Source organism: Bacillus sp. Root131 (genome assembly GCF_001429475.1).
GTDB classification, from domain to species: domain Bacteria; phylum Bacillota; class Bacilli; order Bacillales; family Bacillaceae_G; genus Bacillus_A; species Bacillus_A thuringiensis_S.
On the sequence record NZ_LMJQ01000001.1, the window covers coordinates 1,188,796 to 1,244,656 of the forward strand.

The following is a 55,861-nucleotide window of genomic DNA, read 5'->3' on the forward strand; positions in this document are numbered from 1 at the left end:
GTAACAGATACCGTTTTTAGTATGGATGGTGATACTGCGTATTTGAGAGATTTAGTACAACTGAAAGAGAAATACGGAGCAATCATTATAGTCGATGAAGCACATGCGAGTGGAATATATGGAATCGGCGGAGCTGGATTATCTCACATAGAAAAAAATCTTTCTCAAAAAATTGATATACATATGGGGACGTTTAGCAAGGCTTTAGGGTGTTATGGTGCGTATTTGACAGGTGATGAAATTTATATAGAGTATTTACAAAATATGATGAGAAGCTTTATTTTTACTACAGCTTTACCACCAAGTACGTTAGGAGCGGTGCAAAAAGCAATTGAAATTGTAAAAGAAGATAACGAAAGAAGAGAGAACCTTATAGCAAATGGAGAATACTTCAGAACTAAATTAAGGGATGCTGGTTTTGATATTGGGAATAGTTCAACTCATATTGTACCGATTGTAGTCGGTTCAAATGAACATGCTTTACGGTTTAGTAAAAGGTTGCAAGAGGCAGGGATTGCGGCTATTGCAATTCGTCCGCCAACTGTGCCGGTTCATAGTTCTCGAATTCGCTTTGCAGTTACATCGCAACATACAATAGCTGATTTAAAATGGGCTATTGATCGAATTATTCACATTGCGAAAGAAGAGGAGATTTTCGTATGAACGAGCTAAAGATTATTTTTATTCCCGGATGGGGAATGGAAGAGAATATTTGGGATTTAGTAATTCCGTATTTTAAAGGATATCCTGTTCAATGCATAGATTGGCGTAATGTGAAAGAACGAAGTGAATTTGCGGAACGAATTATAGATGTAGCGCATAATGACAACGTAATTTTAGTTGGATGGTCACTAGGAGCGTTAGCAGCAGTTGAAGCTTATAAAAAGATTAAGGCAAAAGGCATCGTATTAATTGGTGGTACTGCTAAATTTACAAGTACGAGCGATTACAGTAACGGATGGAATGCTTTGCATGTAGAACGGCTGAAAAGAAATTTGGCGAGAAGGAAAGAAGATACGCTCAAGCGGTTTTATGAAAATATGTTTACGAAAGATGAGCTAAAAGAGAATAAAAACTTTGAAGACATTGTAGACCGTTTTAAAGGTGATTCTATTCAGTCTTTACAACTAGGTTTAGATTATTTAATAGAAACAGATATGAGAGAAGAACTAAAAGAAATTAAAGTACCTATACTACTTATTCACGGAGAACAGGATGTAATATGCCCATTGTCTGCGGCACGTAGTATGACGGAGAATAGCAGCAGCGAGCTGAAAGTAGTAAGTGAAGCAGGGCATGCATTATGTGTAACGAATTTTGAATATTGTGCAAATGAGATAATTCAATTTGTAGAGGGGATACGACATGATCAACAAAACGTTACTACAAAAACGGTTTAATGGGGCAGCCGTATCTTACGATCGATATGCAAATGTACAAAAAAAGATGGCACATTCATTACTTTCAATCTTAAAGGAACGATATAGTGAAACGGCATCAATACGTATTTTAGAACTGGGATGCGGGACGGGGTATGTAACAGAACAATTATCAAAGTTATTTCCGAAAGCACATATTACAGCAGTTGATTTTGCTGAAAGTATGATTGCGATTGCGCAAACTAGACAAAATGTAAAAAATGTAACGTTTCACTGTGAAGATATTGAGCGATTACGATTAGAAGAATCATATGATGTCATTATTTCAAATGCTACATTTCAATGGTTAAATAATTTACAACAAGTGTTAAGAAATTTATTTCAACATTTGTCTATAGATGGCATATTACTCTTTTCAACGTTTGGACATGAAACATTTCAAGAATTGCATGCTTCGTTCCAACGTGCGAAAGAAGAAAGAAATATAAAAAATGAAACATCGATTGGTCAACGTTTTTATTCAAAAGATCAGTTGCTTCATATATGTAAGATAGAAACAGGGGATGTGCATGTTTCTGAAACATGTTACATAGAGAGTTTTACAGAAGTTAAGGAGTTTCTGCATTCTATTCGAAAAGTAGGAGCAACTAATAGCAATGAAGGATCATATTGTCAAAGTCCCTCACTCTTTCGTGCGATGCTGCGCATATACGAAAGAGACTTCACGGGAAATGAAGGGATAATGGCAACGTATCATGCTTTATTTATGCATATAACAAAAGAGGGGAAGAGATGAAATGAAACAAGTACAAACAAAAAGGGATTGGAAAAAACTTGCATACGACGTAGTGGAAGAAAAGATGATTACGAAAGAAGATGCAATAGCGATATTAGAAGCTGATGATACAGAAGTTTTAGAAATTATGAATGCAGCTTACATTATTCGCCATCATCACTTTGGTAAGAAAGTAAAATTGAATATGATTATTAATACGAAATCTGGATTATGTCCTGAAGATTGTGGATATTGCTCACAGTCTATTATTTCAGAAGCACCAATTGATAAATATGCATGGTTAACGCAGGAGAAAATTGTAGAAGGGGCACATGAAGCAATACGCCGTAAAGCAGGTACATATTGTATTGTAGCGTCTGGTCGTCGTCCGACGGATAAAGAGGTAAATCACGTAATTGGAGCAGTTAAGGAAATTCGTGAAACGACAGACTTGAAGATTTGTTGTTGTTTAGGTTTCTTAAATGAAGATCAAGCAGGACGTTTAGCGGAAGCAGGCGTGCATCGTTATAACCACAACTTAAATACACATGCAAATAATTACGATAGTATTTGTTCAACGCATACGTATGATGATCGTGTTGATACAGTTCAAAAAGCGAAACAAGCTGGTATTTCACCATGCTCTGGAGCGATTTTTGGCATGGGAGAAACAATTGAAGAGCGTGCTGAAATTGCATTTGAATTACAACGTATAGATGCAGATTCTATCCCTTGTAATTTCCTTGTTGCTGTAAAGGGGACACCTCTTGAAGGGCAAAAAGAGTTAACGCCAGTAGAATGTTTAAAAGTACTGGCAATGATGCGTTTTGTAAACCCAACAAAAGAAATTCGTATTTCAGGAGGACGTGAAATCAATTTACGTTCTGTACAGCCAATCGGTTTATTTGCAGCAAATTCTATTTTTGTCGGGGACTACTTAACGACAGCTGGACAAGAGCCGACTGCGGACTGGGGTATGATTGCAGATTTAGGATTTGAGATTGAAGAATGTGCATTATAAGATAGATGAAAAAGCAAACTTGTAAAAGGGTTTGCTTTTTTTGTAAATAAAATGTAATAAATAGTTGTGAACGCTTGGTATTATTGGTTTTTGAGCGAAAAAAAGAATTTTTGTGGACGAATTTTCCAAGCCCTAGTTGTACATAGTAAATATGTAATTTATATTGGGTTGGAGGATTTTACATGTACAAATACATATTAGCGATTATGACTTGTTTAATTTTAATAAAAGCAATAAGTTCTGATCCAGTTAAGGCTGCTGAAAATCCTGAACAAAAAGAGATGCAACAAAGAATCGAACAACACTTTCGAACGAAAGCTGAACATTTTGGATTGAAAACGGAAGGAAAAGATTTAAAGGAAGTTAGAAAAGAAATTACTATTATAGAAGAAGCGAAAAAAAGAGAGAATGTATGGAGAACAGCACAAGCTCTTCATATAAAAACAGAAGGAAAAACGATGAATGAATTAATAAAAGATGTACAAAAAAAGGTGAAAAAATAAAAAGAGGCCGCAGCCTCTTTTTTTATGCCCATTGTTTTGATAAGTGAGCCATTTCAATTGCAGCAACAGCTGATTCATATCCTTTATTACCAGCTTTCGTACCTGCGCGTTCAATCGCTTGTTCAATTGTTTCTGTCGTTAATACGCCGAAAATAACTGGGATGTCCATTTGTAGTGATAAAGACGCAACACCTTTTGCTACTTCATTACAAACGTAATCGTAGTGAGTTGTAGCACCTCGGATTACAGTACCTAATGTAATAACAGCATCATACTTTCCGCTACTAGCCATCTTTTTAGCGATTAAAGGAATTTCAAATGCACCAGGAACCCAAGCAACATCAATATCATTTTCTTCTACACCGTGACGCTTTAATCCGTCTAAAGCGCCGCCAAGTAACTTACTTGTAATAAATTCATTAAAACGTCCAACAACAACTCCAACTTTTAATCCTGTACCAACCAAATGACCTTCGAATACCATAATAAATCTCTCCTTTAATTATAAGTTTAGTAAGTGTCCTAATTTGTTTACTTTCGTTTGTAAATACGATTTATTCTCTTCTTTTGCTGGCATTTGCAACGGTACACGCTCGACTACTTCTAAATCGTAACCTTGTAAGCCAGCAATTTTTCTTGGGTTATTCGTTAATAATCGTAAACTTTGTAAACCTAAATCTTTTAATATTTGTGCACCGATACCGTAATCACGAAGATCAGCAGGGAAGCCGAGTTTTTCATTTGCTTCTACAGTATCGAATCCTTCTTCTTGTAATTTATAAGCACGAAGCTTATTAAGAAGCCCAATGCCTCTTCCTTCTTGTCTCATATAAAGAAGAACACCTTTTCCTTCACGCTCAATTTGAGCAAGTGCTGCATGGAGTTGTGGTCCGCAATCGCAGCGATGTGAACCGAATACATCTCCTGTTAAGCATTCAGAATGAACACGCACAAGTACCGGTTCACCTATTGAAATATCACCTTTTACAAGTGCGATATGTTCTTTCGTATCTAATGAGTTAGAATAGCCAATTGCGTGGAAAGTACCGAAATCTGTAGGTAATGTAATTTCCACCTCTCTCGTCACAAGTGTTTCATGATGGCGGCGGTAAGCAATTAAATCTTCTATTGTAATCATTTTTATATCAAATTGTTTTGCGCATTCTATTAAATCAGGTACACGTGCCATCGTGCCGTCCTCATTTATAATCTCGCAAATAACTCCAGCTGGTTCGGCACCGCATAGCTTTGCTAAATCAACAGCAGCTTCTGTATGACCTGCACGACGCAGGACACCGCCTTCTTTCGCAATTAATGGAAAGATATGTCCAGGTCGATTGAAATCAGTGCCTTTTGATGCGGGATTTAACAATTCTTGTATCGTAGTTGCACGTTCGTGAGCGCTAATCCCTGTTGTTGTAGAAACATGGTCAATGCTCACTGTAAACGCAGTATGATGTGAATCTGTATTATGAGATACCATTGGTTCTAATTGTAGACGTTCTGCGTATCCTTCCGTAATCGGTACACAAACGAGACCACGACCATGTGTAATCATAAAATTAATTGTTTCCGGTGTAATGTACTCTGCTAAAGCAATAAAGTCGCCTTCATTTTCTCGGTTTTCATCATCACATACGATAACGACTTTACCTTGTTTTAAATCTTCTAGAGCTTCTTCAATACGATGAAACATTGTGCTTCCCCCTTATAGAAATCCGTTTTCTTGTAAAAAACTTTCGGTCATTGAACCTACTCGTTTTGCAGGTTTAGTAATAAAGCGTTCGATATATTTACCAATCATGTCACACTCAATATTTACGATATCTCCGGCATTTTTTTCTCCAATGACAGATTCGCTTACTGTGTGCGGGATGAGTGAAATCGTTATGGAAGCTTCGTCTATATCAAATATCGTTAAACTCGTTCCATCAACAGCAATGGACCCTTTATGCAAACAATAGTGTAGCAATTCATCAGAAATTGCTATTTTATAATAGACGGCATTGTAATGTTGTTTTTTAGTTAAAATCGTTCCGATGCCATCAATGTGTCCTGAAACGAAATGTCCACCGAATCTTCCATTTGCAGACATTGCCCGCTCTAAATTTACTTTAGAGTGGGGTTTAAGCATGCGAAGCGATGTCGACTGCATCGTTTCAGGCATTGCATCAACTGTAAATGAAGTAGTTGTAAAGTTTGTTACAGTTAAGCAAATACCGTTAACTGCGATACTATCACCTAAGTGAACATCTGATAAAATTTTCTTTGCATGAATCGTTAATTTCATCGCTTCTCCGCTTTGTTGCATGTTTGCTATCGTTCCTAATTCTTCTACAATTCCTGTAAACATTCCGTCACCTCGTTTCGGGCATTCGCAACGATTTTTATATCATCACCAATTTGTTTCATCTCTTGAATTTTCAAGGAAAGCGCATCTTGTAATTTTGAAAAACCATTTCCTCCAAATAAAGTAGGAGCATCTTTTCCACCAATTAATTTCGGGCTTATATAGGTTACAATTTCATTGAAATTGTTTGTTTTTAAGAAACTTGCATGAATTGATTGGCCACCTTCAACGAATAGAGAAAGAATTTGTTTCTCTCCAAGAAAGGAAAGAAGGTCCTCGATTTCTATATGCTTCGTTTCCATTTGGAATATAGCTATATTTTTAGAATTATAAGAAGATATCTTCTCTTTCTTTACATCCTTACCGACAATAATCCATGTCGGTGCTAAACCATCTGTTATAACATGAGAAGATGGTGGCGTTCGTAAATGGGTATCTAAAACAACGCGAATAGGATGTTTCCCACCATTTGGAATTCTTGTTGTTAAATGAGGATTATCAGCTATAACTGTATTCACTCCAACAAGAATTGCATCATGTGTATGGCGATATTGGTGAACATCAGCACGTGCTTCTTCACCTGTAATCCACTTACTTTCACCAGTTACAGTTGCTATTTTTCCATCTAAGCTCATCGCTGTTTTGATTGTTACAAAAGGGCGTTTCGTTTTCATGTAGTGAAAAAAGTAGCGATTTAATAAAACTGCTTCTGCTTCAAGAACACCGGTAGTTACTTCAATTCTAGCTTCCTCTAATCTTCTTTTTCCGTTACCAGAAACGAGCGGATTACAATCGAGAGTAGCAATTACCACACGCTTAACTCCTTTTTCGATGAGCAATTCACAACAAGGTGGTGTTTTTCCAAAGTGGCTACACGGTTCCAGTGTTACATAAACGGTAGCGTCTTTGGCGTTCTGACTAGCCATTTGAAGGGCATGAACTTCTGCGTGTTCTTCACCAGCTCGTAAATGAGCCCCCATACCAACGATGTTTCCATCTTTTACAACAACAGCACCAACCATAGGATTTGGACTTGTTTGTCCTGATGTTCCTTCTGCTAACTGCAGGGCAATCCTCATATATTCTTGATCTGTCATTTTCTTCACCTCTCCTAAAAAAATCAAAAAACCCCAAGGATTTAATATCCTTGGGGTTTGGGAGACGTGATTTCTAGAAATATAGTTTGAATACGAAAGCATAGGAAAGAAACCTAACGATAATTGATATCTCTGCATAAGGAAAAAACCTAGCAAAATATCGAATTTTTAAACGCTAGTTGTCTCTTTTTATTTCAGTATAAAAAATAAGTATAGAAAATTAAACATATATAAAGAATCAAAATGAATCTTTAAAAATATGCATACTGAAATAAAAGTGTATTCACTATATAAAAAACTAGAAACATATCCTTCTCCCATCCAGACTATACTGTCGGCCCTAGAGTTTCACTAGATCCACCGTTTTCGAGTTGAAAACGGGTCACGGACTTAGAAGTTTTCACTTCATCACCGCCGGTTGGGAATTTCACCCGACCCCGAAGGATGCTGTTTGCTCAAATTATAGCACAAAAAAAATAAAAGGCTAGTAAAAAATATTCGAATGTGAAGAATTGTGTGAAAATATATGTGGGCTGGAATGGAAATAAAAGTATTAGAAGTGTTGTAAGGAGAAGGGATATAACGGAGTTGCTAAAAAGAAAAAACATGCACAAAAAAATGTGCATGTCACATGTAAAATTATTCTGCCTCTGGTGCTCTAACAACAGACTCGAATTTACCTTTATGCGAAGCGTCGCAATAAGGCATATTTTTTGATAAACCACAACGGCATAAAGAAAATGCCGGTTTTGCTGGGAATACATTCCCTTGTGAGTCGACTAATTCCACGTCCCCTGTAACGCGAAAAGAGCCATTATCATTTACTTTAATTTGTACTTTTGCCAACGTTATCCCTCCTTCCCAAACGCTTAATTTCATCATATAATCAAGGGAAGTGCTTGACAATATAAAAAGAGCACTTTGTTTGAGAAAGAAGAGAGTGTTATAATAGTTTTCATAACTGACTAGAGTAAGGTGACGAGAGATGGATAAACAATTACATACATTACGAAACATTGCAAATGAGCGCACGTGGGCATCATTTTTGAATGATAATCATCCATATAGTTTGTTACATTGGTCCATTGCAGGTGTAGGGCAAGAGGCAAAGGATGTTTGGTTACTTCAAGATGAAGTAACATTTCAAACGACAGAATTCCCAACGTTAGATGATGCAATGCAATGGATTTCTGAAAATATGGAACAAGTTACAGACGTTTTAGCGCAATAAAAAAACAGGCTTATGCAAGCCTGTTTTTTGTTTCTTTCACATATGTGTTTAAAAATTGATCGATGGCTGCTTCGTACTCTTCTTTATTTTCGTTATAAGAGCAAGCGTGTGCACCACGTTCTGCAATATAAAGTTGTTTATTGTTTTCTTTTGCTTCATATAGTGATTTCGTCATATCAGCTAAAATATAATCATCATCTTTACTATGAATAAAGAGGACGGGATTGTTAATATTTTTTATACAATCAATTGGTGAAACTTCGCGAATCGTATAACCGTCACGCACTTTTAAAAAAGCATTTGCTAAAGGTAATAAAGGCCATTTTGGTAAATGGAATTCAACCTTTAAACGGTGCTGTAATTGTCCGTGAAAATCAGAGAAAGGACAATCTGCAATATAGAAATCAGCACCATCTTCTACAAGTCCTGCGTATTGAAGAAGTGTTGCAGCTCCCATAGATTCACCATGAATACCGAGTGTTATATTTGTTCCAAAGCGACTTTTTAGCCAGTCAACTACAGATTTTAAATCATGTTTTTCATAGTATCCATAGCTTGTTGTTTTTCCGCCAGTTTTACCATGACGACGATGATCATAAATAACGACATTATACCCTCTGTTTAAAAATAACCTTGCATATTTTACAGAGTTCATTTTATTTACAGTTACGCCGTGACAAAAAATCATAAACTTATTGGAATGACCAGCAGGAATGTAATAGCCGTGAAGATCATATCCGAATTGTGAAGGAATATGAATTTCTTCTTTATGAAGAGCATCAAAATCTTCTATACGAAAATGTTTTTTCGTTTCTCTTTCGAGTACTTCTTCCTCTGTTTTTTTCTTTAAATACATCACTTTATTTGTAAAGAAAATCCCAAGGGCTGTTATCGCACCTAGTACAGTAAACAATGCTGCAAAAAAACGTTTCATACTTTACCTCATCCTCCAAATACCGTTACATGTGATACACTTATATTGTATCACAATGATATAAAAGGGGAGAAATAGGAAATGGTGCATATACAAAAAATTACGCCAACGATGAAAGAAACAATTCGAATGTTTATGTGTGAGAACTGGGGAAGTTCATTGATGGTTTCACGTGGTAAGGGGCATCAATTAGAAGAGTTGCCAGGATTTGTTGCGTTTTCTAATGACAGAATAATCGGAATTATAACGTATGAAGTGACTGGAAATATGTGTGAAATTATATCGTTAGATAGTATTGAAGAAAGAAAAGGAATAGGGAAGAAGCTTGTGGATTGTGTATTGCAAGTTGCAGAAGAAGAACGGTGCAGGCAGGTTTGTCTTATTACAACAAATGATAATATGAATGCGTTACGATTTTACCAAAAACGTAATTTTGTAATGACTAATTTATATGTGAATGCGGTAGAGGAGGCACGAAAAATAAAGAAAGAAATTCCACGTATTGGATATGATAATATCCCAATTTTACATGAAATTCAGTTGGAGTATCGTTTAGTGAAATGATGTAACAATTTTCAGAAATATGAGTTATTAATCTTGACGGATAGTGTAATTTAGGTTACCGTAAAATTGTAATCTATTACCATATTAAGGGGTGACGATGTGGCAACTATACGTGATGTTGCAAAATTGGCAGGTGTTTCAGTCGCAACCGTTTCACGAGTTATTAATGAAAAAGGATATGTTCATGAGGACACAGTAAAACAAGTAAAGGAAGCAATTGAAGAATTACGTTATAGGCCAAACAGTGCAGCGAAGCCACTATTTAAAGAGAATTCAACGATAATTGCATTACTTGTAGATAATCTATATGACCCATCAAACATCACTTTGCTACATTGTATTGAGGAAATAGCATATAAAGAAGGATATCAAATCATTGTTTGTAATATAGAGAATAAAGATAGATACATATATATGTTGAAGGAGAATAACGTTGCAGGTGTTATTTTAACAAAATCCGTTTTTAAAAGTATAGGAGAAATTCCATTTCCGTTTGTTGTGATTGATGAGCAACAATCACATGGAAATTATTATGAAAGTGGACAGAGGGCTGTTTCTTTATTAAAAGAGAAAGGGTGTCACTTTCTTGCATATTTCGGTGAGGGAGAAGAAAGTGAAGAAATGGAAGATCATATAGCAGGTTTTTTAGATACTGTTTGGGATGAAGGAATCTCTTATCGAGAAGAATGTGTACAAGGGTATACAAATAAACAGTTTATTACATTATTGCGAAACAATCCGTATATAGATGGAATTGTAACCTCAAGTGATCAGATTGCTATTGAGTTAATTCGGTCAGCAAGATTTGTAAATATACATGTACCAGATAAATTAAAAATTGTTGGACCGAATGGGAGCATAGAGTGTGAATGGATAGGTTCATCACTACCGGCAATTGAAAGCTATGTCAAAGATAACGGAAAAGTAGCTTTTCAACAATTAAAAGGAAAAATAAAAAAGTAAAAGGTGCGTTTTATACGCACCTTTTTATAATGTAATTGCGGCAATAAAGCCAAATATAAGTAACGGTATATTGTAATGTAGAAAAGTGGGTACACATGTATCCCATATATGATGGTGCTGACCATCAGCATTTAAACCGGATGTTGGTCCGAGGGTACTATCTGATGCTGGAGATCCTGCGTCACCTAGCGCTCCGGCTGTACCAATAATTGCAATTGTAGCCATCGGACTAAATCCAAGCTGAATGCACAGAGGTACAAAAATTGTTGTTAAGATAGGGATGGTTGAAAAGGATGAACCAATTCCCATCGTAACGAGAAGTCCAATAACAAGCATAAGAAATGCAGCGAGTGGTTTGTTATTTCCGATTATATGTGCACTCGTTTGCACCAGAGATTCAACATGTCCTGTTTTTCGAAGAACAGCGCCGAATCCAGCGGCAGCAATCATAACAAAGCCAATAAAGGACATCATACGCATTCCGCTTGTTAATATCGCATCTGCTTCTTTAAGTGGTAGACTACCACTTACTGATAAGACGATAATACCTGCTAAAGCACCGAAAATCATTGATTCTGTTGTTAATTGAACAGTTAATGTAGCAATGATAGATAATAACCCGAAAGTAATGCTACGTTTTGTATAGGGAACGATCTCATTTTCGGTAGTATGAATTTGTTCTGTTTCATACGTACGAGGTTTTCGGTACGTAATGAATACCGCTACACATAATCCAATAATCATACCGAGTGCTGGAATAGTCATTGCTTTTGGAATAAGTGTGACATCAAATGTAAGACCGCTTTGCGCAGCGTTGGTTTGCAATACGTCATGATAAATTTTTCCGAACCCTGCAGGGATCCACATATAAGGAGTAATTAATCCAAATGTAATAATACACGTGACAAGTCTTCGATCCACTTTCAGCTCATTTAATACTTTTAAAAGTGCTGGAATTAAGATGGGGATGAAAGCAATGTGAACAGGAATCACATTTTGTGAGAAACAAGCCATCGTTAAAATAATGAATAAAATAAGTATTTTAGAATAAACTTGTTTTTTCGTGTCTTGTTCATTGCCAATCCATTTTAATGCAGTTTGAATCATAGCATCTGGAAGTCCTGTTTTGGAAAGGGAAATAGCGAAACCACCAAGCATTGCATAACTTAAAGCGATTGGAGCACTGTTTCCAAGACCAGTTGTAAAAGTGTTAATCGTTTCTGAAATACCGAGTCCGCCGATAATTCCGCCTGTTAAAGCTCCAACAATGATGGCGACAATGACCTGGACACGTAACAAACTAAGCAATAGCATAATTGCTACTGCGACGAGTACAGCGTTCATAATAAATGTAATCTCCCTAAATTTTTATTCTGTTAAGACAAGTAAATATGAAACATTTTGCTATGTTTATACATACTTGCGACATATTATTATAAAATGTTTTCTATGAAATGTAAAAGAGCCTTTTGTTACTAATGCTGAAAAGCTAGCTCTTGTTTAATTGATTGCAAAGAATTGGCGAATAATTCTGGTTCTTCTAGATCAGGAGAATGTGCTGAATTTGGGAACCAAATCATTTTTTTTATAGGCGCTTCAATAATATCGCAATATTCCTGAACGAGTGCATAAGGAGTTTGATAATCATAGCGACCAGAACAAAAATAAACTGGAATAGATAAACTTGAGATAGAAGAAAAGAAATCGATTGTCAGCATTTCTTCCCATAAAACGCCAGATTTTAAATTTCCTGCGAGAAACTTGAACCAATCTAATAGCGTATATTCAGGAGAAAAGAAACCTTTTCGTATGAAAGAAAAGGAAGATCCGTTTTGGATTGCTCCTCCGAATGTGCCAAGCCACTTTCTTTGAATAATAAGACGTCTCATATCTAAAAATGGTGGTTTTCCTAATTTTAAAAGGGAAGCTAATGCTTTTTTATGATCATGTTTTTTTGCAGAACTAATTAAATGTTGATATAGCAATTCTTCATTTTGTTTCATATGTACAATTTGCCCAATACCGATGTAAGCCTCGATATACTTTGGATATTGATGTGCTATGTTAAGCCCAATAATACTTCCCCAAGAATGACCAGCGAGAAATAGTTTTTGTTTGTTGAACCTTTTAAGTGCATATTGAATCACTTCTTTTGCATCGGAAACGAATTGTTCGATTGTAAAATTTGCTCCGAAATCTTTCATTGAAAAAGATTTACCCGCCCCGCGCTGATCCCAATTAATAACAATAAAGTGCTTCTCTAATTCTTTTTGAAAATGACGAATAAATCCGATTTGTGCCATGCCGGGTCCACCATGGCAGCATAATAAAATAGGCTGCTCTACGTTTTGCCCACGCATAAGGAGAGTTTGTTTTCGATTATTAATCATAACGCTTTCTATCGTAGCGATACTATTAGGAATGAGTTGTTTGTTTTCAGTATAGAACTGAGGGGTATAGCTACGCAAAAGCATATTGAAAACCTCCTTTTGTGAAATCGTATGAATCGCACAGGCTATTCATTTTGCATATACTGTTAGAAAATCATTGTAACATACCATACTAGTGTCATTTCAACACGGGAGGAGGGAAATTGTGACGATTGGAGAAATTATAGATGGTTTAAATAGGCGTGAATCCATCGCTATTATAGCAAAACGTCTTGAAATAAGCCCGTATACATTATCGAAGAAATTAAGATTGATTGGATACGAATATGATGGAGAGCAGAAGAAACGTATTTTTGTAGGAGATGGAGAAGAACCACGTCACTTACAACTCCAAGAAGCGACCGCCCTTCAATATGAGAAAACAGATTATCAATTATTAATTTATGAGCAATTACAAAGTATTTATGAATTATTAAGAAGAAGAGAAGAAGTAATTGCACCAATTATGAGTAAAAGTACAGAGAAAAAGAGACGCACCTTTTCTATTAATACAGAAATATTAGCAAGATTGGACCTTATATCAGAATCGAAAGGAATTCAAAAATCTAAAATTGTAGAAGAGGCGTTGCAACAATTTTTACAGCAATATGAATTTAACAAAACATCACATTTTGATAACTAAAGAAAAGGATACTATGTTCATTGGAAGAACGAGTATCCTTTTTATGATGCATATTACGTATAAATACAGGATTAGTGCAAATCTTTTATGGCGTGAAAAATGAAATTTCTTATTAGAGAAACACTTAATTTACTTTTTGGATTCTTCCATCAATAACTGGCTGAATTGGTTCTTTTAATTGTTTTACGTAATCGACTAACGCTTCAAAGTCGTTTGGACCAGTTTCTGCATTTTTACCATTTTTAAATGATATGAATCCGTCACCGCCAGAAGCTAAGAAAGCATTTGCAACTACGCTATACGTTTTAGATGGAGATAATTCTTCTCCGTTTGTTAAACGTATATTTGTAACTTTTTCACCGTTTGGTTTATTTGCATCCCACGCATATTGAATACCTGAAATTTGAAGCATTCTTGTTGTTCCTTTTTGCCATTGCTGATTTAAAATATCGCGAATGTCTTGACCTGTTAAATCTACTTTAATCAATTGATTTCCAAAAGGTTGAATACCGTATAACTCACCCCACGTAATATCACCAGCATCTAAGTCATTACGAATGCCACCAGGATTCATGAGGGCGATTTGAGTTTGCATCGTTTGACGCTGAGCATCGGCAACTAAATTTCCAAGAGTGGACTCACCAGCATCATTTTGTTTACGGTCGATAGATGCTGTAGATTTTCCGACCACTTCATTTACAAGTGGTGCGATTTTTTCTTTATATTGATCTAGTTTTTTCTTTACTTGTTTATCAGGTTCTACACCTTCATGATACGTTGTAACAACTTCAGCTTTTTTCTTTATAATATCCTTTGTTTTACGATCAATTGTTACATCCACGTCTGAGAAAGCCGTGCCGTAAGAATTTGCTTGGACAATTAGCTTATTATTTACTGTACCATTTACATACGTATGACTATGTCCACCGAAAATAACATCAACTTCTGGGTCTGTTTCATTTGCAATTCGAGTAAGGTCGCCATTTGTTACCCCAGACTCATCGGTTGTTCCACCGACATGAGCAAGAACGACGATAGATTTAACGCCGAGGCGTTTTAATTGTTGTGTTGATTTATTAATTGCTTCTACTTCATCAGTAATTTGTACATTTTTAAGCATCGTAGGCATAACGACATTTGGTGTATCAGTTGTAACAACACCAATGAATCCTACAGGAACACCATCTACCATTTTTACAGTAAATGGTGGTAAAAATAAGCGGCCAGTTGATTTGTTATAGAAGTTAGCAGCTACATAGGGGAAGTTAGCCCCTTTGAAATTCCCTGTTTTTTCATGATATCCACCGTAAATGAGGCGTTTCATTTCATCAATGCCTTCATCAAATTCATGGTTTCCGATTGTACCAACATCAAATTTTAAATCATTTAAAAATTCAATCGTCGGTTCATCCTGTAATAATGCTGAAACTGGTGGACTAGCTCCGACGATATCACCAGCATGTACGAGAAGTGTATTAGGGTTTTGTTTTTTACGTTCTTTTAAATAAGTAGCTAAGTAATCAGCGCCACCAGCTTCTTTATTATTAATTTTTTTAACAGTATCTAGTTGTCCATGGAAATCATTAATACCAAGCATTTGTACGTCTATGTAGCGGTTTTGTTCAGCTGGATTCTGAGATGGGGGAGCGGCAAATACGCTTGAAAAAGTAATAGTGCTTAAAACAGCAACGGCAGGAATAATTTTTTTCCACATAGTTCATTTCTCCTTTTTTATAATCTGACATCATACGACATAATTTTAATAGATTCATAGGATTATAGCTACATAAAAATTTAGTCTTTTCGAAAAATTAACATATTTACAAAAAGTGGATAATAGAGTAAAGACCCTTTTTTATTGTCGATTGCATCGTGTATCTACTATAATGGAGAAAAAAGTAAAAGGTGAGTAGCATGAAGAAAAAGAAACAAAGACAAATGCAAAGACAATCGCAAGTGAATCCACCAAAGAAAGAAACACTTACATTAGGCGATCAATTAAATGATTCACTCATGCAACAATTAAAGAGTAAGAAGAAAGAGTTGCAAGTGAGAGAAGAGGAAAAAGAGGCAGCTGAACTGGAAAGAAAGCGCAAAGAACAAAAAGAACGTGAAAAGAATAAATCATTTGAAGAACTGCTAAGTGAAAGTAACCTTACTTGGAAAGACTTTAAATAATAAAAAAATGATCAGTGAAATTCACTGATCATTTTTTGACGAGCTTGTAAGAAAAGGGGAGTTATTATGAGGAAAATTGTAGTTGTTCCGCATGAAAATCATTGGAGTGAAAAATTTCAAATGGAGGCTGAAAGATTAAAAACAGCGATGCCAGAAACGGTGAAAATTCATCATATTGGAAGTACGTCAGTGCCAGGACTGGCAGCTAAACCTATTATTGATATGATCATGGAAGTAGAAAGTATTGAAAGGGTAGATAGGTGGAATGAACGATTTATAGAGCTTGGTTACATCGTAAAAGGGGAAAATGGTATTTCAGGACGCCGATTTTTTATCCATGGAACGGAAGAAAAACGTTTGTATCATTTACACGTGTTTGAAAAAGGAAATCCAGAGATAGTAAGGCATTTAGCATTTCGTGATTATATGATGGCTCATTGTGAAGAAGCAGAGGCATATGCAACCTTAAAGAAAGAATTGGCCGAAAAGTATACATATGATGGCACGTTATATACGGAAGGGAAAAATGAGTTTGTGCGCAATGTGGATGAAAAAGCGAAAGAATGGAGAGAAAATAACGTGAATAAATGAGTTCACGTTATTTTTTAGCTATATAAAAGTGTTATGTAAACTGTACGTATGTTTTGACTTTTGGGATGAATCTTGTTGAAATAAAGTTGTGGCTTATAAAAAAATGTAACAATGAAAGGGAGACGACTGTGTATATTCCAACAACTACACTTCATAATGGCGTGAAAATGCCGATGATTGGTCTAGGCGTTTATAAAGCAAAAGAAGGCGACGAAGTAAAACAAGCAGTAAAAACAGCGTTAGAAGTTGGATACCGTTCGATTGATACAGCAACTGTGTATGAAAATGAAAGCGGTGTCGGAGAAGCGATTCGTGAATCAGGAATTCCAAGAGAAGACCTATTTATTACAACAAAAGTTTGGAATGACGATCAAGGATACGAGGAGACACTCGAGGCGTTTGAAAAAAGCTTAAAGAAATTACAAATGGACTATGTAGATTTATATTTAATACATTGGCCAGTAAGAGGGAAGTATGTGGATACGTACCGAGCGTTAGAAAAATTATATGAAGAAGGTAAAGTGCGTGCGATTGGTGTTTCTAATTTTCATAAACATCATTTAGAATTGTTATTACCAAATTGCAAAGTGAAGCCGATGGTGAACCAAGTAGAACTTCATCCGATGTTAACGCAATTTGAATTGCGTAATCATTGTCAAGGTGAGCAAATCCAAATGGAAGCGTGGAGTCCGTTAATGAGGGGCGGAGAAGTATTTCAGCATCCAATCATTCAGGCTATTGCTAACAAATATGAAAAAACACCTGCGCAAGTTATATTAAGATGGGATATTCAAAGCGGGATTGTTACAATTCCTAAATCTGTTACACCATCTCGTATTAAAGAAAACTTTACTATTTTTGATTTCTCACTAACTGAAGAAGAGATAAATCAAATTAACACGTTGAATCGCGATTTACATGTAGGCACAAATCCTGATAAATATGATACGTTATAAAAAAGACTGTCTCCTAATAAAGGAGACAGTCTTCTGTTTATCGGTAATTCGATATTTTTAACGATGCAAAGCATATGTGTCATATTTAATAATTTTTTGAAGTTGTACATATTCTTCTTTAGTTAAAGGTAACTGTTGGCTAGCTCGTATATTTTCCTGCAATTGTTGAAGAGAGCTTGCGCCAGGTATAACAGCTGCAACAGTCTTATTATGTAAGCAATATTGAATAGCTGTTCCTGTTAAAGAGCTTTCTCCAATCGTTTCTTTTACACTCGCTAGAGTTGTATGTAATTCATCGTAAGAATAAGAGAGGTAATCCTTTTCCTTTACTCTTTCTATTTTTCTTGCATTGTTATCAGTTAAAATTCCTTTTGCAAGTGGTCCGCGAGCAATGATGCTAATTTGGTATTCATTCAGAAGCGGGAACCATTCTTCTGGACGACGATTTAAAAGGCTATATTCCATTAGTACACTAACGATGTTTGAGCGTTTTGCATATTCACGGATTACATTTGGACGTATAGAAGAAATACCGTAATGGCGGATAATACCTTCTTTTTTCAATTCTTCAAAAGCTTCAATTGTTTCATCTATTGGATCTTCAATCGTTCCGCCATGAAGTTGGTAAAGGTCAATATAATCAGTTTGAAGTCTACGTAAACTTTCTTTTACTTCAGCCTTTATGTAAGCTTTAGAAGGGTCCCAAGACCAGCCGTTTTTTTCTTCTGTCCAACGATTTCCAACCTTCGTTGTAAGAACAATTTTGTCTCGTTTCCCCTTCAAGGCTTTTCCAACAAATTCTTCATTTAATCCGTAATCATATAAATCTGCTGTATCAAAAAAATTAATTCCTAAATCGATTGCTTCATCGACAATACGCATAGCCTCTGTTTCAGATGTACCGAGAGACATACAGCCAAGGCCCATTTCTGTAACAAATAAATCTGAGTTTCCTAATTGACGTTTTTTCATAGGTCAACCTCCTTACCTTTATTGTACGAGAGGGAAAAGAGGTTGACAAACGTTTCCTTTTCGCTTTGCATTAACTGCCCGTAAAAGCATAATTAATGTGAGCTTAATGGATTAATGTTTCATTTTATTTGCTGTAATCCACTCTTGTACAGTTGTATACTCTTTGCTATATTGTTTTAGCTTATGGCGAATTTGCCATGCTTTTCCGACTAACGTGATGCGATTTGGTAAAATATAAACTTTCATTTCTATCACGCTCCTTTCAATGTGGTAAAATGTATGAAGAAAGAATAGGAAATAGAACAGGGAGATGAAGTAGTATGAGTAATCTTACAGAGAGAACAGTAAAAACTGAGCCGATTTTTGATGGTAGAGTTATAAAAGTTCGTGTTGATGATGTAGTATTACCAAATGGAGAAATGAGTAAACGTGAAATTGTAAATCACCCTGGTGCAGTTGCGATTATTGCTATTACAGATGAGGGGAAAATTGTGCTTGTTGAGCAGTATCGTAAAGCGCTTGAAAAGGCGATTATAGAAATTCCAGCCGGCAAGTTAGAGCCTGGTGAAAAACCAGAGGTAACAGCAGTTCGTGAATTAGAAGAGGAAACAGGATATGTATGTGAAAATATGGAGCTTATTACTTCTTTCTATACATCTCCAGGATTCGCAGATGAAATTTTATATGTATATAAAGCGACAGGTTTGACAAAAAAAGAAAATAAAGCTGAGTTAGATGAAGATGAGTTTGTGGAATTAATGGAAGTATCGTTAGAAGAAGCGATTACTCTTATGAAAAATCTTCGTATTCATGATGCGAAGACGATGTTTGCAGTACAATATTTACAACTACAAAAATAAACACTCGCCAAAGGCGAGTGTTTTTAATTGATTTTTGCATATACACGTGCATCACGTAAGCTACCGTCTGGTGCTAGGAAATCATTTTCCATTGTACCTTCTAGAATGAATTCTAAACGTTCTGCTAAGCTACATGCATTTATATTTGTTGCATCAGTACGAATTTCAATTCTTCTAGCGCCTAGTTTATCAAAGGCGAATTGGATAGCGCCTTTAACAGCTTCAGTCATATAGCCTTGTTTTGTATAATCGCTATGCAACCAGAAGTGAAGTGAAAACTTTGGAATATCCCAGTTTTCAGGTTTTAGTGTAATTGCTCCGATGAATGTACCAGATACTTTATCGTATAAGTGAAAATCAAGTGTTTCACGAAGTAAAAACTGTCCGTGAGCTTCGCGAACAATTTCTTCAGCACTCTCTTCTGTTTCAGCGTTAATTGGTACCCACGGTACTAAGTCTTCTAGAGAAGCTTGGATTGCTTCATATACTTCTGCACCATCACCTGGAAATGGTTTACGAACTTGTAAGCGTTCAGTTTGAAATAATGTTGGAAAATCTAATAATAATGGTTTCAAGAGAAATCCCTCCTATTCTCTACTTTTTAGTTTAGCAAAGTAGAGCGGAATTTCAATGTTAATTCGTCATACTTTTTTCTTTTTTTCATACATTTTTAATAAGAGTGTGAACGGAGGGAAGAAAAATGTGGCGAAAAAATTGGCAAGACCTTGTAATGTCTCACATACAGGAAAACTCTTCATTATATATATTTAACGCTGTTTTATTATTGATGGGAGTAATATTTGGAGCCATTCTTGTGAATAGTTTACAAATCAATCAAAAACAAGATTTATCATTTTATTTACAACGTTTTTTTGGACAAGTCTCTAAAGGAGAATTTGCCATTGCGGGCGAAATGTTTCGAGAAAGTTACTTTTCGCAATTAAAATACATCGGATTTATTTGGATTTTAGGGATTTCAATTATTGGATTACCACTTATTTTTATTTTATTATTTGTAAAAGGAGTTGTTGTTGGATTTACAGTTGGTTTTTTAGTAAGTCAGCATGGATGGAATGGACTATTATTAGCATTTGTATCTGTTTTGCCACAAAATTTAATTATCATTCCAGTCTTTCTCATTATGACAACCATTGCTGCAAGTTTTTCTTTACGGATGATTAGGCATCAATTTATTAGAAAAATAACCGAGCCACTATTACCATTATTAATCCGGTATACATGTTTCTTTCTTGTAATTGGAGCGGTATTAGCAATGGCTTGTAGTGTGGAGGCTTACGCATCACCAGTTTTAATGAAAGAAGTTGTTGAGGCTATTAATAAAAAATAAATATTTTTTGAGAATAATTATCAATTTGTTTTTATTGTTTTTCTTTTGACAGAAGCCCTTCTTCTGATATAATGGTGTAAGAGTGGCGAGGAGGGAGTAGTACCGAATGGAAGAAAGAATTGAACGAATTAAGAAGCAATTACATGCAGCGAGCTATAAATTAACACCGCAACGTGAAGCAACAGTTCGTGTGCTGCTAGAAAATGAAGAAGATCATTTAAGCGCAGAAGATGTTTACCTCCTTGTAAAAGAAAAGTCGCCAGAGATCGGATTAGCAACCGTCTATCGAACTTTAGAACTATTATCTGAGTTAAAAGTTGTCGATAAGATTAACTTCGGAGACGGTGTTTCACGCTATGACTTACGCCAAGAAGGTGCGCAGCGTTTTCACCATCATTTGATTTGTACACAATGTGGTGCTGTACAAGAAATACAAGAAGATTTACTTGGTGAAGTGGAAAGGAAAGTAGAACGAGACTGGAGCTTTAAGGTGAAAGATCATCGTTTAACATTCCATGGGATTTGTAAAAATTGTCAAGAAAATGAAACGGATGAAAAATAACCTTTTCCTATTTATCTAGGAAGAGGTTTTTTATTTGAATAAGGTATAAATTGGTGAAAGCTTGGCATATGTTGTAATAACTTATATTTTGGAGGAATTTACAATGCGCCGAGCTTTAAAATTAACTTTTGATGGAATAAAAGTATTTTTATTATTTACAAGTTGTACGATTTTGTTTTATTTCGCTATACTATGGATAAATGAAGAATATGAAAGCTATCATCGTTATGAAAAACCTAAAGAAGAGACTGTAGAAAAAGTATCAGGGAATGAAGAACCGGCAAAGGATGCTTTCGTAAATAGAATGATGTTTTTCTATGAAAATGGGGAGTAGTGTAGAGTGGAAGATCAATTAAAAGATTTTATTCATTATATGGTTGTCGAAAAAGGATTAGCAAAGAATACAGTAGTATCTTATGAACGGGATTTAAAAAGCTACGTAAAGTATTTGCAAAATGTGGAACAGACGAAAACTTTTCATGAAGTGACCCGTTTACACATTGTTAACTTTTTGCAGTATTTAAAAGAAAACGGAAAATCTTCGAAAACATTGGCGCGTCATATTGCATCAATTCGTTCGTTCCACCAATTTTTACTTCGTGAACGAGCGGTAGAACACGATCCATCCGTACATATTGAAACGCCGCAAGGGGAACGGAAATTACCAAAAGTATTATCAGTTGATGAAGTAGAGGCGTTACTTCAAACACCAAAAATGACAAGTGCTTTTGGGATACGTGATAAGGCGATGCTAGAGTTACTGTATGCGACAGGACTTCGTGTTTCAGAATTGATTGCACTCAATTTAGAAGATGTACATTTAACGATGGGATTTGTTCGTTGCATAGGGAAAGGGAATAAAGAAAGAATTATTCCACTAGGAAGTTTAGCAACGGAAGCGATTCAAAAGTATATTGAAAAAGGAAGAAGAGAATTAATGGGGAAAAAAGTAGTAGATGCACTCTTTTTAAACCATCATGGTAATCGATTATCAAGACAAGGATTTTGGAAAATATTAAAACGATTAGCGAAAGAAGCAAATATTGAAAAAGAGCTTACACCTCATACGTTGCGTCACTCGTTTGCTACGCACTTATTAGAAAATGGAGCAGATTTACGTGCTGTACAAGAAATGCTTGGTCATGCAGATATTTCAACGACGCAAATCTATACGCACGTTTCAAAAACTAGATTAAAAGATGTATATAAACAGTTTCATCCAAGAGCATAGTTACTATGCTCTTTTTTCATAGATTCAGAAGGGAAGACCGTTTCACAGAAACTTCACAAACATTTCGTATATTGTTTTCAGCAGAAGACTGGAATATTACAATGTATTTCCTCTATACTAAATAAAGTATAAAGGAGGAAATGATGATGAAAAAACTGATTATAACTTTATTTATCGCGATGCTAGCGTTGGCTGGCTGTAATACAAACAAAGAAGAACCGAAAAAAGAACAGAAACTTGAAGCTGTAAAAGTAGCAGTCCAAACAAATCCGAAAGAAATTAAACCAGGTGAAAAAACAGAAGTACAAGCACTTGTTACACAAGGGAAAGAAAAAGTAACGGATGCCGATGATGTAAAGTTTGAAATTTGGAAAGATGGCGACGAAAAGCACGAGATGTTAGATGGTAAGCATAAAGGAAAAGGTGTTTATGCAGTAGAGAAAACATTCGAAACGGATGGAGTATACCATATTATCGCTCACACAAATGCACGTGAAATGCACGTTATGCCGGAAGTGAAAGTTGCTGTAGGAAATGCGAAAGTAGAAGATGCGAAAAAAGAAAATAGTGATCACAGTGCAGGACATGGAGATCATAAAAGTGACACAATGATCCATCTTATGGCTGGAGACATAAAGGCAAATGCTGAATCTACAATGAAAGTTCATTTAAAGCAAAAAGAAGAAGCATTAGCTGGTGCTGAAGTACAACTAGAGATTTGGAAAGATGGTGTTGAAAAACACGAATTTATTCCAGCGAAAGAAGGGAATAAAGGAGAGTATGAAACGAAACATACTTTCAAAGAGAACGGTGCTTACAAAGTGAAAGTGCATGTAAGAAAAGGCGAATTGCATGAACATAAAGAAGAAACAATAGAAGTAAAATAAAAAGTAGCTCTTTAGAGCTACTTTTTATTTTTAATATGAAGAAATAAATCATAAAAAAATTAGCACTTCGTTGCAGAATGAATTACAATAGAAGTGTGAAGAAAATGAGAAATTCTACGAAAATGTATTAAAAAGAAAGCGTAAACATGTTATGATATCAGTATCAGATGTCTGACATCTGACTTAGAAAAAACTAGAAATGTTTTTGAGTCGTTTCAAGTAAAACGAAATAGGTTAGAGAATGGTTTAAAGAAGTACTGTTTGACAATGAGAATTCTTATGGATAACAGTTTCACTTTATAGCGTTTTGAACATACTACAAGAAGTAGAACTGAACTTATAGGAGGTCGCAGTTATGAATAAATATAAACGTATATTCCTAGTCGTAATGGACTCTGTGGGAATCGGTGAAGCACCAGATGCTGAGCAATTTGGTGATTTGGGATCTGACACAATTGGTCACATTGCTGAACATATGAATGGTTTACAAATGCCTAACATGGTGAAATTGGGTCTTGGTAACATTCGTGAAATGAAAGGTATCTCTAAAGTAGAGAAACCACTTGGATATTACACAAAAATGCAAGAGAAATCTACTGGTAAAGATACAATGACAGGTCACTGGGAAATCATGGGCCTTTACATTGATACACCATTCCAAGTGTTCCCGGAAGGATTCCCGAAAGAATTACTTGATGAATTAGAAGAAAAAACAGGCCGTAAAATTATCGGTAATAAGCCAGCTTCTGGAACTGAAATTCTTGATGAACTTGGCCAAGAGCAAATGGAAACCGGCTCTTTAATCGTTTATACTTCTGCTGATAGCGTATTGCAAATTGCAGCACACGAAGAAGTAGTGCCACTTGATGAGTTATATAAAATCTGTAAAATTGCACGTGAATTAACATTAGATGAGAAATACATGGTAGGTCGTGTTATTGCTCGTCCATTCGTTGGTGAACCTGGAAACTTTACACGTACACCAAACCGTCATGATTATGCATTAAAACCATTCGGCCGTACAGTAATGAATGAATTAAAAGATAGTGACTACGATGTAATTGCTATCGGTAAAATCTCTGACATCTATGATGGTGAAGGGGTAACGGAATCACTTCGTACGAAGTCTAACATGGATGGAATGGATAAGCTTGTAGATACATTAAATATGGACTTTACAGGTCTTAGCTTCTTAAACTTAGTTGACTTTGATGCATTATTCGGCCACCGCCGTGATCCACAAGGATACGGAGAGGCTCTGCAAGAATATGATGCACGTCTTCCAGAAGTATTCGCAAAACTACAAGAAGATGATCTATTATTAATTACAGCAGACCACGGTAATGATCCAATTCACCCTGGTACTGACCATACACGTGAATATGTACCATTATTAGCATATAGCCCAAGTATGAAAGAAGGCGGACAAGAGTTACCACTTCGTCAAACATTTGCTGATATTGGTGCAACAGTAGCAGAAAACTTCGGTGTGAAAATGCCAGAATACGGAACAAGCTTCTTAAACGAGCTAAAGAAATAGGGGGATAAACAAATGAATCGTGAACTTATTACAAAATCAGCTTCATACTTAAAAGAGAAATTTCAAGAGACACCACAAGTAGGACTAATCCTTGGATCAGGACTTGGTGTATTAGCAGACGAAATTGAGAACGCAGTAACAGTACCTTACAGTGAAATCCCTGAGTTCCCAGTATCAACTGTAGAAGGCCATGCAGGTCAACTAGTATTTGGCACACTTCAAGGTGTAACAGTAGTAGCAATGCAAGGACGTTTCCACTTCTATGAAGGATACGACATGCAAAAAGTAACATTCCCAGTTCGTGTTATGAAAGAACTAGGTGTAGAAACGGTTGTTGTAACAAACGCAGCTGGTGGTGTAAATACATCATTCGAGCCAGGCGATCTTATGTTAATTTCAGACCACATTAACTTCATGGGTACGAATCCATTAATCGGACCAAATGATTCTGAAATGGGCGTACGTTTCCCTGATATGTCTACATCATATACAGTAGAACTTCGTGAAATGGCGAAACAAGTTGCAGCAGACTTAAATATTAAAGTACAAGAAGGTGTATACGTTGGAATGACAGGTCCTGTATATGAAACACCTGCTGAAATTCGTATGCTTCGTACACTTGGCGGAGATGCAGTTGGTATGTCAACAGTACCTGAAGTAATTGTAGCACGTCATGCTGGAATGAAAGTATTAGGTATTTCTTGTATTTCAAATATGGCAGCTGGTATTTTAGATCAGCCACTTCATCACGATGAAGTAATTGAAACGACAGAACGTGTTAAAGCTAACTTCTTAGCATTAGTAAAAGCAATCGTAAAACAAATGAAGGGGTGACTTCACAATGAGAATGGTGGACCTAATTGCAAAAAAACGTGACGGACATGCATTAACGACAGAAGAAATTAACTTTATTGTTGAAGGATATACAAATGGTGATATTCCTGATTATCAAGTAAGTTCACTTGCAATGGCAATTTTCTTCCAAGATATGAACGATCAAGAGCGTGCTGATTTAACGATGGCAATGGTAAATAGCGGCGATACAATTGACTTATCAGCTATTGAAGGTGTAAAAGTAGATAAGCATTCGACAGGTGGTGTTGGTGATACAACGACACTTGTATTAGGTCCATTAGTAGCTGCTTTAGACGTACCAGTAGCGAAAATGTCTGGACGCGGTTTAGGACATACTGGTGGTACAATTGATAAATTAGAAGCAGTTCCAGGATTCCATGTGGAAATTGAAAACGATGAATTCATGCGACTTGTAAATGAAAACAAAATCGCTGTTATCGGCCAAAGTGGTAACTTAACACCTGCTGATAAAAAGTTATATGCACTTCGTGACGTAACAGCAACAGTAAACTCAATTCCGCTTATTGCAAGTTCGATTATGAGTAAAAAAATTGCTGCTGGTGCAGATGCAATTGTTCTTGATGTAAAAACTGGAGCAGGTGCATTTATGAAAACGGATGAAGATGCAAAACGTTTAGCAGAAGCAATGGTACGCATCGGTAATAACGTTGGTCGTAATACGATGGCAGTTATTTCTGATATGAGTCAACCACTCGGTGAAGCTATCGGTAACGCACTAGAAGTACAAGAAGCAATTGATACATTACAAGGTAAAGGGCCAAAAGATTTAGAAGAGCTATGTTTAACACTTGGAAGCCAAATGGTGTACCTTGCTGGACAAGCTTCATCTTTAGAAGATGCACGTGAAAAGCTAATTGAAGTAATGAACAACGGAAAAGCGCTAGAATCATTTAAAACGTTCTTATCAGCGCAAGGCGGCGACGCATCTGTTGTTGATGACCCTTCTAAATTGCCACAAGCACAATTTAAAATTGAAGTGGAAGCGAAAGAAGACGGATATGTATCAGAAATCGTTGCAGACGAAATCGGAACAGCAGCAATGCTTTTAGGAGCAGGACGTGCAACGAAAGAGTCAGAAATTGATTTAGCAGTTGGTCTAATGCTGCGCAAAAAAGTAGGCGATAGCGTGAAGCAAGGTGAATCCCTTGTTACAATTTACGCGAACCGCGAAAATGTTGAAGATGTAAAAGCGAAAATTTATGAGAACATGAAGATCTCTAAAGAACACGTAGATGCACCAACTTTAGTACACGGTATCGTAACGAAGTAATAAAAAAAGCTGAGGAGATTTCTCCTTGGCTTTTTTTACTATTTTTTGTTTATAATAATAATGGGTGAAATTATGATTAGAATTTGTGCAGTAACAAAAACAGATGAAGTATTATATGATGTTTCTCTAGAAGAAACAAAGAAAGACCATATTGTATGGTATTGGCTAGATTTATATAAGCCAACGAAAGAAGAGTATACATATATTCTGCAAGACCATTTTAAGTTCCATCCCCTTGCAATTGAAGACTGTCTAGAATATGTACAGAGACCAAAAGTTGATTTTTATGATGGATATAACTTTTTAGTTCTTCACGCGTTTGGAGAAGATGGGCTAGAACCACATGAAATTGATTTGTTTGTTAGTGATCGCTATATTGTTTCTTTCCATTTTTCTCATAATAATGCAATTGAAAGAGTATGGAAAACACTTGGTGAGAAGAGGCGGATTAAGAAAGGACCTTTACATGTAGCACATACAATCACTGATCAAATTGTAGATGATTATTTCGCACCTGTATATTACATTGAAGATCATTTAAATGCGATTGATGATAATTTAACAGGTGAGACAGCAGGAGCCGTGCTAGAAGAAGTATTTGATATTAGGGCAGATTTATCTAAGTTAAGACGTACAATTATTCCAATGCGTGATTTATTGTATCGTATTTTGAATTCCACTCGTTTTTACGGTATAAGTGATCATGAGATTTATTTTAAAGATATACATGATCATTTACTTAAACTTACGGAAATGATTGAGGCAAGTCGAGAGTTAACGGCGGATATTCGGGATAGTTATTTTTCATTAAACTCACATCATATGAATAACATTATGAAAACATTAACTGTATTCTCGACTATTTTCATGCCATTAACATTTATTGCGGGAGTATATGGAATGAACTTTACGCATATGCCAGAGCTTGGTGGACAATATAGTTATTTTATTTGTCTTCTTCTAATGGCATTAATTGGCGGCGGAATGATGGCATGGTTTTATAAAAAAGGATGGTTTAAGTAAAAAACACCGAGGATTTCCTCGGTGTTTTTTCTTAACCAATAGCATGTAATACAAACATAGCTAAGAATAAGCATGTAATGATATACATAGATGGTGCGACTTCTTTACGCTTTCCAAGAGCAACTTTTAAGATAGGGTAAGCAATAAATCCGAACGCAATGCCATCAGCGATACTATATGTGAGCGGGATCATAACGATAATTAAGAATGCTGGAAATCCTTCTGAAAAGTCGTTCAGAGGAATTTGTTGAATGCTTGTAATCATCAGACCGCCAATAATAATTAAGATTGGTGCAATGGCACTATCAGGAATTAATTTGACAAATGGAAGAGCAAACAGTGATGCAAAGAATAGCAACCCAGTAACGATAGACGTCAGACCTGTCTTACCACCTGCAGTAATACCTGCGGCACTTTCTACTGTTGAAACGGTAGGGCTTGTGCCAAATAGACCACATGTCATTGCTGAAATTGCATTGGCTTGGTAAGCACGTGGGAATTTACGATCATCTTCTAATAAACCGTGCAGAAGTCCCATGTTCTCAAAAATAAGCACCATGCTTAAAGAGAATGTTGCAATCCAAAATGGTAAGGAAGAAAGTTTCCCAAATGACATAGCTCCAAACACATCACCGTAATTAGCGAATGAGAATGAACTATTTCCCATTTGACTCGTATCCACAAGACCAAATAACCATGAGATACCAGTTCCTATTGCAATCGTCCATAAAAAGTTTCCACGTACGTTACGAATAAATAATACAAGTGCAATGATAAGAGTAAGTAATGTCGCAAGAACGACAGGATTACTTAATTTCCCCATTGCCACAGCAGTATTTGGGTTCGAAACGACTAAACCACCTTTTTGCAATCCGATAAACGCTAAAAATAATCCAATGCCGACAGTAATCGCTTCCTTTAATGACTTTGGAATTGATACTGATAGCACGCGAGCGATTGGTGTAAAAGCGGCAATTGCAAAAATAATACCAGAGATAAAGACAGCAGCTAATGCTTCTTGCCAAGTTAGTCCAAGCGTATGCACAGCTGTGTACGTGAAGAATGCATTTACACCCATACCAGGGACAAGAATAGCAGGTGCATTTGCCCAAAATGCCATGAGTAGACATCCGACAAATGAACTAAAAACAGTTGCTAAAATTCCAGCTTCAAGAGGAATGCCAGCATCTGATAAGATGGACGCATTTACAATCATAATATATACGATTGTGAAAAATGACGTAACTCCAGCTAAAACTTCTTGTTTTGGTGATGTTTCGTGTAAACCTAATTTAAATGTTCTTTCAAGTATTCCTTTCATGTTAAACCTTCTTTTTCATATCCCTCTCCCACCCGTGATATCTCTTTTGTAAGAGCTCACCGTCCTTTATTATATCAGAACATCATGTTTTTACAACAAGTAAAATGATAACGTTTACTTGTAAAGAGAATTCGTTATAAATACGTAAAAATAGCCCGTATGGATGAAATGATTTCTAATTCACCAGATTGAATGGGCGGGGCTGCTTGTGCATGTAAAGTAGCATAAGACGTAACCTCCCGTGGTAATTGGGCAGATTCTTCAACGAATGAGAGGGGAACAGGATTAATATTTAGATTATATGTACTCGCAATAGCACGAGCTTTTTCTACTGCCTGGTGAAGAGCTTGAATGAGAGCCTTCTCATAATATTTATTTGGATGAGATACTCGGAAACGTAAACCTTTTGCTACATTTGCGCCATTTGATACGGCTATATCATATACTTCCCCAGCTTTTTGTACATTTAAAACGGTAATTTCATACAAATGCTCCACACGGTATCCTTGGAGCAATGCTTTATCATTTACATATTCGTATTGAGGAGTGATCGTATAAGAAATCGTTTCTATATCTTTATCGGCAATACCAAGCTGTTTAAGTGCATCCAGTAATTGTTTTGATTGTACTGCATTTTCTTCCTGCGCTTGTTTTACATTTTTACTATCAGTTCGAATGCCAAGCGTTAATATAACAACGTTTGGTTTTGCTTTGACAACGCCTTCGCCTTGTACAGTAATAGTAGCTTCTTTACCAGTATTAGCTGTGCGTACGTTGTGTAAATAAGGATTTATTCCACCCTGCATTTTCCATCACCATCCTTTTTATATGTATATGTGTGAACAAAAAAGAAATTTATATGAAAAAAGTTACATAAATGAGAATGTTGAGGAAAGAAATCATATACAATATAGGTATTTATAGATTATAATATGTGTAAATATGATAAAAAAGGGACGAGGCTATTGAACGAAAAAAGAGAAACGCTGATTTTAGATTTATCTGCATCATTTCGAAAAATGATACGTTTATTACAAAATGATATTAATACACGTTTTGCAGAACATATGCCATATAATGAATTTTCTGTATTACGTGCGTTATTTTTAAACAGTCCACAGATGGCTTCGCAAATTGCGAGTGAAGTAAACGTAACCTCCAGTCATATTACAGCTGTTACAGATCGACTTGTACGAAAAGGATTAGTAGAAAGAAAACGTTCTAATTCAGATCGTCGTATCGTGTACTTAGAAATTACAGAGCACGGAAGAGAAGTAACTGAAAAACTTGAAGCTGTGCGTAAAGAATATTATAAAGAGAGATTTAAAGGTTGGAGCGACCAAGAAATAGAAATGGTCTTAGAACTATTTGGCCGCGTATTATAATAAATGAGGATAGGAAGCGAAAGCATTCCTATCCTTTTTCTTTTGAATAAAAATATTTTGAAACTCCGATACTTTAATTAAAAGATCGGAGGAAAGATTATGAAATATATTGCTGCACTTACCATTTTATTTGGTAGTTTTTTCTATTTTAAAACATTCACGTACGCAGATACGCCTATCCAAGTGGTGCGAAAAGAAGTGAAGTACATTGAAACTGATAATACAGTTTTATATTCGAAATTATGGGTTCGTTCTATGCAAAACGCAGTATTATTTCACCATAGCGATAATATTCGTAATCGGGACACATTACGTAATGTAACAAGTTCATCGTTTGTTAAAGCGAAGCAACTATCTTTTCAGAAAGCAGCACTTTATATACCGAGACTATCGCAATACGTATCAAAAATAGGGAAAGAAAACATTCAAGTGTACTACATTGCGATTCACTATAATGTGAAAAAAGAAAATGCATATCAATTAGATGGTATGAACTATTTTCTACAAGTATTTGTAAAAGAGCGTGGGGAATGGAAAATTGCCGAAAGTGTAGTTGCACCGACAGAGCAAATTGTGCAAAATGGTGATGGATTTGGGATGAAAGAAGAGATGGTGTATGGGGATAGGAGAGAGAATGTGAAATAACCTCCTCTTTAAGAGGAGGTTATTTCACACGCCAAGAAAATTTAAATTTTAATAAGCGAGATAATAGTAGGTAGACTATCGTACTGGTTCCTATAAAACCAATATAATAATTTAAGATAGAATGACTTCCTCCCGTTGCCATTCCTCCAAACATTCCAATAAAGATTACACAACATATCATACATAGTGTTTTGAGTTTCGGATATAATAGAAAATTCCCATTTTGTTCATTAGGTGATCTTGTATATAAGTACATTCCTAAAGGTAATAGAATAAGTACATTTGCGATTGGGCCGATAAGTTTTGTTGCTGAGGGAATATACGTAAAATTAGGTTCATCATGACGTACGCCTTGTTCATCAGTATAAGCACGTTGAGGATCGTAATTAAAATTAATATTGAATCCGCGAACTGGCGCTAAAATACTCACTTTTTCTATTACTGAACCATAACGATCTACATTCTCCTCCGTATAGACGGGATGATTAGAAATAAGTCCAACCGTATGAATAGAAATAGCTCCGGCAATTAGAGTCGGCAAAATAAAAGGGAATCCAAGTATAGCAACACTGAAGAATCCTTGTGAAATCATATTACCAGCAATTGTTCCTATGCATAATGCAAGTGTATATATAGCAATTAAGATGATAACCATGTATAAGAAATAGGTATGAAATGGTGAAAATATTTGATACTTATTATGAAAAGTTGCCTTTTTCATAATAGCAAAAAGTCCCCAATTCAATATAACGATAGCTAAAATATTACACACACCAAAAAGCCATTTCGTCATGAAGAGATGTTTCCGTTTAAATGGCATAGACCATAGAATGTCACTTGATTGATTTTGACGCTCCCATCCAATAAGGATGCAGGCTAATGCAATAAGGAGTCCTCCTTGAACCATGATAGCATCGGGAAGTGAAAGTTGATAATAGTATCGGTATATATATTTCCATTCATTATGTTCATGAAAATATTTTAATTGCTCGGCAGATGCTAAGTAGTATTTATAGGATAGTACATAAAAACTTACTAACCAAAATAGCCAAACAATATATTTACTTTGCTTGTAGGTATGCATCCATAATACTTTTTGAAACATAGGATCTCTCCTTTAAAAAACTTTATAGTTTGTAAGACGTGATAATATAAAATAAGTGACGATTCCAAATAAAAAGAACCCAACATAGTAACTAAATAATAAATCAAAACGCTTCAACATTTGCCCACCTATTAATGCAAAATAAAAGGTAGTACACGACATCCAGAGTGAGTTGTATTTTGGAAAAAGGAAAATTTTCTTATTATGTTCATTAGGTGACCTTGCATAGAGAAACATCCCAATAAGCAAACTGAAAATTGTATAGAAGATAGGAACAAGTATTATTTTTGCAGAGTAATAACTATGAAAAGTAGGTCCCCTTTGTATTACTTTTCCATGATCTTCATCTGATTGGGCAGTAGGGTGGTAATTATAACTAATTGAAAAGTCTAATATAGCGCTTGAAATGTTGGTCTTTTTATTGAATTCATAAATGTTTTCGAAATTCGTATAACTTTTATTCCCCTGTATTGCCTCAGCATGAGCTGTAAAGAATAGGAGTAAGAGTGAAAAGATTCCCATTCCCATGATGCAAAAAGTAATGCTAAAGATGCTTTGTGAAATAATACTGCCAGTAAATGTACCAATACATAAAGAGACAGTATAGATCGCTATATATGTGAAAATTGCATACAGGAAATATCGATGAAACGGTTCGAAAGATTGATATTCAAAGTGAATCGTAGATTTATAAATAAAATACATAAGACCCCAATTGATTAGAAGTGATAGTACAATGAAAAATCCACCGAAAACCCACTTCGATAAGAACATATCACGTCTTTTAAATGGAAATGTCATAAGTGAATCTCCACTTTGATTACTTCGCTCCCAACCAATCAATATACAGGATAGGATAATTGTAATAATACCTAACCAAAAGCTATTAGAAGAATAAAAAGAATAATGATAGTAGAACTTTTCTTCACCTATTTTTTCTGGATGGAGAAAGAGAGACTGTTGAGTTTCTGCTGCTTGATAGTATTCGAAAGATAAAAAATAAAGCGAACTAAAGAAAAACAGTAACGCAGCATATTTCCCGCGCTTCCAATTCCACATCCACAACGCTTTATGAAACATACCCATCCTCCTCCAGTGTCGTAACGAAGACATCTTCAAGTGACATTGTTAGTTCTTCAATGAGTATAGGTTGCTCTTTATAAAACTTCTCCAGTGTTGTAGCTACATTTCCCTCAATTAAGATTGTATATACTTTTCCCGTTTGGTTTAATATTTTAATATTGCTTAAGTTTTCTAGTTTTTGAGGTAATGAGCGTTCATAGGCTACTTGGATTTTAGCAAATTGTGATTTTGCATCGTCTAGTGATGTAATAGAAGATACAGTATGTCCTTTTAAAATAATGATTGTATCTGCAATTTGTTCAACTTCATCTAAATGATGGGTAGATATGAAAATGGTAATCTCTTTTTCTGCAACTTCTCCAACGAGAAACTGTAAAATCTGTCTTTTAACGATAGGATCAAGTCCGTTTGTTGGTTCATCTAAAATAATATATTCTGCCTGTGCAGCAACAGCTAAAATGATGGCAAGCAGTGCTTTCATTCCTTTTGAATAACTACGAATTCGTTTGTTTGGTAAATTGAAACGTTCTAGTAGTTCGTAGAAATATGGTTCATCAAATGCTGTATAAACTGCTTTATAAAACTTCACGATTTCTTTTACTGTATAACCGTTCAGTATGTTAGTAGAATCCGGAACATATACGATTTTTTGTTTCGTTTCAGGATTTTTATGAATGTCGATATCCTCATATGTAACAGTTCCCTCATCTGGGTCTAAAATACCGACTATCGTTCGTAATAAAGTTGTTTTCCCCGCACCATTTCTTCCAAGTAATCCGACGATACTACCTTTTTGTAATGTGAAAGAAACATCGTCTAAAATTGTTTGATTATCAATTGTTTTCTTCAAGCTTGTCACTTTCAACATCCGTATTTCCTCCAATCTCTTTATAGTATGAATCTATCCAATCATGAATTTTATCTTTCGTAATACCAAGATAAGAGGCTTCTAATAGTAATTGATGAAATTGCTTTTCAACCATAGCGATTTTCCTTTCGTCTAATGTTGGGGTAATCGATTGGGATACAAATGTTCCTTTTCCTCGTAACGTTTCAATAATTCCTTGTCGCTCTAACTCTTGATACGCTTTACTCACTGTATTTGGATTTATAACGAGTAAAGAAGCGAGCTCGCGTACAGAAGGAAGTTTATCACTTGGAGCCAACATGTTTTTCAATACGAGTTCTTTTATATTTTGAACAATTTGTTCCCATATCGGAGTGTTGCTTCTTGGGTCAAGTTGAATATGCAAGAGCAATGTCTCCTTCCTCATATGTATTAAGTGTACTACTGTGTGTAATACACTTAATACAATATAGGGGACGAATGTATTTGTCAAATGAAAATAATAGAAAAAATTGGTATTAAAAAAAGAGAAATTGGAAAAAATAGGTCTGATATAGAATGGAGGGTTAGTCATGAAGCGAGTTTTTGGAATACTTGTTTGTTTCATGTTATTGCTTTCTGGAACTTCAGTGAGTTTTGCGCAATCTGAGAAAACGAAGCAGGAGAAAACAGAAGAAACAACGCCGAAGTTAGCGGAACAAGCGTCGTCAGCAATCGTAATTGAGCAAGATACAGGTAAAGTTTTATTTGATAAAAACCCAAATGAAAAATTACCACCTGCTAGTATGACAAAGATTATGACAATGCTTTTAATTATGGAACAAGTTGAAAAAGGAAAACTAAAACTGACCGATAAAGTTAGAGCGAGCGAACATGCAGCTTCAATGGGTGGATCGCAAATCTTTTTAGAACCTGGGGAAGAGATGACTGTAAATGAGATGTTAAAGGGTATTGCAATTGCATCTGGAAATGACGCATCTGTTGCAGTAGCTGAGCATATCGCAGGTTCAGAAGAAGGATTTGTAAATATGATGAACAAAAAGGCGAAAGATCTAGGGTTGAAAAATACACATTTTCAAAACCCAACAGGTCTTCCGGCCAAAGACCATTATTCGACAGCAAATGATATGGCTATAATGGCGAGAGAATTGATGAAGTATCCACTTATTCGTAAATACACAGGTAAGTACGAAGATTATTTACGTGAAGATACGGATAAAAAGTTTTGGCTCGTTAATACGAATAAGCTAGTACGTTTTTATCCTGGCGTAGATGGAGTAAAAACAGGTTTTACGACAGAAGCGAAATATTGTTTAACAGCATCGGCTCAAAAAAATGGCATGCGTGTCATTTCAGTTGTCATGGGAGCACCAACATCAAAAGAACGGAACAACGAAGTGACGAAGCTTCTTGACTATGCATTTGGACAATATATGACAAAGAAATTGTATACGCGCGGCGAAAAAATTAAGACAGTTCAAGTAGGAAAAGGGAAAAAAGAAAAAATAGATTTAGTTGCGTCAGATAATGTTTCTCTTCTTATGAAGAAGGGGGAGAGTATGGACAAGGTAAAACAAGAAGTAATTGCTGAAAAGAAAGTAAAAGCACCGATTAAAAAAGGTGACGCGCTTGGCACACTTGTTATTAAAAAAGATAAAGATGTTTTATTAAAACAAACAATTGTAGCAAAAGAAGATGTTGCTGCAGCGAGCTGGTGGGAGTTATTTAAAAGAAGTTTTGGGATGTTTTCAACATCAAAATAGCGGCAAATAGTTTGCCGCTTTTCTATTCGTATGCCAGTGAATAATGCTGAAAGGTTTCACTTTATGACGAAATAGTTCTTCTTTTGTCAGCAGGAAGGATTCTTATTTTATATCACGAAAATCTTTATGTATGTGAATAAGTAAAGTTTGAGCATAAGGAGGAAATCGTGTGAGTCTTTCCATGCAATTAGAAGTAAAACGTGACGTCCTATGTGTGAGACTAGAGGGTGAATTAGATCATCATACGGCTGAAGAGTTGCGAACGAAAGTAACAGATATGATTGAGACACATGGTGTTCATCATATTGTTTTGAGCCTAGAGAACTTATCGTTTATGGATAGTTCTGGTCTAGGTGTTATATTAGGCCGATATAAACACGTAAAGGGATTAGGTGGAGAAATGGTTGTTTGTGCAATTTCACCGCCTGTTAAGCGTTTATTTGAAATGTCGGGCTTATTCAAAATCGTTCGCTTAGAAGAAAGTGAAGCGCACGCGCTCGCGACGTTGGGGGTGGCATAGATGAGAAATGAAATGAACCTTCAATTTTCAGCATTAAGTCAAAATGAATCATTCGCTCGCGTTACAGTGGCGGCTTTCATTGCACAACTAGATCCAACGATGGAAGAATTAACGGAGATCAAAACAGTTGTGTCAGAAGCGGTTACAAATGCAATTATTCATGGATACGAAGGAAATGCAGAAGGTATTGTTTATATTTCTGTAATTTTGGAAGAAGCAATGGTGAAACTCACGATTCGAGATGAAGGGATTGGAATCTTTAACTTAGATGAAGCGAGACAACCCCTTTTTACAACTAAACCTGAATTAGAGCGTTCCGGAATGGGATTTACTATCATGGAAAATTTTATGGATGAAGTAGAAGTTATTTCAAACGAATCTTTCGGGACAACAATCCATTTGACAAAATACTTATCAAATAGTAACGCTCTATGCAATTAAGGAGAATAGCCTATGGACATAGAGGTCAAAAATGAGAAGAAGAAACCTCAGTTAAAGGACCACGAGCTAAAAGCGTTAATTCAAAAAAGTCAAGATGGAGATCAACAGGCGAGAGATACAATCGTTCAAAGTAATATGCGTCTCGTTTGGTCGGTTGTACAGCGGTTTCTTAATCGAGGATACGAACCAGACGATCTATTTCAAATTGGATGTATTGGGCTCTTGAAATCGGTAGATAAATTTGATTTATCTTTCGACGTGAAATTTTCAACATATGCAGTTCCAATGATTATTGGAGAAATACAACGTTTTTTACGTGATGATGGATCAGTGAAAGTTAGTAGGTCTTTAAAAGAAACAGGGAACAAAATTCGAAAGATGAGAGATGAGCTTTCGAAAGAGTTCGGAAGGGCTCCAACGATTAATGAGGTGGCAGAGGCGCTAGAACTAACGCCAGAGGAAGTTGTTCTAGCACAAGAAGCGAGCCGGGCGCCTTCATCTATACATGAAACTGTATATGAAAACGACGGTGATCCAATCACTATTTTAGATCAAATTGCAGATCAATCTGAAACGAAATGGTTCGATAAAATTGCTTTAAAAGAAGCGATTAGAGAACTAGATGAACGAGAGCGCTTAATTGTATACTTGCGTTACTATAAAGATCAAACACAGTCAGAAGTAGCAGAGCGCATAGGTATTTCGCAAGTACAAGTTTCAAGACTTGAAAAGAAAATATTAAAACAGATGAAAGATCGAATAGACGAATAATTGTCTATTCGATTTTTTTATGAAGTTAATAGGAGAGAGATGTTAATTTTCGAAAAAATTAACAGAATTTATTGATAATTTAGTTAATTTAAAATATAATCCAAGTATGAACTTGTCATAAAGGGGGGAAGGAAACATGGAAACGAGGCAACAATGGGGAACGAGAGCTGGATTTATTTTCGCAGCGGTCGGATCTGCCGTTGGATTAGGAAACATATGGCGTTTTCCTTATACAGCGTATGAAAATGGCGGCGGGGCATTCTTTTTACCGTACTTATTTGCATTATTAACGACGGGTATTTCATTGTTAGCATTTGAGTTTGCTCTTGGTCATCGTCATCGTGGCTCAGCACCACTTACATTTTTCCGTATTAGCCCGCGTGCCGAATTTATTGGATGGTGGCAAATGTGCGTAACATTTATCGTTTCAACATATTATGCAGTGATTATTGCTTGGTCTATATCGTATACATACTTTGCAATTACTGGAGCATGGGGAAAAGACACGCAATCATTTTTATTTAAAGAGTACTTACATGTTGCAGATAAGCCAGGACAATTTGGAGGACTTGTACCGGAAGTATTAATTCCGTTAGCTCTCGTTTGGATTATTGTGCTTGGCGTTGCATTTAAAGGAGTTAAAAAAGGAATCGAAGTTGTTAACCGTATATTTATTCCTTTATTAGTTGTTATGTTCCTTATTATCGTCGTTCGTGCAGTGACGATGGAAGGTGCTATGCAAGGACTAGATGCATTCTTTAAACCAGATTGGAGTCGTATTTTTGATGGGAAAGTATGGCTTGCTGCTTATGGTCAAATATTCTTTAGTTTATCTTTAGCATTTGGAATTATGATTACGTATTCTAGTTATTTACCGAAAAACTCTGATACAACAAATAATGCCTTTATTACTGGATTCGCAAACTCAGGATTTGAATTATTAGCAGGTATTGGAGTCTTTGCAGCTCTTGGATTTATGGCAAATAATATGGGAGTACCGGTTGATAAAGTAGCAAGTGCTGGCGTTGGACTTGCGTTCGTAGTATTTCCGCAAATTATTAATGAGTTGCCGATGTCACCGTTGTTTGGTGTATTATTTTTCTTATCGTTAACGGTTGCTGGAATCACATCACTTATTTCACTTGCGGAAGTATGCTTTGCCGCTGTATCTGAAAAATTCAGTTTAAGTCGTGAAAAAACCATTGGAATTATGGGAACCCTTCTCGTGTTAGTTTCTCTTGTTTTTGCAACACGTGGTGGACTTATGTTCTTAGATGTTGTCGACTATTTCGCTAATAATTTCGGATTAATTACAATTGCACTTGCGGAAGTAGTTACGATAGGGCTCATTTTACGTCGTTTACCAGTTTATCAAAATCATGCAAACTTTGTATCTGATATTAAATTAGGAACGTTTTGGAGAGTGAGTTTACTCGTTATTACTCCGCTTATGTTAGGGTATATGCTAATTGATGGTACAATCCAAAATATTAAAAAGAACTATGGAGATTATCCGACTGAGTTTGTTGTAACGTATGGTTGGTCGATAGCAGCAGCATTCCTCATAGTTGCAATAATCATTGGTCTGAAAAAATGGGATGCACAAATTCATTCGGACTCTGCCAAACTTGAAAAAGAATGGAAAGATCGAGGTGTTTCATAATGAGTGGATCAGCGATTATGATGATGGTTATTGGAATCGTAGTCATTTGGGGAGGGCTTGCATTAAGTATTGCAAACTTATTTAAGAAAAAGGCATAAGTAAAAAACATCTGCACCAAAATGGTGCAGATGTTTTTTTATGAAAAAATTGTATTAGAAAAAAATTCAATAACCATACTACAACTACGAGGAAGAGTGAAGGGGTGAATGAAAGTTGGAACAAACGATTTATATTAAAATGCGCAATCGTTTAAAAGTTTCTCCTACTTATGAAGTAAAGCTGGGCGATGTTGCTCAACTTGCCGGAGATTCTTCTGTAGTTGAGTTGTTACAAAATGAGATAGTTTACAAAATAACAGCGCATGATAAGACGCATGTTGTAATTGATGTTATGAAAGTAATTGAGATTATTCAACAGAAAGCATCTCATGTACAAATTAATTTACTCGGTTCTGGACAAACTCTTGTTGAAATTATATACGAAAAAAAGAAGGCGCATCCAGTTTTTTTCGGGCTTGTATGGCTGTTACTTTTCATTGGAGCGGCCCTTGCGATCATTTATTTCCATGAAGATGTAAGTATGCAACAAGTACATCAACGGTTATATTACATGATTACTGGAGAATTTAATGCGCAACCACTTTTATTTCAAATTCCTTATTCTTTAGGTCTTGGCTTAGGGATGGTTTTATTCTTTAATCATGTATTTCAAAAGCGAATTAATGAAGAGCCAAGTCCGCTAGAAGTTGAGATGTTTCAATACCAACAGTCGCTTGATCAATATGTAATCGTTAATGAAAACAAGGATAATATGAAACAACTTGCCGATGATTGAGTCTGGATTTGTTATTTTAATTGGTTTAGCTGGAGGGATTGCGGTAGGTAGCGGGTATGTCGCATTTTTAGCTGTACTTGGTATAATCCCCCGTTTAGCTCAATTAACGAGAAGTGGAAAGCATATTCAATATTTTGAGTGGGCAGTCATTGCAGGTACTTTAACAGGGGCTTGGTGTAGTTTGAAAAACATTACATTTCAAACATCGCAATATTGGCTCGTTATATTAGGGATATTTTGTGGCACGTTCATTGGAATGCTTGCTGCGGCATTAACAGAGGTGTTAAATGTTCTACCTATTTTAGCGAAACGAGTAGGGGTAGAGGGGAAGATTGTTGTTTTACTCATTGCTATTGTACTTGGGAAAGTAATAGGATCGTTGTTTCACTGGATTTATTTCGTAAAGTAGGAGGCAGTATATAAATGACAAGTCAGAAATTGAAGGATGATTACATAAATAAAGTGAAGGAGTATCATCCAAAGCCAAACTATTTACTAAATTGTATCAAAGCATTTCTTGTAGGTGGACTCATTTGTACAGTTGGAGAAGTATTGATGAAATTTTATATACATTATTTTCACTTCAGTGAACAAGAGGCAGGAAACCCAACTGTTGCAACGCTTGTTTTATTATCCGCGATTTTAACAGGATGTGGTGTATATGATAAAATCGGTCAATTTGCTGGAGCAGGATCAGCGGTGCCGGTGACAGGATTTGCAAATTCTATGGCGAGCGCTGCCTTAGAGCATAAGAGTGAAGGGATTGTTCTAGGGATTGCTACAAATATGTTTAAACTGGCAGGAAGTGTAATTGTATTTGGGGTTGTTGGTGCATATATCATTGGGTTAATAAGGTATACCTTTAAAGTTTTTATGTCTTAAAGGAGGGGCTAGTATGAGGTTGACCGGAAAACAAACGTGGGTATTTCAAAATGATATATATGTGAATGCAACGGGTACTGCTGTCGGTCCGAAAGAAGCTGAGGGCCCTCTTGGAAAAGATTTTGATATTTCATACGATGACTTGCATTGTGGAGAGGAAAATTGGGAGCTCGCCGAACGAAGATTAATGTCAGACTCAATTCAACAAGCAGTGCAAAAAGGGAATATAAAAACATCGCAAATTGATTTCTTTTTAGCGGGAGATTTATTAAATCAAACAGTGACAGCAAATTATGTTGCGCGTAAGTGGGGCATTCCTTTTTTAGGAATGTTTAGCGCTTGTGCGACGTCTATGGAGACTTTAGCAGTTGGCTCAGCTTTTATAGACGGTGGATTTGCAAATCGTGTCTTAGCTACAGTAAGTAGTCATAATGCAACGGCTGAAAGACAATTTCGCTATCCAACAGAGTATGGTGGGCAAAAGCCAGGGACAGCAAATTCAACTGTGACTGGTGCAGGATCTATATTAATTAGCAATGAAAAAAGTGCGATTAAAATTACGGCGGCTACAATCGGAAAAGTGCAAGATTTAGGAATCACAAATCCTTTGGATATGGGGGCAGCGATGGCTCCAGCAGCAGCTCATACAATTCAACAGCATTTTGAAGATTTAAGAAGAAGTGCCGATGATTATGATTTAATTGTTACGGGTGATTTATCAGCTGTTGGGACGCCGATTGCAAAACAACTTTTACTTGAGGAAGGTTACGATCTTGGGCATATATACAATGATTGCGGATTGATGATTTATGAATCAAGTCAAGAAGAAGTGTTTGCAGGTGGTAGTGGTTGCGCTTGTTCAGCAGTTGTCACATATGGCCATTTATTACACGAGATGCAAAAAGGGAATTTACAACGAATTTTTGTCGTTGCCACTGGCGCATTATTAAGCCCGATGATGATGCAACAGAAAGAAACGATTCCAACAATTGCACATGGTGTCGTATTTGAAAGAGTTAAAGGAGAGTGAATTGTGGATTTTATATATGCATTTCTTGTAGGTGGAGCTATTTGTGTAATTGGGCAACTATTGTTAGATTTCGCAAAGTTAACACCAGCTCATTTAATGGCAACTTTTGTAGTCATCGGAGCAATTTTAGATGGATTTGGATTGTACGATAAACTAATAAAGTTTGCAGGTGCTGGAGCAACAGTCCCTATTACAAGTTTTGGACATTCACTATTGCACGGAGCAATGCATGCAGCAGAAAAACATGGATATTTAGGAATTGGTATTGGCATGTTTAGTTTAACGTCTGCGGGCATTTCCGCAGCGATATTGTTTTCGTTTTTTATAGCACTTATATGTAAACCGAAAGGATAAATCAAATGAGACGAAGGGTTGTTTTGGTCACAGATGGAGATGAATATGCAAAGCGGACAATTGAGCTTTTAACAAAGGAATTTGGGGGAAGGTGTATTTCAGCATCACAAAGTAATCCAACCAAATTGACAGGGAAAAAAGTTGTTGAGCTTATTATGCAAACGCCATATGACCCTGTATTTGTCATGTTTGATGACAGTGGATTTATTGGAGAAGGATCTGGTGAGAAGGCTTTAAAATATGTGGCTACCCATAAACAAATTGATGTGCTCGGAATTTTAGCAGTAGCGTCTAATACGCATCATTGGGAATGGGCACGTGTAGATGTAAGTGTAGATCGGAATGGGAATTTAACCGAATACGGTGTTGATAAATTTGGACTTCCAGATGGTGAAATTGGCAGGATTAGTGGAGATACAATATATTGCTTAGACGATTTAAATGTTCCTGTCATTGTTGGAGTTGGTGATATTGGTAAAATGTGCGGGAATGATGAATGGGAGAGAGGGTCACCTATTACTAGAAAAGCGATTCAATTAATTTTGGAAAGGAGTGGTTTTTATGACGAAGCCTAAAAAGGTGGATATCCCTATATCAACTTTCATAAGTGACAATGAAAATTATTTAAAGCAGACAGTTGGACTAGGCGTTACATACGATGTTGGCATTCGTAAATTTCAAATTTTGAATAAAGAAATTGGTGTGTTATTTGTAAACGGACTTTGTGATACAAATTATATTATCCCTATTTTAGAAGAAGCGGTGGATACAAATGAGATAAGGGATGTAGAAGAAGATACAGTGAAGCTTTTAGAGAATCGCTTAATCCATCAACAAGTAAGCAAAGTGAAAACGATGGATGAGGTAATGCTCCAAGTATTATCAGGACTCATTGTGATATTTGTGGAAGGTGAAACGGAAGCGTTCGCGATCGATGTTCGTAGTTATCCAGGGCGAACACCGACAGAACCAGATACCGAAAAGGTAGTACGCGGTGCGAGGGATGGGTTTGTTGAAAATATCGTTGTAAATACAGCATTAATTCGTAGAAGAATTCGAGATCCACGTCTTCGAAATGAAATTATTCGAGTAGGAGATAGATCACAAACGGATATTTGTATTACATACGTTCAAGATGTTGCAAATCCAGACTTAGTAAAGATTATAAAACAAGAATTAAATAACATCGATGTAGATGGAATTACGATGGCGGATAAAACAGTAGAAGAATTTGTTGTAAAGCAAAGCTATAACCCATTCCCACTTATTCGATATACAGAAAGGCCAGATGTAGCAGCAAATCATCTACTAGAAGGGCATGTGTTAGTGCTCGTTGACACATCACCAAGTGCTATGATTACACCGACAACATATTTTCATCATTTACAGCATGCGGAAGAATTTAGACAAAATCCAGCTGTCGGTACATTTTTACGCTGGGTGCGCTTTTTAGGTGTTATATTCTCGTTATTTTTATTACCATTTTGGCTAGTGTTTGTATTTGATCCAACTCTTTTGCCAGCAAATCTTGCTTTTATTGGACCGACTAAGATGACGCATTTACCAATTTTATTACAGGTGTTAATGGCAGAGGTCGGACTTGAGTTTTTAAGGATGGCAGCCATTCATACTCCAACGCCGTTATCGTCTGCAGCAGGGTTGATTTCCGCTATATTAATTGGTCAAATTGCAATTGATGTAGGTTTGTTTGTGCCAGAAGTAATTTTGTATGTAGCGGTTTCGATGATTGGTGCATATGCAACACCGAGTTATGAATTAGGATTAGGGAATAAGGTTGGGAAATTGTTTGTTATTATTTTAACAGGTCTCTTCCATGAGATGGGATTTGTAATTGGTATGACGATATTAATTTTATTTTTAACGTCTATAAAAAGTTTACAAACACCTTATTTATGGCCGTTTTTACCATTTGATTGGGGCGCGTTAACAAAAATTTTACTCCGTCCAACAATGTCTAGTTTAAAAGTACGACCAAGTATTGTAAGACCTCAAAATGTAAAAAGACAAAAATAAACGGGATTATACACCCGTTTATTTTTTTTAGCAAAAATTTATTGTTTTTTAACAAAAATCACACATTTTTTGTGTACACTTAGAGTAGATATTGTGTATGGAAGGGGAAGAGGACATGATTAAATTATTTGTAAGTGATTTAGATGACACGCTCGTTTACGATGTGAATCATATGCAAAAAGAAGATGAACGTGCGCTGTGTTGGTTAGCTGAGAAAGGGACAAATATTTGTTTTGCCTCTGGCCGCTTTACACATAGAATTGATGAAGTTGTAAAAAGGTTTTCATTCCCATATTACACAACAGGCTTAAATGGAGCGACAATGTTACTTCCGGATGGGGATTTATTCCATGAATCGAGTTTTGAAAATACGGTTGCCCAGGAAATATATCGATATATACATAAAAAAGGACTAGCGGATATTGTTTGTGCAAATGAGCAGCGATATACAAAAAGGAAAAATGAACAACACCATAATTTTGAAGCGTATATGGGTGTGCATATCGCTGAAATTGAAGCGTTAGAAGAAAAGTTTGGTAAGACTGTGCACCCTGCAAAATTGTTTGTTTTTGGAGAAGAAGAGAAAATTGTGACGTTAGATCAAGAGCTACGAGATACGTTTCAAGGCGAAGCGGAAGTTTTTATATCAGGTAAACGCTATGTTGATATTATGCCAAGAGGCGTGAGTAAGGGTAGTGCTCTAAAGCGACTAATGGACCATTTGCAAATTGAAGCAAATGAAGTTGCTTGTATTGGAGATTCTTTCAATGATATTTCTATGTTTGAAGTAACCCCGCATTCATTTACTCTTCATCATGCCCATCCATATGTAAAGGAGAAAGCAAATCATATAGTGCGTTCGGTTGAAGAGGCTGTTATGAAATTACCGTTACTTGTATAAAAAAGAAGCCCGTCACTGGCGGGCTTCTTTTTTACTTGAATAAAGATTTAACAAAATCAATGATACTTGAGAAGAAATCTTTCACTTTATCTAGAAAACTTTGTCCTTCTTCAGATCCTAAAAAGGCAGAAACGTGTTCTTTTGCTTTGTTTAATTGACTACCAACTTGATTCCAATCGATATTAAGATTTTTCATTTTATCAAATAACGATACTAAGTTATCTAACTGTTCATCTGTTAATGTAATGCCTAATTGATCAGCAATTTTTTTAATTAATGAACGTAAATCTTCTGTTGTTTTTGGCTGTTCTTTTGCAATTTCTTCTTTAATTTTTGCAACAAGTTGAACTGCTTTTTCTTCACCAATTTTATCACCAAGCTGGGCTGTTTGTACCATTTCTTCATTCGCTACTTTTTTAACTTCTTCAGGAATTTGTTTATTGGACGCAGTTTCATATGCTTTCATTAATCCAGTTAAAGCTGCAGTTCCTGAAACTTTAAAAGGTGCGTTAATTTGAATTTCTGCATCTTTTACACCTGCTGTAATCAAAGCGTTAGTGTACATTGCATCTGTTACCCAGTTAATGTTCTTTGATCGTACAATAAGACCAGATCCTGGTTTAGTGTATGTAATCATAGAAGAAGAAATTGCTCTCGTACCAATTTGTGCTTTTGGAACAATGCCTTCTAGAAATTTATGTTCTTCCGCATTAGATACAGTAATAATTGTAGCATCTTTCGGTGCTTTCATTTCTTTTAACAGATCTTGTTTTTGTTGTTCGGATAAGTTCTCTCCTAGTGTAACAATTGATTCTCCCTCGATGATGTCTGCAAATGAAGCTGTTGGCATCATAAATACCGTTACAGCTAATAGCAGAGCTAATAATTTCGTTCTCACGAAAAATCGCTCCCTTTCTCTTTCTAAAATTTTCGGGCAACAAAGTTATTATAGTATATATTTCTTATTTGTCACCTAGCTTTTTCCACATTTCAAAAAAGAAGTATCTAGATTGTCGGATTCTTTTTGTTTCTAGTCATGAATGTGGTAATATAGTGCTGAGATAGTTGAAAGGAGACATATACATATGAAAACTTTAGGATACATATTAATGGAAAACGGTGAAAAAATCGACTTGGAATTTTTCCCAGAAGAAGCACCGAAAACAGTAGAAAACTTTAAAAAATTAGCAGAGCAAGGATTTTATGATGGTGTTACATTCCACCGTGTTATTCCTGGCTTCGTAAGCCAAGGTGGAGACCCAACAGGTACAGGTGCAGGTGGCCCAGGTTACTCTATTCCATGTGAAACTGATGGAAACCCTCATAGACACCTTGTCGGATCACTTTCTATGGCTCATGCTGGCCGTAACACAGGCGGTAGCCAATTCTTTGTTGTTCATGAGCCACAGCCACATTTAGATGGCGTTCATACTGTATTTGGTAAAGCAACAAGCGGTATTGAAACAGTATTAAAAATGCGTCAAGGCGATGTAATGAAAGAAGTTAAAGTTTGGGAAGAATAAGGTAAGGGAAAAGAGAGCTTTTGCTCTCTTTTTTTACTTTTAAATGGGACGGGGTACTTCTTCTGCAGCTCATCATACAAGTAGTATTGTTGCTAAAATATATTGCTTGTGAGAACAAACCTTTAACAAATTACATAGAATACATTACATTATATGTTTCAATAAATATTTTTTGTTATATTAATTTTGCTAGAAGTGTGCTGCTTTAGGGTAACTATTAATGAAGTGATATTGAATGATATGTTTCTTTCCATTCCATATAAAATTTTCTTTTTTTAACTCTATTTATTAAAGGAATAGTGCTGAAACATAGATTTGACTTTCTTCTTTTCGCTTTGTATGATTATCAAGTTGTTTTAGGCTCTTCTCACTCTGTTGAAAATATTGTAAAATGAATATGATATGAAAAGAGTGATTGAGGGGATTACTAGTTTGTAACTTTTGTAAGAAGGGATAAGGGTTATGTTAATTCGTTTTAAAAAAAGTTATGAAAAAATTGCAATGGGGCTTCTTTCGTTTATGCCAACTGAAAAAGATGTGAAAACATTACAATTGACAATGAAAGAATATGAAGCAAAAGATGATTGGCAATTGTATTTGTGGAAAGAGAATGAAGATTTTGTTGGAATAATGGGGATTGTAAAAAAAGAGAATCAAGTATTAGAAATTCAGCATTTGAGTGTCAACCCATCTCACCGTCATGTAGGGATTGGGACAAAGATGGTTCAAGAGTTAAAGAGTAAATTTCTTGAGTTTACAATTTGCGGAAATGAGCAAACAGCAAGTTTTTGCGAAAAATGTAAAGGGCTAGAACAAAATATACATTCGTGAAAGCAGGGATAAGTAGTTTATTATCTCTGCTTTCTTTTTTGTAATTGTTCATTTCGTTCAGTAATGACTTCTGTGCGATCACGCATAGTATGCTTGTTTATAATATATTCACTTGGGATAGCATTCAAATCTTTCCAAGGGAGGTTTTGTTTTTGACATAACTCTGTGCACTGCTTCTCTAACGATGGATCTGATAAGGGTAAAAATAAAGGTACAAAACGTTCTTTTTTATGGATAGATTGCAATCTTTCATTGAGCAAGGAAAGAAGTTGTACTTGATTAATTCCTAAACGTTGTAAAGACACACCGCTTTTTTCTAAAATTGTGATTGCGCTTTTCATCATTTTTGTAGAACCATTCCAGTTATCACGTCTTTGGTGGTATAAAGAAACTGCAATTTGAATGAGACCAACTAAGTAATGATCACGATTTCCTCGTGGTTTTGTCTTCCAGTACTCTTCTAGTATTTCGTGGCATTCAAAATAGTCGTAATCTCCTTGGAAATGAATTAAAAATTGTATGTATTCGGTAGGATACATGTTTTCTCGCCCCTATCTAACGGTTATACATATAAGTGTATCATAGAAATATGAACAATAAACGACTAGGAGATTTCCCCCTAGCCGTTATTGTTCATATTAGCAGAAGCAAGCTGCTCCTACAATAATTAGTAAAATAAACAGTACAACAAGTAATGCGAACCCACCGCTAAAACCACAATCAACGTGACCCATAGTTTTTTGACCTCCTACATTGTTCTTACTACACTGTTATCATATGAAGTGGTGGGCATGATGACATAGGCATCGGTCTATTTTTAATTAAATTTCTTAAAAAGGTTGGATAGAACATGAGTATGCTCTATACTTATGTTGTTATAGAAAAAATGTGGTGGGATGCTTTGTGCAATATAATTTTAAAGTAGAGGCTTTTGAAGGGCCTTTAGATCTATTGTTACATTTAATACATCGTTATGAAATTGATATATATAATATTCCTGTAGCAGATATTACAGAGCAATATTTATCTTATGTGCATACGATGAAAGAACTTCAATTAGATGTTGCAAGTGAGTATTTAGTAATGGCCGCAACGTTATTACAAATTAAAAGTAAAATGTTGTTGCCGAAACATGAAGAAGATGTACTTGATAACGGTGATGATTTTATAGATGATCCTCGTCAAGAATTGATGGAGAGGTTAATTGAATATAAGAAATATAAGCAAGTTGCTACTGAGTTAAAAGAAAGAGAACAAGAAAGAGCACAGCTATATACACGTCCACCAATTGACTTTACATCGTTGCAACAAGAAGAGGAGACAAGCTTGCCTCTTGATGTTACGTTATATGATATGCTAGCGGCATTTCAAAAATTAATGCGCCGTAAAAAGGCAAAAAAACCTGTAACAACACGTATTACTCGTCAAGAAATACCAATTGAACAGCGAATGACTGATATTTTAAAGCAGTTAAAAATAAAGGGTGGTCGCCAAAGTTTTTATGATTTATTTGTTGATGATGAACGTGAAATAATGGTCGTAACATTTTTAGCAGTTCTGGAACTTATGAAAAATCAACAAATCATAATTGAGCAAGAACATAATTTTGATGAAATTTTCGTATCAAGCTCTAATAAATCTGCATAGGGCAAGTATGTGAAATTGGGATAAAAACACTTTATCTCATGCTATGTTTTAATGTATCGTTTGGAACAAGAGAAAAAATATTGAACCGAACGCATTGATTGTGATTCGGTTTTTTGATGTGTATTTTTATGGGAAAATAGAAGGAAGGAGCTCGTGAAATGGATAGGAAAGAACAAAAGTCAATTATTGAAGGCCTTTTATTTGTTTCTGGTGATGAAGGGATTTATCCAGAACAAATAGCGAAAGTTCTTGAAATTGAAATGAATGAAGTAATGAATATTTTAGAAGAAATGCAACAAGAATGTGAAGGTGCAAACCGTGGTTTGCAAATTGTACAGTATGCAAAAGTATATCGTTTTGCTACAAAGAAAGAACATGCTTCATATTATCAAAAACTAATAGATACACCAACAGCTGCTTCGCTCTCACAAGCTGCCCTTGAAACGTTAGCGATTGTTGCATATCGTCAACCAATCACAAGGACTGAAATGGAAGAGATTAGAGGAGTTAAAACCGATAAGGCGTTACAAACGTTGGTTTCCCATTTACTTATAAAAGAAATGGGAAGGGCGGAAGGACCAGGGCGTCCTATTTTATACGGAACAACAAAAGAATTTTTGGACACATTTGGATTGAAAACATTAGATGATTTACCCCCGCTTTCTGAAGAGAATGAACAAATGAATGAAGCAGATTTATTCTTCGGTTCCTTACAAGAGATATCGAAATAAAAGCTTAGCATTTTGCTAAGCTTTTTTTGTATATCAATTATTTACAGTGCCATACTAAATGAAAAAAGGAGACGAGTTATGAGAGGTATGCGGATTATTCTATTATTAGTTTCTGTTTTATTATGTTTTTCTTTAAATAGCGCATCAGCTAAAAGGTATATGATGTCCATTCATACTACGTCTCCTTTACATATGCATCGGCAACATCTTAGTAAAATGAAAGTGAGCTTTTTAAAAGTGGGGCAAGGTGATGCAACACTTATCATAATGCCAAACGGACAAACAATGTTAATTGATGGAGGACCTTATGAAGCAGGAGAGGTTATTATTCAGAAATTAATTGAGAAAGGGATTAATCATTTAGATGTAATTGTCAGTACGCATCCCGATATGGATCATATAGGGGGGCTAATTCCAATTGTAGAGCAAATGCCGGTATCGCTTATATTAGATAGCGGAAAAACATATAGTTCTCTTACTTATCATACATATCGGAATAATATTAAAAAAAGAGGGATACCTTTCGTTTCAGTAAAGGAAGGGCAATATATACCGCTGGATCCACATGTTTCTATACAAGTATTAAACAATGGGAAATCAAAAGATGAAAATAATGAATCCTCAATTGTTTTGAAGGTACGATATGGAAAAGCGGATTTTTTATTAATGGGTGACGCGGATGTACGGACAGAACATGAAATATTAAAACAATTTGATGTACATGCAGATGTTTTAAAAGTGGGGCATCACGGCTCGTATACTTCAACAAGTGAAACGTTTATAAAAAAAGTGGAACCGCAGTTTGCTATTCTGTCTTATGGGAGTAGTAATCCGTATGGACATCCTCACCAAAGTGTAGTAAAACGCTTAAAAAGGCACGGTATAATGGTATATAGAACGAATAAACGTACAGTAGAAATAGAAACAGATGGTGAACATGTTATGTTAGAGTCTAGTGGGTTAATGCCATTGTTGAAGTGACTTCTATATTAGGGGTGGATACTGTCCCTTTTTGGAAAAATGAATACTATATATTATAATTATAATGGACGTAAGAAATTTCCTTTTTTGTTGAATAAAAAGGAAATTTCATTAGAATGTATAGACAACTACTCGTGCATATATTAAGATGGAACTAGGCGAATAAGGTAATAATAACAAGTAGGTATTTCATGGGAAAGGATCGATGAAAATGAAAACGCAAATTGTCATCAATGCCAAAATTTACACAGGTCAAGAAATAGTGGAAAACGGATTTATTCGTTACGCAGAAACCATTAAAGAAATTGGTTTGATGGCTCAATATGTACCACAAGAAAATGAAACTGTTTTTGATGCTACAGGGAAGATTGTAATTCCAGGTATGATCGATGTTCATATTCATGGTGGATACGATATTGATGCGATGGATGCAAATAGCGATGGGTTAGTAACTCTAGGTAAAGAAATGTTAAAAGAAGGGGTTACAACTTACTTCCCAACAACAATGACACAAGCTCCAGAGGCAATTGAAGCAGCGCTAACTGCTGCGAAAGAAGCAAAAGAAAAAGGAGCACATTTCGAATATATTCACTTAGAAGGACCTTATGTTTCAAAGAAACGTGCAGGTGCACAACCACTTGAACATATCGTTCCTGCAAATATTGAGCAATTTAAACAATGGCAAGAAGCAAGTGGGAATTTAATTAAATTAGTAACATATGCACCAGAAGAAGAGGGAGCATTAGAGTTTGAACAATATCTTACTGAAACTGGTGTAGTTGGCACAATGGGGCATACAGATGCAATTGATGCGCAACTAAAAAATAGAAAGATTACACATGCGACACATTTATACAATCAAATGCGTGGATTACATCACCGTGAGCCAGGAGTTGTTGGTCATGTGTTATTAAATCCAGATGTAATGGTTGAAGTAATTACAGATGGTATTCATATTCACCCTGATATGGTGAAATTAGCATATAAGTTAAAAGGACCGAAAAAAGTAAGTGTTATTACTGACGCAATGCGCGCAAAAGGTCTTGAAGATGGATTATATGAGCTTGGCGGACAGCCGGTACATGTAAAAGATGGTAGTGCTCGATTAGAAGATGGAACGTTAGCTGGTAGTATTCTAAAAATGGATCAAGCTTTCCGAAATGTAATTGAATTTACAGGTTGTTCAATCGAAGATGCAGTACTGATGACATCAGTTAACCAAGCAGAAGAGTTTGGATTAAATAATAAAGGTGCATTAGCGGTAGGAAAAGATGCAGACTTTGTTGTGATGAATGAAGATTTACATGTATATGATACGGTTCGTTTAGGAATTCATATGAAGGAAGGGAAGTAATTAAATGAATATTCTTGTTGTAAAAACTCCAGAAGAACTAGCAGAAGTAGGTTATAAATTAATTGAAGAAGTTGTAAAAACAAAAGAAAATCCAACATTAGGAATGGCTACAGGAAGCTCTCCATTAGGTATTTATGCAGAAATGCGAAAAAATAAACTTGATACAAGCCGTGTAACCACTGTAAACTTAGATGAGTACGTAAATTTACCACATGAAGATAAAAACAGCTATCACTATTTCATGCAAGAACAGTTGTTTGATCATCTTCCATTTAAACAAACTTATGTACCAAACGGGATGGCAAGTGATTTAGAGGAAGAATGCAAACGTTACGAGGGCATTCTAGCTGCTAACCCAGTTGACCTACAGATTCTTGGAATCGGTGAAAACGGTCACATCGGATTTAACGAGCCAGGAACACCGTTTAATTCTCCAACGAACATTGTTGAATTAACAGAATCTACACGCCAAGCAAACCTTCGCTTCTTCGAAAAAGAAGAAGATGTGCCAACTCATGCGATTACAATGGGAATTGGAAGCATTATGAAAGCGAAACAAGTTCTACTTGTAGCTATGGGTGCTAAAAAGGCAGAAGCTGTTAAAGAATTATTGCAAGGTGAATATAGTGAAGAGTGTCCGGCTACAGTTTTACAACGTCATCCGAATGTAACCGTAATCGCAGATCAAGAAGCTCTATCTTTATGCAGTGAGGCGATTGCTGATGAACATCGACAAGTATTCACCATTTCCGATCTATTATCAGATTCAAGAGTGGGTGAAACAGCTAATTGAGGACGGCGAATGGAAGCCGGGAGATAAAATCCCATCTGAGAATGAACTTTGTGATAAGTTCGAAGTGAGTCGTATGACAATCAGACAGGCGATTAATAATTTAGTGGAACAAGGCTATTTATATCGGAAGCGTGGAATTGGAACATTTGTCCAACTTCCGAAAGTGGAACAAAAATTGCAAGGAATGACGGGATTCACAGAAGACATGATTTCTCGTGGGATGAACCCAAGTAGTCAATTACTTAGTTTCCGCCTAGTTCCAGCTACTGCTAAAATAGCAGACCGGTTGAGAATACAGGAGGGGGAATCGGTTTATGAAGTGAGGCGTATTCGCTTAGCTGATGATGAACCGATTGCTTTTGAGACGACATATTTGTCGCCAGCTCTTGTAAAAGATATTAACGAAGAGATATTGCAACAATCTTTATATGAACATTTAGAGAAAAAACTGGGCTTTAAACTTGTTAGCGCTACTCAGTCAATTGAAGCTTCTGTTGCAACGGAAAATGAAGCTGAACATCTGCATATTCCTAAAAAGGCGCCTGTACTTGTAATGCGTCAATGGTCATATTCAGAAGGTGAGATACCGCTAGAGTACGTGAAATGTATTTATCGTGGAGATCGTTATAAATTTATTACGAATATTGCACGTAACAAATAGTATATTTCAGTTTGTGAAGTACAGTGGAAATGAAAATGGATAACATGTAAAGAAATAAAAATACGACTCATCCTTATAAGGAATGAGTCGTATTTTTATTATGAGCAATTACGTGGTTAACAGCATCTTTGACGTGATTTACTACATAGTGAGCGTGTTTTTTCACTGCATCATCGGCTTGCGACATAGCAAAACTGTGAGGAGTTAAAGAAAACATAGGAATATCATTGTAAGAATCCCCTATACAAGCAATTTCCTCAGGTTTTATTTGAAACTCATTTAATAAAACAGAAATGGCAGAGCCTTTACTAACATTCGGTGGCATTACATCTAAACATTGTTCTGCTGAGATGAAAGTACTAACTTTCCCGTGGAATTTTTCATCAATTTTTTTCTGAAGGAGTTGTAAGCTCTCCTTTGTTCCACCGACAGAAATTTTATTTGGGAAAATTGTATCATCAATCTTCTGTAGTAAGTTTGGTTCTTCAACAGAAGTCATTGTTACTTGTTGTTCAAGTTCTTGAATAAAAGGTGTTTTCTCTTCAATGTAATAATTATGCTCATCACTTACATAACGGAAATAAGGATTTTCATTCGTCATAGCTAACAAATCGGGAAGTATGCTGGAATCAAAAGTTGCAGATAATAGTTGTTTATTTTCATGTGTATATACAAAAACACCATTTACACTAATACGATGAAAATTTGTATTTACAGCTTTCATTAAGTCTGCAATTTCATTATCAAGTCTTCCGGAAGCGAAGCAAAGAATAACATTTTGCTCGGCGAGGCTGCGTAGTGCCGCAACATCTTGCTCATCAATAAGACCTCCGTGTTGCATCATTGTACCATCGATATCACTTACAAACATTTTAATCATGTTGTTATCTCCTTTCTATGTACAGTTGCTCTTACATTATACGCATCATATATAAACATGTCTAAAAAATGAATTTTTATTAAATGGCAGATGTTTTACATTGACGACAAAGAAGAATATTCTGTAACATAAAAGTAGGCTATTTAAGTACGAGGGTGGTGTTATATGAATAATTATCTAGAAATTAAAAAAGTTTTAAATAATAATGTCATCATTGCTAGCCATCCTGAACACGAGGAAGTAGTAGTGATTGGTAAAGGAATTGGATTTGGGAAAAAAGCGAAAGATGTATTGGAGCAAGAACAAATCGAAAAAATGTTTGTCTTAAAAAATGAACGTGATCGTGAACAATATAAATTATTAGTGCCGCATGTTAGTGAAAAATTAATTGAATTGATGAACGATATTATGCTGTACATTCAAGAAAAAGCAAAATCTCCACTAAATGAACATATTCATATTGCGTTAACAGATCATATTTCATTTGCAATTAAAAGGTTAAAACAAGGACTTACAATTGATAATCCTTTTTTAGTTGAAACAAAAATGCTCTATCCAGAGGAATATGAAATTGCTGAAGGTGTTGTAGAACTTTTAAATTCTCGTTTGCAAATTACATTGCCAGAAGGAGAAATTGGTTTTATTGCACTTCACATTTACAGTTCGCTTACAAATTCTGATTTATCTTCAGTTAATCA

Annotated in this window: 69 protein-coding genes and 1 riboswitch (2 of these 70 running past the window's edge); of the genes, 47 read left to right on the top strand and 22 right to left on the bottom strand. The window is 35.7% G+C overall.

Annotated features, from left to right (window positions below; all coding sequences use genetic code 11):
* From bioF to ASE54_RS05900, 5 genes are all read left to right on the top strand, one after another.
* Positions 1-663: the 3' portion of an 8-amino-7-oxononanoate synthase gene (gene bioF, locus ASE54_RS05880; protein ID WP_001077300.1), read on the top strand. It extends 525 nt beyond the left edge of the window; only the last 663 of its 1,188 coding nucleotides appear in the window; the start codon falls outside the window, past its left edge; the stop codon is at positions 661-663.
* Complete coding sequence (locus ASE54_RS05885) at positions 660-1,400, top strand: alpha/beta hydrolase (protein WP_001004158.1); 741 nt, start codon at positions 660-662, stop codon at positions 1,398-1,400. Before bioF ends, ASE54_RS05885 begins: the two co-directional genes overlap by 4 nt.
* Positions 1,366-2,175 carry a malonyl-ACP O-methyltransferase BioC gene (gene bioC, locus ASE54_RS05890; RefSeq protein ID WP_000608912.1) on the top strand — a complete coding sequence of 270 codons (810 nt, stop codon included), beginning with the start codon at positions 1,366-1,368 and terminating at the stop codon, positions 2,173-2,175. The genes ASE54_RS05885 and bioC overlap by 35 nt, the downstream gene beginning before the upstream one ends.
* Position 2,176: 1 nt before the next feature.
* Positions 2,177-3,175: a biotin synthase gene (bioB, locus tag ASE54_RS05895; protein ID WP_000815856.1), complete on the top strand. Its 999-nt coding sequence runs from the start codon at positions 2,177-2,179 to the stop codon at positions 3,173-3,175.
* Between the two features lie 182 nt (positions 3,176-3,357).
* Complete coding sequence (locus ASE54_RS05900; RefSeq protein WP_000280032.1) at positions 3,358-3,678, top strand: hypothetical protein; 321 nt, start codon at positions 3,358-3,360, stop codon at positions 3,676-3,678.
* Between the two features lie 22 nt (positions 3,679-3,700).
* On the opposite strand, the gene ribH is transcribed toward ASE54_RS05900, so the two are convergent.
* The 5 genes from ribH to ASE54_RS35635 all read right to left on the bottom strand — a co-directional run bounded on the left by ribH (position 3,701) and on the right by ASE54_RS35635 (position 7,971).
* Entirely contained in the window at positions 3,701-4,162 is a 462-nt protein-coding gene (ribH, locus tag ASE54_RS05905) for a 6,7-dimethyl-8-ribityllumazine synthase (protein ID WP_000230895.1), read from the bottom strand.
* Positions 4,163-4,180: 18 nt separating this feature from the next.
* The gene (gene ribBA, locus ASE54_RS05910; RefSeq protein ID WP_000469006.1) at positions 4,181-5,374 is read right to left on the bottom strand and encodes a bifunctional 3,4-dihydroxy-2-butanone 4-phosphate synthase/GTP cyclohydrolase II; all 1,194 of its coding nucleotides are present in this window, start codon (positions 5,372-5,374) and stop codon (positions 4,181-4,183) included.
* 12 nt (positions 5,375-5,386) lie between these two features.
* On the bottom strand, positions 5,387-6,031 hold the full coding sequence (ribE, locus tag ASE54_RS05915) for a riboflavin synthase (protein WP_000493902.1): 645 nt from the start codon (positions 6,029-6,031) through the stop codon (positions 5,387-5,389).
* Positions 6,013-7,125 carry a bifunctional diaminohydroxyphosphoribosylaminopyrimidine deaminase/5-amino-6-(5-phosphoribosylamino)uracil reductase RibD gene (ribD, locus tag ASE54_RS05920; protein ID WP_000131995.1) on the bottom strand — a complete coding sequence of 371 codons (1,113 nt, stop codon included), beginning with the start codon at positions 7,123-7,125 and terminating at the stop codon, positions 6,013-6,015. Before ribD ends, ribE begins: the two co-directional genes overlap by 19 nt.
* A gap of 305 nt (positions 7,126-7,430) precedes the next feature.
* A riboswitch (FMN riboswitch) is annotated at positions 7,431-7,574 on the bottom strand.
* A 190-nt stretch (positions 7,575-7,764) separates the two neighbouring features.
* Positions 7,765-7,971: a CDGSH iron-sulfur domain-containing protein gene (locus ASE54_RS35635; RefSeq protein ID WP_001151582.1), complete on the bottom strand. Its 207-nt coding sequence runs from the start codon at positions 7,969-7,971 to the stop codon at positions 7,765-7,767.
* A gap of 139 nt (positions 7,972-8,110) precedes the next feature.
* Between ASE54_RS35635 and ASE54_RS05930 the strand changes: the two genes are divergently transcribed.
* A complete protein-coding gene (locus ASE54_RS05930) occupies positions 8,111-8,356 on the top strand; it encodes a DUF2552 family protein (protein WP_000360793.1) in 246 nt (81 codons plus the stop codon).
* A 10-nt stretch (positions 8,357-8,366) separates the two neighbouring features.
* On the opposite strand, the gene ASE54_RS05935 is transcribed toward ASE54_RS05930, so the two are convergent.
* Positions 8,367-9,290 (bottom strand): alpha/beta hydrolase, encoded by a 924-nt coding sequence (locus tag ASE54_RS05935; protein WP_000819241.1) that lies wholly within the window; start codon positions 9,288-9,290, stop codon positions 8,367-8,369.
* Between the two features lie 81 nt (positions 9,291-9,371).
* Between ASE54_RS05935 and ASE54_RS05940 the strand changes: the two genes are divergently transcribed.
* Both ASE54_RS05940 and ASE54_RS05945 read left to right on the top strand, forming a co-directional pair.
* Positions 9,372-9,854, top strand: a complete 483-nt coding sequence (locus tag ASE54_RS05940; protein ID WP_000233419.1) for a GNAT family N-acetyltransferase — start codon at positions 9,372-9,374, stop codon at positions 9,852-9,854.
* A gap of 99 nt (positions 9,855-9,953) precedes the next feature.
* A complete protein-coding gene (locus ASE54_RS05945; protein WP_000201358.1) occupies positions 9,954-10,817 on the top strand; it encodes a LacI family DNA-binding transcriptional regulator in 864 nt (287 codons plus the stop codon).
* A 24-nt stretch (positions 10,818-10,841) separates the two neighbouring features.
* On the opposite strand, the gene ASE54_RS05950 is transcribed toward ASE54_RS05945, so the two are convergent.
* Both ASE54_RS05950 and ASE54_RS05955 read right to left on the bottom strand, forming a co-directional pair.
* Positions 10,842-12,161 (bottom strand): Na+/H+ antiporter family protein, encoded by a 1,320-nt coding sequence (locus ASE54_RS05950; RefSeq protein ID WP_000994811.1) that lies wholly within the window; start codon positions 12,159-12,161, stop codon positions 10,842-10,844.
* 131 nt (positions 12,162-12,292) lie between these two features.
* Positions 12,293-13,291 (bottom strand): alpha/beta hydrolase, encoded by a 999-nt coding sequence (locus ASE54_RS05955; RefSeq protein WP_000926820.1) that lies wholly within the window; start codon positions 13,289-13,291, stop codon positions 12,293-12,295.
* 121 nt (positions 13,292-13,412) lie between these two features.
* Between ASE54_RS05955 and ASE54_RS05960 the strand changes: the two genes are divergently transcribed.
* Entirely contained in the window at positions 13,413-13,889 is a 477-nt protein-coding gene (locus ASE54_RS05960; protein WP_000151934.1) for a ribbon-helix-helix domain-containing protein, read from the top strand.
* Positions 13,890-14,013: 124 nt separating this feature from the next.
* On the opposite strand, the gene ASE54_RS05965 is transcribed toward ASE54_RS05960, so the two are convergent.
* A complete protein-coding gene (locus tag ASE54_RS05965) occupies positions 14,014-15,603 on the bottom strand; it encodes a 5'-nucleotidase C-terminal domain-containing protein (RefSeq protein ID WP_000265545.1) in 1,590 nt (529 codons plus the stop codon).
* A gap of 200 nt (positions 15,604-15,803) precedes the next feature.
* Between ASE54_RS05965 and ASE54_RS05970 the strand changes: the two genes are divergently transcribed.
* The 3 genes from ASE54_RS05970 (at position 15,804) to ASE54_RS05980 (ending at position 17,614) form a co-directional block, all read left to right on the top strand.
* Entirely contained in the window at positions 15,804-16,067 is a 264-nt protein-coding gene (locus tag ASE54_RS05970; RefSeq protein WP_000727553.1) for a YqkE family protein, read from the top strand.
* 66 nt (positions 16,068-16,133) lie between these two features.
* Positions 16,134-16,658 carry a GrpB family protein gene (locus ASE54_RS05975; RefSeq protein WP_001227184.1) on the top strand — a complete coding sequence of 175 codons (525 nt, stop codon included), beginning with the start codon at positions 16,134-16,136 and terminating at the stop codon, positions 16,656-16,658.
* A gap of 128 nt (positions 16,659-16,786) precedes the next feature.
* A complete protein-coding gene (locus ASE54_RS05980; RefSeq protein WP_000275862.1) occupies positions 16,787-17,614 on the top strand; it encodes an aldo/keto reductase in 828 nt (275 codons plus the stop codon).
* A gap of 57 nt (positions 17,615-17,671) precedes the next feature.
* Here the strand turns inward: ASE54_RS05980 and ASE54_RS05985 are convergent, their stop codons facing one another.
* A complete protein-coding gene (locus ASE54_RS05985; RefSeq protein WP_000747232.1) occupies positions 17,672-18,586 on the bottom strand; it encodes an aldo/keto reductase in 915 nt (304 codons plus the stop codon).
* 111 nt (positions 18,587-18,697) lie between these two features.
* Complete coding sequence (mciZ, locus tag ASE54_RS05990; protein WP_000870291.1) at positions 18,698-18,832, bottom strand: Z-ring formation inhibitor MciZ; 135 nt, start codon at positions 18,830-18,832, stop codon at positions 18,698-18,700.
* Between the two features lie 74 nt (positions 18,833-18,906).
* Here mciZ and ASE54_RS05995 point away from each other — a divergent pair, with 74 nt between their 5' ends.
* Entirely contained in the window at positions 18,907-19,446 is a 540-nt protein-coding gene (locus ASE54_RS05995; protein ID WP_000067931.1) for an NUDIX hydrolase, read from the top strand.
* A 23-nt stretch (positions 19,447-19,469) separates the two neighbouring features.
* Here the strand turns inward: ASE54_RS05995 and ASE54_RS06000 are convergent, their stop codons facing one another.
* Entirely contained in the window at positions 19,470-20,021 is a 552-nt protein-coding gene (locus ASE54_RS06000) for a GNAT family N-acetyltransferase (protein ID WP_000803497.1), read from the bottom strand.
* Positions 20,022-20,176: 155 nt separating this feature from the next.
* On the opposite strand from ASE54_RS06000, the gene spoIIM reads away from it, so the two are divergent.
* The 9 genes from spoIIM to corA all read left to right on the top strand — a co-directional run bounded on the left by spoIIM (position 20,177) and on the right by corA (position 28,183).
* Positions 20,177-20,794: a stage II sporulation protein M gene (gene spoIIM / locus ASE54_RS06005; RefSeq protein WP_223308695.1), complete on the top strand. Its 618-nt coding sequence runs from the start codon at positions 20,177-20,179 to the stop codon at positions 20,792-20,794.
* Between the two features lie 106 nt (positions 20,795-20,900).
* A complete protein-coding gene (locus ASE54_RS06010; protein ID WP_000392657.1) occupies positions 20,901-21,356 on the top strand; it encodes a Fur family transcriptional regulator in 456 nt (151 codons plus the stop codon).
* 103 nt (positions 21,357-21,459) lie between these two features.
* Entirely contained in the window at positions 21,460-21,690 is a 231-nt protein-coding gene (locus tag ASE54_RS06015; protein ID WP_001250432.1) for a YqzK family protein, read from the top strand.
* 6 nt (positions 21,691-21,696) lie between these two features.
* Complete coding sequence (xerD, locus tag ASE54_RS06020) at positions 21,697-22,587, top strand: site-specific tyrosine recombinase XerD (RefSeq protein ID WP_000390088.1); 891 nt, start codon at positions 21,697-21,699, stop codon at positions 22,585-22,587.
* 146 nt (positions 22,588-22,733) lie between these two features.
* A complete protein-coding gene (locus ASE54_RS06025) occupies positions 22,734-23,474 on the top strand; it encodes a FixH family protein (protein WP_000733454.1) in 741 nt (246 codons plus the stop codon).
* Between the two features lie 355 nt (positions 23,475-23,829).
* Complete coding sequence (gene deoB, locus ASE54_RS06030; protein WP_001046081.1) at positions 23,830-25,014, top strand: phosphopentomutase; 1,185 nt, start codon at positions 23,830-23,832, stop codon at positions 25,012-25,014.
* A gap of 12 nt (positions 25,015-25,026) precedes the next feature.
* Positions 25,027-25,848, top strand: a complete 822-nt coding sequence (locus tag ASE54_RS06035; RefSeq protein WP_001078446.1) for a purine-nucleoside phosphorylase — start codon at positions 25,027-25,029, stop codon at positions 25,846-25,848.
* A 7-nt stretch (positions 25,849-25,855) separates the two neighbouring features.
* The gene (locus tag ASE54_RS06040) at positions 25,856-27,160 is read left to right on the top strand and encodes a pyrimidine-nucleoside phosphorylase (protein WP_001243069.1); all 1,305 of its coding nucleotides are present in this window, start codon (positions 25,856-25,858) and stop codon (positions 27,158-27,160) included.
* Positions 27,161-27,220: 60 nt separating this feature from the next.
* Positions 27,221-28,183 carry a magnesium/cobalt transporter CorA gene (gene corA / locus ASE54_RS06045; protein WP_002026281.1) on the top strand — a complete coding sequence of 321 codons (963 nt, stop codon included), beginning with the start codon at positions 27,221-27,223 and terminating at the stop codon, positions 28,181-28,183.
* Between the two features lie 31 nt (positions 28,184-28,214).
* On the opposite strand, the gene ASE54_RS06050 is transcribed toward corA, so the two are convergent.
* Together ASE54_RS06050 and ASE54_RS06055 are read right to left on the bottom strand one after the other, a co-directional pair.
* Positions 28,215-29,504, bottom strand: coding sequence for an NCS2 family permease (locus ASE54_RS06050; protein ID WP_000676243.1), 1,290 nt, complete (start codon positions 29,502-29,504; stop codon positions 28,215-28,217).
* Between the two features lie 134 nt (positions 29,505-29,638).
* Positions 29,639-30,310, bottom strand: coding sequence for an SIMPL domain-containing protein (locus tag ASE54_RS06055; RefSeq protein ID WP_001161431.1), 672 nt, complete (start codon positions 30,308-30,310; stop codon positions 29,639-29,641).
* A 159-nt stretch (positions 30,311-30,469) separates the two neighbouring features.
* On the opposite strand from ASE54_RS06055, the gene ASE54_RS06060 reads away from it, so the two are divergent.
* Both ASE54_RS06060 and ASE54_RS06065 read left to right on the top strand, forming a co-directional pair.
* The gene (locus ASE54_RS06060; protein ID WP_001003307.1) at positions 30,470-30,889 is read left to right on the top strand and encodes a MarR family transcriptional regulator; all 420 of its coding nucleotides are present in this window, start codon (positions 30,470-30,472) and stop codon (positions 30,887-30,889) included.
* A 99-nt stretch (positions 30,890-30,988) separates the two neighbouring features.
* Positions 30,989-31,534 (top strand): hypothetical protein, encoded by a 546-nt coding sequence (locus ASE54_RS06065; RefSeq protein WP_000873788.1) that lies wholly within the window; start codon positions 30,989-30,991, stop codon positions 31,532-31,534.
* Positions 31,535-31,553: 19 nt separating this feature from the next.
* Here ASE54_RS06065 and ASE54_RS06070 read toward each other — a convergent pair whose 3' ends face one another.
* The 4 genes from ASE54_RS06070 to ASE54_RS06085 are packed head-to-tail and all read right to left on the bottom strand — an operon-like array spanning position 31,554 to position 34,975.
* Positions 31,554-32,639: a hypothetical protein gene (locus tag ASE54_RS06070; protein WP_000487025.1), complete on the bottom strand. Its 1,086-nt coding sequence runs from the start codon at positions 32,637-32,639 to the stop codon at positions 31,554-31,556.
* 12 nt (positions 32,640-32,651) lie between these two features.
* Positions 32,652-33,719: an ABC transporter permease gene (locus tag ASE54_RS06075; RefSeq protein ID WP_000468517.1), complete on the bottom strand. Its 1,068-nt coding sequence runs from the start codon at positions 33,717-33,719 to the stop codon at positions 32,652-32,654.
* Positions 33,709-34,590: an ABC transporter ATP-binding protein gene (locus ASE54_RS06080; RefSeq protein ID WP_000922124.1), complete on the bottom strand. Its 882-nt coding sequence runs from the start codon at positions 34,588-34,590 to the stop codon at positions 33,709-33,711. The genes ASE54_RS06075 and ASE54_RS06080 overlap by 11 nt, the downstream gene beginning before the upstream one ends.
* Positions 34,556-34,975, bottom strand: a complete 420-nt coding sequence (locus tag ASE54_RS06085) for a GntR family transcriptional regulator (RefSeq protein WP_000548027.1) — start codon at positions 34,973-34,975, stop codon at positions 34,556-34,558. Before ASE54_RS06085 ends, ASE54_RS06080 begins: the two co-directional genes overlap by 35 nt.
* Positions 34,976-35,141: 166 nt before the next feature.
* On the opposite strand from ASE54_RS06085, the gene dacF reads away from it, so the two are divergent.
* The 14 genes from dacF to ASE54_RS06155 all read left to right on the top strand — a co-directional run bounded on the left by dacF (position 35,142) and on the right by ASE54_RS06155 (position 45,762).
* A complete protein-coding gene (gene dacF / locus ASE54_RS06090) occupies positions 35,142-36,332 on the top strand; it encodes a serine-type D-Ala-D-Ala carboxypeptidase DacF (RefSeq protein WP_000832002.1) in 1,191 nt (396 codons plus the stop codon).
* A gap of 169 nt (positions 36,333-36,501) precedes the next feature.
* A complete protein-coding gene (gene spoIIAA / locus ASE54_RS06095) occupies positions 36,502-36,852 on the top strand; it encodes an anti-sigma F factor antagonist (protein ID WP_000059135.1) in 351 nt (116 codons plus the stop codon).
* Positions 36,853-37,293, top strand: coding sequence for an anti-sigma F factor (gene spoIIAB / locus ASE54_RS06100; RefSeq protein WP_001243398.1), 441 nt, complete (start codon positions 36,853-36,855; stop codon positions 37,291-37,293).
* A gap of 12 nt (positions 37,294-37,305) precedes the next feature.
* Positions 37,306-38,064 (top strand): RNA polymerase sporulation sigma factor SigF, encoded by a 759-nt coding sequence (gene sigF / locus ASE54_RS06105; protein WP_000350729.1) that lies wholly within the window; start codon positions 37,306-37,308, stop codon positions 38,062-38,064.
* A 136-nt stretch (positions 38,065-38,200) separates the two neighbouring features.
* The gene (locus ASE54_RS06110; RefSeq protein WP_000450088.1) at positions 38,201-39,727 is read left to right on the top strand and encodes a sodium-dependent transporter; all 1,527 of its coding nucleotides are present in this window, start codon (positions 38,201-38,203) and stop codon (positions 39,725-39,727) included.
* A complete protein-coding gene (locus ASE54_RS06115) occupies positions 39,727-39,825 on the top strand; it encodes a methionine/alanine import family NSS transporter small subunit (RefSeq protein WP_000016826.1) in 99 nt (32 codons plus the stop codon). Before ASE54_RS06110 ends, ASE54_RS06115 begins: the two co-directional genes overlap by 1 nt.
* Positions 39,826-39,940: 115 nt before the next feature.
* Positions 39,941-40,561, top strand: coding sequence for a stage V sporulation protein AA (locus ASE54_RS06120; RefSeq protein ID WP_000438368.1), 621 nt, complete (start codon positions 39,941-39,943; stop codon positions 40,559-40,561).
* A complete protein-coding gene (gene spoVAB, locus ASE54_RS06125; protein ID WP_000572938.1) occupies positions 40,554-40,970 on the top strand; it encodes a stage V sporulation protein SpoVAB in 417 nt (138 codons plus the stop codon). The genes ASE54_RS06120 and spoVAB overlap by 8 nt, the downstream gene beginning before the upstream one ends.
* A 14-nt stretch (positions 40,971-40,984) precedes the next feature.
* Complete coding sequence (spoVAC, locus tag ASE54_RS06130) at positions 40,985-41,443, top strand: stage V sporulation protein AC (RefSeq protein WP_000203809.1); 459 nt, start codon at positions 40,985-40,987, stop codon at positions 41,441-41,443.
* A gap of 13 nt (positions 41,444-41,456) precedes the next feature.
* A complete protein-coding gene (gene spoVAD / locus ASE54_RS06135) occupies positions 41,457-42,473 on the top strand; it encodes a stage V sporulation protein AD (RefSeq protein WP_001241139.1) in 1,017 nt (338 codons plus the stop codon).
* A 3-nt stretch (positions 42,474-42,476) separates the two neighbouring features.
* Positions 42,477-42,827, top strand: coding sequence for a stage V sporulation protein AE (gene spoVAE, locus ASE54_RS06140; protein WP_000345907.1), 351 nt, complete (start codon positions 42,477-42,479; stop codon positions 42,825-42,827).
* A gap of 5 nt (positions 42,828-42,832) precedes the next feature.
* Complete coding sequence (locus ASE54_RS06145; RefSeq protein WP_001254416.1) at positions 42,833-43,402, top strand: stage V sporulation protein AE; 570 nt, start codon at positions 42,833-42,835, stop codon at positions 43,400-43,402.
* Positions 43,389-44,861: a spore germination protein SpoVAF gene (gene spoVAF / locus ASE54_RS06150; RefSeq protein ID WP_000165593.1), complete on the top strand. Its 1,473-nt coding sequence runs from the start codon at positions 43,389-43,391 to the stop codon at positions 44,859-44,861. Before ASE54_RS06145 ends, spoVAF begins: the two co-directional genes overlap by 14 nt.
* Positions 44,862-44,958: 97 nt before the next feature.
* Positions 44,959-45,762 carry a Cof-type HAD-IIB family hydrolase gene (locus tag ASE54_RS06155; RefSeq protein ID WP_003309883.1) on the top strand — a complete coding sequence of 268 codons (804 nt, stop codon included), beginning with the start codon at positions 44,959-44,961 and terminating at the stop codon, positions 45,760-45,762.
* Between the two features lie 31 nt (positions 45,763-45,793).
* On the opposite strand, the gene ASE54_RS06160 is transcribed toward ASE54_RS06155, so the two are convergent.
* The gene (locus tag ASE54_RS06160) at positions 45,794-46,660 is read right to left on the bottom strand and encodes a DUF1002 domain-containing protein (RefSeq protein ID WP_001259343.1); all 867 of its coding nucleotides are present in this window, start codon (positions 46,658-46,660) and stop codon (positions 45,794-45,796) included.
* Positions 46,661-46,847: 187 nt separating this feature from the next.
* Here ASE54_RS06160 and ASE54_RS06165 point away from each other — a divergent pair, with 187 nt between their 5' ends.
* Both ASE54_RS06165 and ribT read left to right on the top strand, forming a co-directional pair.
* Positions 46,848-47,285 (top strand): peptidylprolyl isomerase, encoded by a 438-nt coding sequence (locus tag ASE54_RS06165; protein WP_000853784.1) that lies wholly within the window; start codon positions 46,848-46,850, stop codon positions 47,283-47,285.
* Positions 47,286-47,747: 462 nt separating this feature from the next.
* A complete protein-coding gene (ribT, locus tag ASE54_RS06170) occupies positions 47,748-48,116 on the top strand; it encodes a GNAT family N-acetyltransferase RibT (RefSeq protein WP_000908401.1) in 369 nt (122 codons plus the stop codon).
* 20 nt (positions 48,117-48,136) lie between these two features.
* Here the strand turns inward: ribT and ASE54_RS06175 are convergent, their stop codons facing one another.
* Both ASE54_RS06175 and ASE54_RS33740 read right to left on the bottom strand, forming a co-directional pair.
* Positions 48,137-48,655, bottom strand: coding sequence for a DUF309 domain-containing protein (locus ASE54_RS06175; protein ID WP_000283612.1), 519 nt, complete (start codon positions 48,653-48,655; stop codon positions 48,137-48,139).
* A gap of 99 nt (positions 48,656-48,754) precedes the next feature.
* Complete coding sequence (locus ASE54_RS33740; RefSeq protein ID WP_000510194.1) at positions 48,755-48,850, bottom strand: YjcZ family sporulation protein; 96 nt, start codon at positions 48,848-48,850, stop codon at positions 48,755-48,757.
* A gap of 169 nt (positions 48,851-49,019) precedes the next feature.
* Between ASE54_RS33740 and scpA the strand changes: the two genes are divergently transcribed.
* The 6 genes from scpA to ASE54_RS06205 all read left to right on the top strand — a co-directional run bounded on the left by scpA (position 49,020) and on the right by ASE54_RS06205 (position 54,283).
* Positions 49,020-49,763, top strand: a complete 744-nt coding sequence (gene scpA, locus ASE54_RS06180) for a segregation/condensation protein A (RefSeq protein ID WP_001199753.1) — start codon at positions 49,020-49,022, stop codon at positions 49,761-49,763.
* A gap of 158 nt (positions 49,764-49,921) precedes the next feature.
* Complete coding sequence (scpB, locus tag ASE54_RS06185) at positions 49,922-50,494, top strand: segregation/condensation protein ScpB (RefSeq protein WP_000375173.1); 573 nt, start codon at positions 49,922-49,924, stop codon at positions 50,492-50,494.
* Between the two features lie 78 nt (positions 50,495-50,572).
* On the top strand, positions 50,573-51,475 hold the full coding sequence (locus tag ASE54_RS06190) for a ComEC/Rec2 family competence protein (protein WP_001214828.1): 903 nt from the start codon (positions 50,573-50,575) through the stop codon (positions 51,473-51,475).
* 211 nt (positions 51,476-51,686) lie between these two features.
* Positions 51,687-52,829, top strand: coding sequence for an N-acetylglucosamine-6-phosphate deacetylase (nagA, locus tag ASE54_RS06195; RefSeq protein WP_002082222.1), 1,143 nt, complete (start codon positions 51,687-51,689; stop codon positions 52,827-52,829).
* Positions 52,830-52,833: 4 nt separating this feature from the next.
* Positions 52,834-53,622: a glucosamine-6-phosphate deaminase gene (gene nagB / locus ASE54_RS06200; RefSeq protein ID WP_001024215.1), complete on the top strand. Its 789-nt coding sequence runs from the start codon at positions 52,834-52,836 to the stop codon at positions 53,620-53,622.
* Positions 53,552-54,283 (top strand): GntR family transcriptional regulator, encoded by a 732-nt coding sequence (locus tag ASE54_RS06205; RefSeq protein WP_014894892.1) that lies wholly within the window; start codon positions 53,552-53,554, stop codon positions 54,281-54,283. Before nagB ends, ASE54_RS06205 begins: the two co-directional genes overlap by 71 nt.
* Positions 54,284-54,356: 73 nt before the next feature.
* On the opposite strand, the gene ASE54_RS06210 is transcribed toward ASE54_RS06205, so the two are convergent.
* A complete protein-coding gene (locus ASE54_RS06210; protein ID WP_000594250.1) occupies positions 54,357-55,163 on the bottom strand; it encodes a Cof-type HAD-IIB family hydrolase in 807 nt (268 codons plus the stop codon).
* A gap of 165 nt (positions 55,164-55,328) precedes the next feature.
* Between ASE54_RS06210 and glcT the strand changes: the two genes are divergently transcribed.
* Positions 55,329-55,861 carry the 5' portion of a ptsGHI operon transcription antiterminator GlcT gene (glcT, locus tag ASE54_RS06215; protein WP_001067323.1) on the top strand. It continues 316 nt past the right edge of the window, so 533 of the gene's 849 nt are visible here — the first part of the coding sequence; the start codon lies at positions 55,329-55,331; its stop codon lies off the right edge, out of view.

Excerpts from the sequence above, each read along its gene's own strand:
- ASE54_RS05885 (WP_001004158.1), top strand. The coding sequence starts at position 660 with ATGAACGAGCTAAAGATTATTTTTATTCCCGGATGGGGAATGGAAGAG.
- bioC (WP_000608912.1), top strand. The coding sequence starts at position 1,366 with ATGATCAACAAAACGTTACTACAAAAACGGTTTAATGGGGCAGCCGTA.
- bioB (WP_000815856.1), top strand. The coding sequence starts at position 2,177 with ATGAAACAAGTACAAACAAAAAGGGATTGGAAAAAACTTGCATACGAC.
- ASE54_RS05900 (WP_000280032.1), top strand. The coding sequence starts at position 3,358 with ATGTACAAATACATATTAGCGATTATGACTTGTTTAATTTTAATAAAA.
- ribH (WP_000230895.1), bottom strand. The coding sequence starts at position 4,162 with ATGGTATTCGAAGGTCATTTGGTTGGTACAGGATTAAAAGTTGGAGTT.
- ribBA (WP_000469006.1), bottom strand. The coding sequence starts at position 5,374 with ATGTTTCATCGTATTGAAGAAGCTCTAGAAGATTTAAAACAAGGTAAA.
- ribE (WP_000493902.1), bottom strand. The coding sequence starts at position 6,031 with ATGTTTACAGGAATTGTAGAAGAATTAGGAACGATAGCAAACATGCAA.
- ribD (WP_000131995.1), bottom strand. The coding sequence starts at position 7,125 with ATGACAGATCAAGAATATATGAGGATTGCCCTGCAGTTAGCAGAAGGA.
- ASE54_RS05930 (WP_000360793.1), top strand. The coding sequence starts at position 8,111 with ATGGATAAACAATTACATACATTACGAAACATTGCAAATGAGCGCACG.
- ASE54_RS05935 (WP_000819241.1), bottom strand. The coding sequence starts at position 9,290 with ATGAAACGTTTTTTTGCAGCATTGTTTACTGTACTAGGTGCGATAACA.
- ASE54_RS05940 (WP_000233419.1), top strand. The coding sequence starts at position 9,372 with ATGGTGCATATACAAAAAATTACGCCAACGATGAAAGAAACAATTCGA.
- ASE54_RS05950 (WP_000994811.1), bottom strand. The coding sequence starts at position 12,161 with ATGAACGCTGTACTCGTCGCAGTAGCAATTATGCTATTGCTTAGTTTG.
- ASE54_RS05955 (WP_000926820.1), bottom strand. The coding sequence starts at position 13,291 with ATGCTTTTGCGTAGCTATACCCCTCAGTTCTATACTGAAAACAAACAA.
- ASE54_RS05965 (WP_000265545.1), bottom strand. The coding sequence starts at position 15,603 with ATGTGGAAAAAAATTATTCCTGCCGTTGCTGTTTTAAGCACTATTACT.
- ASE54_RS05970 (WP_000727553.1), top strand. The coding sequence starts at position 15,804 with ATGAAGAAAAAGAAACAAAGACAAATGCAAAGACAATCGCAAGTGAAT.
- ASE54_RS05975 (WP_001227184.1), top strand. The coding sequence starts at position 16,134 with ATGAGGAAAATTGTAGTTGTTCCGCATGAAAATCATTGGAGTGAAAAA.
- ASE54_RS05985 (WP_000747232.1), bottom strand. The coding sequence starts at position 18,586 with ATGAAAAAACGTCAATTAGGAAACTCAGATTTATTTGTTACAGAAATG.
- mciZ (WP_000870291.1), bottom strand. The coding sequence starts at position 18,832 with ATGAAAGTTTATATTTTACCAAATCGCATCACGTTAGTCGGAAAAGCA.
- ASE54_RS05995 (WP_000067931.1), top strand. The coding sequence starts at position 18,907 with ATGAGTAATCTTACAGAGAGAACAGTAAAAACTGAGCCGATTTTTGAT.
- spoIIM (WP_223308695.1), top strand. The coding sequence starts at position 20,177 with ATGTCTCACATACAGGAAAACTCTTCATTATATATATTTAACGCTGTT.
- ASE54_RS06010 (WP_000392657.1), top strand. The coding sequence starts at position 20,901 with ATGGAAGAAAGAATTGAACGAATTAAGAAGCAATTACATGCAGCGAGC.
- ASE54_RS06015 (WP_001250432.1), top strand. The coding sequence starts at position 21,460 with ATGCGCCGAGCTTTAAAATTAACTTTTGATGGAATAAAAGTATTTTTA.
- ASE54_RS06025 (WP_000733454.1), top strand. The coding sequence starts at position 22,734 with ATGAAAAAACTGATTATAACTTTATTTATCGCGATGCTAGCGTTGGCT.
- deoB (WP_001046081.1), top strand. The coding sequence starts at position 23,830 with ATGAATAAATATAAACGTATATTCCTAGTCGTAATGGACTCTGTGGGA.
- ASE54_RS06035 (WP_001078446.1), top strand. The coding sequence starts at position 25,027 with ATGAATCGTGAACTTATTACAAAATCAGCTTCATACTTAAAAGAGAAA.
- ASE54_RS06040 (WP_001243069.1), top strand. The coding sequence starts at position 25,856 with ATGAGAATGGTGGACCTAATTGCAAAAAAACGTGACGGACATGCATTA.
- corA (WP_002026281.1), top strand. The coding sequence starts at position 27,221 with ATGGGTGAAATTATGATTAGAATTTGTGCAGTAACAAAAACAGATGAA.
- ASE54_RS06050 (WP_000676243.1), bottom strand. The coding sequence starts at position 29,504 with ATGAAAGGAATACTTGAAAGAACATTTAAATTAGGTTTACACGAAACA.
- ASE54_RS06055 (WP_001161431.1), bottom strand. The coding sequence starts at position 30,310 with ATGCAGGGTGGAATAAATCCTTATTTACACAACGTACGCACAGCTAAT.
- ASE54_RS06065 (WP_000873788.1), top strand. The coding sequence starts at position 30,989 with ATGAAATATATTGCTGCACTTACCATTTTATTTGGTAGTTTTTTCTAT.
- ASE54_RS06070 (WP_000487025.1), bottom strand. The coding sequence starts at position 32,639 with ATGTTTCAAAAAGTATTATGGATGCATACCTACAAGCAAAGTAAATAT.
- ASE54_RS06075 (WP_000468517.1), bottom strand. The coding sequence starts at position 33,719 with ATGTTTCATAAAGCGTTGTGGATGTGGAATTGGAAGCGCGGGAAATAT.
- ASE54_RS06080 (WP_000922124.1), bottom strand. The coding sequence starts at position 34,590 with ATGTTGAAAGTGACAAGCTTGAAGAAAACAATTGATAATCAAACAATT.
- dacF (WP_000832002.1), top strand. The coding sequence starts at position 35,142 with ATGAAGCGAGTTTTTGGAATACTTGTTTGTTTCATGTTATTGCTTTCT.
- spoIIAB (WP_001243398.1), top strand. The coding sequence starts at position 36,853 with ATGAGAAATGAAATGAACCTTCAATTTTCAGCATTAAGTCAAAATGAA.
- sigF (WP_000350729.1), top strand. The coding sequence starts at position 37,306 with ATGGACATAGAGGTCAAAAATGAGAAGAAGAAACCTCAGTTAAAGGAC.
- ASE54_RS06110 (WP_000450088.1), top strand. The coding sequence starts at position 38,201 with ATGGAAACGAGGCAACAATGGGGAACGAGAGCTGGATTTATTTTCGCA.
- ASE54_RS06115 (WP_000016826.1), top strand. The coding sequence starts at position 39,727 with ATGAGTGGATCAGCGATTATGATGATGGTTATTGGAATCGTAGTCATT.
- spoVAB (WP_000572938.1), top strand. The coding sequence starts at position 40,554 with ATGATTGAGTCTGGATTTGTTATTTTAATTGGTTTAGCTGGAGGGATT.
- spoVAC (WP_000203809.1), top strand. The coding sequence starts at position 40,985 with ATGACAAGTCAGAAATTGAAGGATGATTACATAAATAAAGTGAAGGAG.
- spoVAD (WP_001241139.1), top strand. The coding sequence starts at position 41,457 with ATGAGGTTGACCGGAAAACAAACGTGGGTATTTCAAAATGATATATAT.
- ASE54_RS06145 (WP_001254416.1), top strand. The coding sequence starts at position 42,833 with ATGAGACGAAGGGTTGTTTTGGTCACAGATGGAGATGAATATGCAAAG.
- spoVAF (WP_000165593.1), top strand. The coding sequence starts at position 43,389 with ATGACGAAGCCTAAAAAGGTGGATATCCCTATATCAACTTTCATAAGT.
- ASE54_RS06155 (WP_003309883.1), top strand. The coding sequence starts at position 44,959 with ATGGAAGGGGAAGAGGACATGATTAAATTATTTGTAAGTGATTTAGAT.
- ASE54_RS06165 (WP_000853784.1), top strand. The coding sequence starts at position 46,848 with ATGAAAACTTTAGGATACATATTAATGGAAAACGGTGAAAAAATCGAC.
- ribT (WP_000908401.1), top strand. The coding sequence starts at position 47,748 with ATGTTAATTCGTTTTAAAAAAAGTTATGAAAAAATTGCAATGGGGCTT.
- ASE54_RS06175 (WP_000283612.1), bottom strand. The coding sequence starts at position 48,655 with ATGTATCCTACCGAATACATACAATTTTTAATTCATTTCCAAGGAGAT.
- ASE54_RS33740 (WP_000510194.1), bottom strand. The coding sequence starts at position 48,850 with ATGGGTCACGTTGATTGTGGTTTTAGCGGTGGGTTCGCATTACTTGTT.
- scpB (WP_000375173.1), top strand. The coding sequence starts at position 49,922 with ATGGATAGGAAAGAACAAAAGTCAATTATTGAAGGCCTTTTATTTGTT.
- ASE54_RS06190 (WP_001214828.1), top strand. The coding sequence starts at position 50,573 with ATGAGAGGTATGCGGATTATTCTATTATTAGTTTCTGTTTTATTATGT.
- nagA (WP_002082222.1), top strand. The coding sequence starts at position 51,687 with ATGAAAACGCAAATTGTCATCAATGCCAAAATTTACACAGGTCAAGAA.
- nagB (WP_001024215.1), top strand. The coding sequence starts at position 52,834 with ATGAATATTCTTGTTGTAAAAACTCCAGAAGAACTAGCAGAAGTAGGT.
- ASE54_RS06205 (WP_014894892.1), top strand. The coding sequence starts at position 53,552 with ATGAACATCGACAAGTATTCACCATTTCCGATCTATTATCAGATTCAA.
- ASE54_RS06210 (WP_000594250.1), bottom strand. The coding sequence starts at position 55,163 with ATGATTAAAATGTTTGTAAGTGATATCGATGGTACAATGATGCAACAC.